At 47.7% G+C, this 56,788-nt stretch carries 57 protein-coding genes, 1 tRNA gene and 2 pseudogenes; 18 read left to right on the top strand and 42 right to left on the bottom strand.

Annotated elements, in window-relative coordinates:
* Window positions 1-11 precede the first annotated feature (11 nt).
* The 7 genes from ACRJJO_RS12385 to ACRJJO_RS12355 form a co-directional block, all read right to left on the bottom strand.
* Window positions 12-602: a Crp/Fnr family transcriptional regulator gene (locus ACRJJO_RS12385; RefSeq protein WP_431066031.1), complete on the bottom strand. Its 591-nt coding sequence runs from the start codon at window positions 600-602 to the stop codon at window positions 12-14.
* Between the two features lie 53 nt (window positions 603-655).
* The gene (locus ACRJJO_RS12380) at window positions 656-1,450 is read right to left on the bottom strand and encodes an NAD(P)-dependent oxidoreductase (RefSeq protein WP_431066030.1); all 795 of its coding nucleotides are present in this window, start codon (window positions 1,448-1,450) and stop codon (window positions 656-658) included.
* Entirely contained in the window at window positions 1,431-1,949 is a 519-nt protein-coding gene (locus tag ACRJJO_RS12375) for an adenylate kinase (RefSeq protein ID WP_431066029.1), read from the bottom strand. The genes ACRJJO_RS12380 and ACRJJO_RS12375 overlap by 20 nt, the downstream gene beginning before the upstream one ends.
* A gap of 458 nt (window positions 1,950-2,407) precedes the next feature.
* Complete coding sequence (locus ACRJJO_RS12370; RefSeq protein ID WP_431066028.1) at window positions 2,408-2,875, bottom strand: GNAT family N-acetyltransferase; 468 nt, start codon at window positions 2,873-2,875, stop codon at window positions 2,408-2,410.
* On the bottom strand, window positions 2,866-3,246 hold the full coding sequence (locus tag ACRJJO_RS12365) for a DUF4383 domain-containing protein (RefSeq protein ID WP_431066027.1): 381 nt from the start codon (window positions 3,244-3,246) through the stop codon (window positions 2,866-2,868). The genes ACRJJO_RS12370 and ACRJJO_RS12365 overlap by 10 nt, the downstream gene beginning before the upstream one ends.
* A gap of 81 nt (window positions 3,247-3,327) precedes the next feature.
* Window positions 3,328-3,948, bottom strand: coding sequence for a cytochrome P460 family protein (locus ACRJJO_RS12360; protein WP_431066026.1), 621 nt, complete (start codon window positions 3,946-3,948; stop codon window positions 3,328-3,330).
* Between the two features lie 43 nt (window positions 3,949-3,991).
* Window positions 3,992-5,086: a lactonase family protein gene (locus ACRJJO_RS12355; protein WP_431066025.1), complete on the bottom strand. Its 1,095-nt coding sequence runs from the start codon at window positions 5,084-5,086 to the stop codon at window positions 3,992-3,994.
* Window positions 5,087-5,291: 205 nt separating this feature from the next.
* Between ACRJJO_RS12355 and ACRJJO_RS12350 the strand changes: the two genes are divergently transcribed.
* Complete coding sequence (locus tag ACRJJO_RS12350) at window positions 5,292-5,858, top strand: TetR/AcrR family transcriptional regulator (protein WP_431066024.1); 567 nt, start codon at window positions 5,292-5,294, stop codon at window positions 5,856-5,858.
* A 182-nt stretch (window positions 5,859-6,040) separates the two neighbouring features.
* Here the strand turns inward: ACRJJO_RS12350 and ACRJJO_RS12345 are convergent, their stop codons facing one another.
* Window positions 6,041-6,289 carry a hypothetical protein gene (locus ACRJJO_RS12345; RefSeq protein WP_431066023.1) on the bottom strand — a complete coding sequence of 83 codons (249 nt, stop codon included), beginning with the start codon at window positions 6,287-6,289 and terminating at the stop codon, window positions 6,041-6,043.
* 181 nt (window positions 6,290-6,470) lie between these two features.
* Between ACRJJO_RS12345 and ACRJJO_RS12340 the strand changes: the two genes are divergently transcribed.
* The gene (locus tag ACRJJO_RS12340) at window positions 6,471-6,737 is read left to right on the top strand and encodes a cation-transporting P-type ATPase (RefSeq protein ID WP_431066022.1); all 267 of its coding nucleotides are present in this window, start codon (window positions 6,471-6,473) and stop codon (window positions 6,735-6,737) included.
* The gene (locus tag ACRJJO_RS12335) at window positions 6,625-7,083 is read left to right on the top strand and encodes a hypothetical protein (protein ID WP_404359411.1); all 459 of its coding nucleotides are present in this window, start codon (window positions 6,625-6,627) and stop codon (window positions 7,081-7,083) included. Before ACRJJO_RS12340 ends, ACRJJO_RS12335 begins: the two co-directional genes overlap by 113 nt.
* Before the next feature lie 453 nt (window positions 7,084-7,536).
* Here ACRJJO_RS12335 and ACRJJO_RS12330 read toward each other — a convergent pair whose 3' ends face one another.
* Window positions 7,537-8,085: a LuxR C-terminal-related transcriptional regulator gene (locus ACRJJO_RS12330; protein WP_125217434.1), complete on the bottom strand. Its 549-nt coding sequence runs from the start codon at window positions 8,083-8,085 to the stop codon at window positions 7,537-7,539.
* Window positions 8,086-8,187: 102 nt separating this feature from the next.
* Here ACRJJO_RS12330 and ACRJJO_RS12325 point away from each other — a divergent pair, with 102 nt between their 5' ends.
* The 3 genes from ACRJJO_RS12325 (at window position 8,188) to ACRJJO_RS12315 (ending at window position 12,027) form a co-directional block, all read left to right on the top strand.
* Window positions 8,188-8,871, top strand: a complete 684-nt coding sequence (locus ACRJJO_RS12325) for a cytochrome b/b6 domain-containing protein (RefSeq protein WP_431066021.1) — start codon at window positions 8,188-8,190, stop codon at window positions 8,869-8,871.
* Window positions 8,872-9,227: 356 nt separating this feature from the next.
* Window positions 9,228-9,303 (top strand) — tRNA-Thr (locus tag ACRJJO_RS12320).
* 102 nt (window positions 9,304-9,405) lie between these two features.
* Window positions 9,406-12,027, top strand: coding sequence for a glycosyltransferase (locus tag ACRJJO_RS12315; RefSeq protein ID WP_431066020.1), 2,622 nt, complete (start codon window positions 9,406-9,408; stop codon window positions 12,025-12,027).
* 107 nt (window positions 12,028-12,134) lie between these two features.
* Here ACRJJO_RS12315 and ACRJJO_RS12310 read toward each other — a convergent pair whose 3' ends face one another.
* The 17 genes and pseudogenes from ACRJJO_RS12310 to aqpZ form a co-directional block, all read right to left on the bottom strand.
* A complete protein-coding gene (locus ACRJJO_RS12310) occupies window positions 12,135-12,851 on the bottom strand; it encodes a hypothetical protein (RefSeq protein WP_431066019.1) in 717 nt (238 codons plus the stop codon).
* Window positions 12,852-12,914: 63 nt separating this feature from the next.
* Entirely contained in the window at window positions 12,915-13,529 is a 615-nt protein-coding gene (locus ACRJJO_RS12305; protein WP_431066018.1) for a hypothetical protein, read from the bottom strand.
* Window positions 13,530-13,638: 109 nt separating this feature from the next.
* On the bottom strand, window positions 13,639-16,851 hold the full coding sequence (locus ACRJJO_RS12300; protein WP_431066017.1) for a type I restriction endonuclease subunit R: 3,213 nt from the start codon (window positions 16,849-16,851) through the stop codon (window positions 13,639-13,641).
* Window positions 16,848-17,273, bottom strand: a complete 426-nt coding sequence (locus ACRJJO_RS12295; RefSeq protein ID WP_431066016.1) for a putative toxin-antitoxin system toxin component, PIN family — start codon at window positions 17,271-17,273, stop codon at window positions 16,848-16,850. Before ACRJJO_RS12295 ends, ACRJJO_RS12300 begins: the two co-directional genes overlap by 4 nt.
* Entirely contained in the window at window positions 17,270-17,482 is a 213-nt protein-coding gene (locus ACRJJO_RS12290; RefSeq protein WP_431066015.1) for a hypothetical protein, read from the bottom strand. The genes ACRJJO_RS12295 and ACRJJO_RS12290 overlap by 4 nt, the downstream gene beginning before the upstream one ends.
* Before the next feature lie 115 nt (window positions 17,483-17,597).
* Window positions 17,598-18,587, bottom strand: coding sequence for a RhuM family protein (gene rhuM / locus ACRJJO_RS12285; RefSeq protein WP_431066014.1), 990 nt, complete (start codon window positions 18,585-18,587; stop codon window positions 17,598-17,600).
* A gap of 10 nt (window positions 18,588-18,597) precedes the next feature.
* On the bottom strand, window positions 18,598-18,966 hold the full coding sequence (locus ACRJJO_RS12280) for a type II toxin-antitoxin system VapC family toxin (RefSeq protein ID WP_431066013.1): 369 nt from the start codon (window positions 18,964-18,966) through the stop codon (window positions 18,598-18,600).
* Window positions 18,967-18,968: 2 nt separating this feature from the next.
* Window positions 18,969-19,163 (bottom strand): type II toxin-antitoxin system VapB family antitoxin, encoded by a 195-nt coding sequence (locus tag ACRJJO_RS12275; protein ID WP_431065873.1) that lies wholly within the window; start codon window positions 19,161-19,163, stop codon window positions 18,969-18,971.
* A gap of 46 nt (window positions 19,164-19,209) precedes the next feature.
* Complete coding sequence (locus tag ACRJJO_RS12270) at window positions 19,210-20,571, bottom strand: restriction endonuclease subunit S (protein WP_431066012.1); 1,362 nt, start codon at window positions 20,569-20,571, stop codon at window positions 19,210-19,212.
* Window positions 20,568-20,975 (bottom strand): HI0074 family nucleotidyltransferase substrate-binding subunit, encoded by a 408-nt coding sequence (locus ACRJJO_RS12265; RefSeq protein WP_431066011.1) that lies wholly within the window; start codon window positions 20,973-20,975, stop codon window positions 20,568-20,570. The genes ACRJJO_RS12270 and ACRJJO_RS12265 overlap by 4 nt, the downstream gene beginning before the upstream one ends.
* A 189-nt stretch (window positions 20,976-21,164) precedes the next feature.
* Window positions 21,165-21,365: pseudogene (locus ACRJJO_RS12260) on the bottom strand (DUF1016 N-terminal domain-containing protein); the annotation flags it as partial.
* 10 nt (window positions 21,366-21,375) lie between these two features.
* A complete protein-coding gene (locus ACRJJO_RS12255) occupies window positions 21,376-21,663 on the bottom strand; it encodes a DUF1016 N-terminal domain-containing protein (protein ID WP_431066010.1) in 288 nt (95 codons plus the stop codon).
* Window positions 21,648-21,893: a hypothetical protein gene (locus ACRJJO_RS12250; protein ID WP_431066009.1), complete on the bottom strand. Its 246-nt coding sequence runs from the start codon at window positions 21,891-21,893 to the stop codon at window positions 21,648-21,650. Before ACRJJO_RS12250 ends, ACRJJO_RS12255 begins: the two co-directional genes overlap by 16 nt.
* Before the next feature lie 10 nt (window positions 21,894-21,903).
* On the bottom strand, window positions 21,904-23,442 hold the full coding sequence (locus tag ACRJJO_RS12245) for an N-6 DNA methylase (protein WP_431066008.1): 1,539 nt from the start codon (window positions 23,440-23,442) through the stop codon (window positions 21,904-21,906).
* Window positions 23,443-23,604: 162 nt separating this feature from the next.
* Complete coding sequence (locus ACRJJO_RS12240; RefSeq protein ID WP_431066007.1) at window positions 23,605-23,865, bottom strand: CopG family ribbon-helix-helix protein; 261 nt, start codon at window positions 23,863-23,865, stop codon at window positions 23,605-23,607.
* Between the two features lie 36 nt (window positions 23,866-23,901).
* Window positions 23,902-24,051 (bottom strand): hypothetical protein, encoded by a 150-nt coding sequence (locus tag ACRJJO_RS12235; RefSeq protein ID WP_431066052.1) that lies wholly within the window; start codon window positions 24,049-24,051, stop codon window positions 23,902-23,904.
* A gap of 1,414 nt (window positions 24,052-25,465) precedes the next feature.
* A pseudogene (gene aqpZ / locus ACRJJO_RS12230) lies at window positions 25,466-26,205 on the bottom strand (aquaporin Z).
* A 621-nt stretch (window positions 26,206-26,826) separates the two neighbouring features.
* On the opposite strand from aqpZ, the gene ACRJJO_RS12225 reads away from it, so the two are divergent.
* A complete protein-coding gene (locus ACRJJO_RS12225; RefSeq protein WP_431066006.1) occupies window positions 26,827-27,981 on the top strand; it encodes a right-handed parallel beta-helix repeat-containing protein in 1,155 nt (384 codons plus the stop codon).
* Here ACRJJO_RS12225 and ACRJJO_RS12220 read toward each other — a convergent pair.
* The 9 genes from ACRJJO_RS12220 to ACRJJO_RS12180 form a co-directional block, all read right to left on the bottom strand.
* On the bottom strand, window positions 27,976-28,632 hold the full coding sequence (locus ACRJJO_RS12220; protein WP_431066005.1) for a thiopurine S-methyltransferase: 657 nt from the start codon (window positions 28,630-28,632) through the stop codon (window positions 27,976-27,978). The two genes, ACRJJO_RS12225 and ACRJJO_RS12220, sit on opposite strands and share 6 nt — an antisense overlap.
* A gap of 498 nt (window positions 28,633-29,130) precedes the next feature.
* Window positions 29,131-29,973, bottom strand: a complete 843-nt coding sequence (mepA, locus tag ACRJJO_RS12215; protein ID WP_431066004.1) for a penicillin-insensitive murein endopeptidase — start codon at window positions 29,971-29,973, stop codon at window positions 29,131-29,133.
* 284 nt (window positions 29,974-30,257) lie between these two features.
* Window positions 30,258-31,094, bottom strand: coding sequence for a lysophospholipid acyltransferase family protein (locus tag ACRJJO_RS12210; RefSeq protein ID WP_431066003.1), 837 nt, complete (start codon window positions 31,092-31,094; stop codon window positions 30,258-30,260).
* 407 nt (window positions 31,095-31,501) lie between these two features.
* Window positions 31,502-32,329, bottom strand: coding sequence for a sulfite exporter TauE/SafE family protein (locus ACRJJO_RS12205; protein WP_431066002.1), 828 nt, complete (start codon window positions 32,327-32,329; stop codon window positions 31,502-31,504).
* 8 nt (window positions 32,330-32,337) lie between these two features.
* On the bottom strand, window positions 32,338-34,788 hold the full coding sequence (locus tag ACRJJO_RS12200; protein ID WP_431066001.1) for a heavy metal translocating P-type ATPase: 2,451 nt from the start codon (window positions 34,786-34,788) through the stop codon (window positions 32,338-32,340).
* A 92-nt stretch (window positions 34,789-34,880) separates the two neighbouring features.
* Window positions 34,881-35,489, bottom strand: coding sequence for a hypothetical protein (locus ACRJJO_RS12195; protein ID WP_431066000.1), 609 nt, complete (start codon window positions 35,487-35,489; stop codon window positions 34,881-34,883).
* 269 nt (window positions 35,490-35,758) lie between these two features.
* The gene (locus tag ACRJJO_RS12190) at window positions 35,759-36,049 is read right to left on the bottom strand and encodes a hypothetical protein (RefSeq protein ID WP_014146685.1); all 291 of its coding nucleotides are present in this window, start codon (window positions 36,047-36,049) and stop codon (window positions 35,759-35,761) included.
* Between the two features lie 43 nt (window positions 36,050-36,092).
* On the bottom strand, window positions 36,093-36,263 hold the full coding sequence (locus tag ACRJJO_RS12185) for a heavy metal translocating P-type ATPase metal-binding domain-containing protein (protein ID WP_341327118.1): 171 nt from the start codon (window positions 36,261-36,263) through the stop codon (window positions 36,093-36,095).
* A gap of 250 nt (window positions 36,264-36,513) precedes the next feature.
* On the bottom strand, window positions 36,514-36,744 hold the full coding sequence (locus tag ACRJJO_RS12180) for a hypothetical protein (RefSeq protein ID WP_341327117.1): 231 nt from the start codon (window positions 36,742-36,744) through the stop codon (window positions 36,514-36,516).
* A 517-nt stretch (window positions 36,745-37,261) separates the two neighbouring features.
* On the opposite strand from ACRJJO_RS12180, the gene ACRJJO_RS12175 reads away from it, so the two are divergent.
* A complete protein-coding gene (locus ACRJJO_RS12175; RefSeq protein ID WP_404359216.1) occupies window positions 37,262-37,636 on the top strand; it encodes a DUF6164 family protein in 375 nt (124 codons plus the stop codon).
* 310 nt (window positions 37,637-37,946) lie between these two features.
* Here the strand turns inward: ACRJJO_RS12175 and ACRJJO_RS12170 are convergent, their stop codons facing one another.
* The 3 genes from ACRJJO_RS12170 to ACRJJO_RS12160 all read right to left on the bottom strand — a co-directional run bounded on the left by ACRJJO_RS12170 (window position 37,947) and on the right by ACRJJO_RS12160 (window position 38,853).
* Window positions 37,947-38,147, bottom strand: a complete 201-nt coding sequence (locus ACRJJO_RS12170; RefSeq protein ID WP_431065999.1) for a DUF1289 domain-containing protein — start codon at window positions 38,145-38,147, stop codon at window positions 37,947-37,949.
* Window positions 38,144-38,458: a YbjQ family protein gene (locus ACRJJO_RS12165; RefSeq protein WP_014146679.1), complete on the bottom strand. Its 315-nt coding sequence runs from the start codon at window positions 38,456-38,458 to the stop codon at window positions 38,144-38,146. The genes ACRJJO_RS12170 and ACRJJO_RS12165 overlap by 4 nt, the downstream gene beginning before the upstream one ends.
* Before the next feature lie 83 nt (window positions 38,459-38,541).
* A complete protein-coding gene (locus ACRJJO_RS12160; protein WP_431065998.1) occupies window positions 38,542-38,853 on the bottom strand; it encodes a DUF3301 domain-containing protein in 312 nt (103 codons plus the stop codon).
* Between the two features lie 652 nt (window positions 38,854-39,505).
* Here ACRJJO_RS12160 and ACRJJO_RS12155 point away from each other — a divergent pair.
* The 4 genes from ACRJJO_RS12155 (at window position 39,506) to trmB (ending at window position 44,317) form a co-directional block, all read left to right on the top strand.
* The gene (locus tag ACRJJO_RS12155) at window positions 39,506-41,209 is read left to right on the top strand and encodes an ABC transporter ATP-binding protein (protein WP_431066051.1); all 1,704 of its coding nucleotides are present in this window, start codon (window positions 39,506-39,508) and stop codon (window positions 41,207-41,209) included.
* A 215-nt stretch (window positions 41,210-41,424) separates the two neighbouring features.
* Window positions 41,425-42,495, top strand: a complete 1,071-nt coding sequence (gene aroG / locus ACRJJO_RS12150) for a 3-deoxy-7-phosphoheptulonate synthase AroG (protein ID WP_431065997.1) — start codon at window positions 41,425-41,427, stop codon at window positions 42,493-42,495.
* A gap of 14 nt (window positions 42,496-42,509) precedes the next feature.
* Window positions 42,510-43,487, top strand: coding sequence for a sulfur carrier protein ThiS (thiS, locus tag ACRJJO_RS12145; protein WP_431065996.1), 978 nt, complete (start codon window positions 42,510-42,512; stop codon window positions 43,485-43,487).
* Window positions 43,488-43,627: 140 nt separating this feature from the next.
* Window positions 43,628-44,317, top strand: a complete 690-nt coding sequence (trmB, locus tag ACRJJO_RS12140; protein ID WP_431065995.1) for a tRNA (guanosine(46)-N7)-methyltransferase TrmB — start codon at window positions 43,628-43,630, stop codon at window positions 44,315-44,317.
* A gap of 124 nt (window positions 44,318-44,441) precedes the next feature.
* Here the strand turns inward: trmB and ACRJJO_RS12135 are convergent, their stop codons facing one another.
* The 3 genes from ACRJJO_RS12135 to hemW all read right to left on the bottom strand — a co-directional run bounded on the left by ACRJJO_RS12135 (window position 44,442) and on the right by hemW (window position 48,374).
* Complete coding sequence (locus ACRJJO_RS12135) at window positions 44,442-46,382, bottom strand: dynamin family protein (protein ID WP_431065994.1); 1,941 nt, start codon at window positions 46,380-46,382, stop codon at window positions 44,442-44,444.
* Between the two features lie 144 nt (window positions 46,383-46,526).
* The gene (gene pyrE / locus ACRJJO_RS12130) at window positions 46,527-47,168 is read right to left on the bottom strand and encodes an orotate phosphoribosyltransferase (RefSeq protein ID WP_431065993.1); all 642 of its coding nucleotides are present in this window, start codon (window positions 47,166-47,168) and stop codon (window positions 46,527-46,529) included.
* Between the two features lie 60 nt (window positions 47,169-47,228).
* Entirely contained in the window at window positions 47,229-48,374 is a 1,146-nt protein-coding gene (gene hemW / locus ACRJJO_RS12125) for a radical SAM family heme chaperone HemW (RefSeq protein WP_431065992.1), read from the bottom strand.
* Window positions 48,375-48,975: 601 nt separating this feature from the next.
* On the opposite strand from hemW, the gene ACRJJO_RS12120 reads away from it, so the two are divergent.
* Window positions 48,976-49,635 carry a response regulator gene (locus ACRJJO_RS12120; protein ID WP_341327105.1) on the top strand — a complete coding sequence of 220 codons (660 nt, stop codon included), beginning with the start codon at window positions 48,976-48,978 and terminating at the stop codon, window positions 49,633-49,635.
* Window positions 49,635-51,089: an ATP-binding protein gene (locus ACRJJO_RS12115; RefSeq protein WP_431065991.1), complete on the top strand. Its 1,455-nt coding sequence runs from the start codon at window positions 49,635-49,637 to the stop codon at window positions 51,087-51,089. The genes ACRJJO_RS12120 and ACRJJO_RS12115 overlap by 1 nt, the downstream gene beginning before the upstream one ends.
* Before the next feature lie 190 nt (window positions 51,090-51,279).
* Here ACRJJO_RS12115 and ACRJJO_RS12110 read toward each other — a convergent pair whose 3' ends face one another.
* Window positions 51,280-52,167 (bottom strand): fumarylacetoacetate hydrolase family protein, encoded by an 888-nt coding sequence (locus tag ACRJJO_RS12110; RefSeq protein WP_431065990.1) that lies wholly within the window; start codon window positions 52,165-52,167, stop codon window positions 51,280-51,282.
* Window positions 52,168-52,493: 326 nt separating this feature from the next.
* On the opposite strand from ACRJJO_RS12110, the gene trpE reads away from it, so the two are divergent.
* From trpE to trpC, 4 genes are all read left to right on the top strand, one after another.
* Complete coding sequence (trpE, locus tag ACRJJO_RS12105; RefSeq protein ID WP_431066050.1) at window positions 52,494-53,981, top strand: anthranilate synthase component I; 1,488 nt, start codon at window positions 52,494-52,496, stop codon at window positions 53,979-53,981.
* Entirely contained in the window at window positions 53,978-54,568 is a 591-nt protein-coding gene (locus ACRJJO_RS12100; RefSeq protein WP_431065989.1) for an anthranilate synthase component II, read from the top strand. Before trpE ends, ACRJJO_RS12100 begins: the two co-directional genes overlap by 4 nt.
* Before the next feature lie 87 nt (window positions 54,569-54,655).
* Window positions 54,656-55,690 (top strand): anthranilate phosphoribosyltransferase, encoded by a 1,035-nt coding sequence (trpD, locus tag ACRJJO_RS12095; protein ID WP_431065988.1) that lies wholly within the window; start codon window positions 54,656-54,658, stop codon window positions 55,688-55,690.
* Window positions 55,687-56,490: an indole-3-glycerol phosphate synthase TrpC gene (gene trpC, locus ACRJJO_RS12090; RefSeq protein ID WP_431065987.1), complete on the top strand. Its 804-nt coding sequence runs from the start codon at window positions 55,687-55,689 to the stop codon at window positions 56,488-56,490. Before trpD ends, trpC begins: the two co-directional genes overlap by 4 nt.
* The last annotated feature ends 298 nt before the right edge of the window (window positions 56,491-56,788 follow it).

Genomic DNA, 56,788 nt, shown 5'->3' with positions numbered 1-56,788 from the left:
AGGTTGATGAGTTATAACTTTTTTCGAATTCGGCTGAGTTGGGTCGGCGTTACGCCAAGGTGTGAAGCGATATGGTATTGAGGAAGGCGGTCAACGAGATTGGGATACTCTTCAATAAAACGTAAGTAACGCGTAGTCGCGTCTTCCTGGACGATTTCAATTTCACGCGCGTCTTTGGCGAGCAGCCAGTTTTTTTCCAGATAACGAATTTGAAATAATTTCAAATCGTCATTTTCCAGCAACAACTGTCGATAGCAGGCAAAATCGATCTCGATGATTAAGGACTCTTCCAAGGCCTCGAATGTCAGCAAAGAAGGGCTCGAGGTCAGTAATGCCGTCATCGCTCCCGGAAATGTGCCTTCGGCAAAAAAGATTTTATTGTATTCATTGCCATTTTCATCGCAGACAAAACACCTGATCAAGCCCTTATAAACATAGGCATAAGAACGCGGAATTTCACCGGCCCGGTAAAGCATTGTTTTCTTTTGCAACAATCTGAAAGCCGTCATTCCTTGGAAGGCTTGCCAAGTTTCATCGCTGATAGGCGAATACGAAACCAAAGACTGCTTCAACGCGATAAAAGCTTTATGTTCGTCATACACCAAAATGATTCCTCCATGCCTATCTTGGATTGGAAATGAGGTTGCTGGCTTCCTTATCCTTGGCCCATCGCAACCGCGGACGGAGTTAGCCTGCCGACAATCGCAGGCGCTTTGTGTATGAGATTATCATTAAGCAGTGCTTCAACCATGAATAAAGCGAAATCGATACGGTGTGTTAGGTTACTTTTAAGAATAGGATCTCCGACATGCTCACTCCAGCAAGGCAAGCCTTGACTCGCCCCTTCCGTAAGATCGCTTCCCCGGACGACCGTCCATTTTTTATTGCTGGCGAAAATTCGGCGGCAGGCTTCCACCTGGTCGCTGATATCGGCAAATCGTAGCGCTTTAACTATCCAGCTAAAAATCTTTACTAATACTTTCAGTTTCCATGAATAAACGTCTTTTCCATCCATAGAAATATGCCAGCCGCAAGAAAACACTAATCGCGCATCCCGAGGAGAAAAATCCAGTACTGCTTGCGCCGTGCCCGTTGAATAATGATTCACTCCCCAGGGTACTAAAACGGTCAACACGCCATCACATCCATCCACCGCCCTTTGAATAACTGACCGATCATTTGATAACCCTGGAATGATGGAAATACGCTCTTTAAATTCGTCTAACTTGTGGACACTACTTTCACGGCAAACGCCAACGACCTGATAACCTTTATCCAAAGCCAGCCGAACCATATACCTCCCTAACTTTCCTGATGCACCGACAATACAAACCTTCTTTCTATTCATCCTATTAGCTTCTTGGGAATGCAAAATCATCGTGGTTGTTTTCCTGTTCCGATTTTTCAAATCTGATGTTTGAGTAGCAACATTATTCTTGCCGAAGTTCACAAAGAAACTTTCTTATTTCATTCGGCGACTTCAAATGATGAACTTGTTTTGATTCTATAGATTCAGCGACCAGTTTCCGATAAGCCGGCGTTAGTTTTTTATGGCATAGCCAAAGCACTCGGTAACTATTTAATGTCCCTTTGAAAATCGGGCTGTTTTTAGGCCAGCCTTCGGGGTTTACAAATAAGCCTTTTAGTAATCTCTTTGTCACCCACATACCGTGGGTTAGTAAAGGCAGATCAATATAAATTAGCGTATCCGCAACTGAAAAACGCTCCCAGGCTGATGAAACACTGCCAAAACCATCAATAATCCACTTATCTTGGCTTATTAGCCTGGCATGTAGTTTCAGATACTCGTCATGTGAAATTTCTTTACCGCCTTCCCGATACTTTATTTTGTCTAATGAGTATAGCGGAAGGTTAGAAGCTTCAGCCAATTGCTTCGCCAGCGTGGATTTTCCACCCCCGGCATTACCGAATATTGCTACTTTTTTCATAGTGCCTCCTATGGTCTTATCTAAAACCCAAGAAGCTAGAAATAAAAAACCCGCCTCTTGGGCGGGTTTTCAATATTATCTACGCAACAAAACCCACCATTCTTATGTAATGACGGAAATAATTCGAAAAAATTGATGCGAAAATTCTGTATTCATATGTTTATGTCACGGCCAATTAAGAAATTATTGTATATCTGGACCTTTAAGTGACCGGTCTACAATTCCAATCGGTATATTCCTTTATGACACCAACGATTATAACGAACGTAGACTCAATGCCAATTGCGAAACAGTTTATATTGCGTTGACTGTCATGGCAAACATGGGAATGTGATTACCTGTGTCCTACTCAATCCGGCTTAACTCTGCACTCTAGCGTTATATCCTTTCATTGTCTCCATCTAACAGTCCATATCCCCTTCTTCTCAATAGCCAACTTAGTCTTTATTCTGCATTTGTTATGGTGCCCAAAGGCGATACCGATAAAACATGGAGTTAGAGATCTCCACCTGCCCATCGGCTTGAAACCCTAAACGAAGCATTCCATTGGCATGGACTCTACTGGGAGGGAGAAGCGCGGTAACAGACTTAAACCCCATTTCCTGAAAGGCTATCCCGATAATTTTCCGGTAGATGACTCTTCCATGCCCCCAATATTCAGGTGACAAAACCAGTGCCAGATCAGCATCGCCCATTTCACGCTGAAACCCACCCCAACCTGCGAAAACACCATTGATCACAATTCCCCAAGGGCCATAGCCGTTGACTTCCCACTGAGTTTCTTTACTCTCCACCCATCTCATACATTCGAATTCGTCGAAATTTCCACCTGCGAGAGGCAAATGGCGCAAAACACTGGGATCGTTGTGTAGCGCAATAATGTCCGCTAACTCGATTTGACTCAGACGAATCAATTTTAAGCCCATTGCCGTTCTACAGTTCGATTTGGAAGGACGAATCCCGATCCCAATACGGCGAAGCCCAAACCTAAATGCAACCAATGGTCAGCTTCGTTGACATGAATAATGCCTAACATCAGATTACCGCCGGTTATCCCCCCAAAAATGGCCACTGCAATGCCTCCAACACCCAGCATCTTTAACACCATAGTGGCCTTTGCGGGAAACTTTAGCGCACCGGCAATAAATGCGCCGCCTAAACCGATGTGAATCATGTTGTGAACGGCGTTAGTTTGGAATACGCCGATGACAGAAATGATTGGATTATGAATAAAACCCAGGATACCAACCAAAAAAAATGCCAAGCCATAAATTAAACAGATATTTCGTGCGTTCATAGAGATTTCTCCACACTAAAAATTTGATGAAAATGGCATCCCTGCCCAAAAATTCGGCTTCCATTCTCGACATAAAGATCATTAACGGCCCGTTCCTGCCTGGCCTTTTCCGGCTGCGGCACGCAATACCGGATAAAACTGGGTAAAGACCTGGTCTTTGGCGGCATGAGTTTGGTGGCAAGTTTGACAGTTTTCGCCTGGCTGCGCCTTCGCGGAACTATGTAATAATTCACTGTTTTCGATCGTGAAACGAAAGAAACCCCAGTTTCCCGGTGCTTTCGGGAATCGTTGCCCGCTTTTCACCATCGCCTCCAAACCGATATATTCGCCTTGAAAGTAGCCGTTTCCGCTGGGTGCCTGTTTGCTGCCGACGCTTACCAGTTCTTTAACGATAATCGTATCGTCCGGAAATTCGCCTAGCTTCTTCCAATGCCCCCAACTGGCCGGGTCGATATAGACGTTATGAAACTCCGGGAACGCCGCTTTGCCATTGTTCATATCGTTTGGGGTAAGCGGCGTGCCGACAAAGATCCACTCCCGATAGCCGGTCGGTCTGGTCAATTGTCCGGATTGATCGAATTGCACATAGCTTTTGGATGCCTGCATACCATCGTCCGCAAACGACGGTGCCGATATCGCGATGCCTGAGAAACAAACGTACGCGATTAATTTTTGTTTGTTGATTTGGTTATGTAACGCCATGACACACTCCTGGGATTTTATTTATCGGAAATACGGTTGTTTGTCAGCGCACCACCAGGCCGGTAAACCCGGACGGCAGCTGATCGACGCTTTGCAGCTTTTGTAATTTTCCTTTAGGTAACACCCGGTAAACGCCAATGGTATTGCTGCCGCCGTTCAGGGTGTAAACGGTCCGTCCATCGTCTGAAATGGTCATATCCCTGGGACCGTCTTCCTGTGCGGCAATATTTTCCAGCAGAGTCAGATTCCCGGCTCGGTCTATCTCAAATGACGATATGCTGTCGGCCGGTGTATTTGAGGTAAACGCGATGCGCCCGTTAGGCGTCGTAGTCAGCCAACAGGCTGCGGTTTGGCCGACTGCAACCGCACCGTCTAACAGGCGGACAGTCCCGTCTTCCATGATTTCATAGGACGATACCGTCGAGGCGTTCGCATTGCCTCCGGCTGCTTCGGCAACGAAAAACCGGTCGCGTTTACCGAAAGAAAAGCCGAAAGGCGTGGTGCCAGCCGAATCTAAGGTATGTCGGGTAGCGGGCAAACCGTTATCGTCCAAGGCGAAGGTCGTGATCTTATCGGTGGCCTTTTCGGTAATCACCAGCGCTTTGCCTTCTGTGCTAAAACTGATTTGTGCCGGAGCCGAGCCGGTGGCGCTTAAGGCTCGATAGGATTCCGGCAAAGGTCGCAACCGGCCACTACGAGGATCGAAACGGAAACCGAAAATGGAATCATCTCCGGTATTCACTACATAGACCAAGTTGTGATCGACAGTCACACTCACCGGTTCATCGCCCAAAACCTGGGCTCTGTCCAGTAGCTCCAGTCCGGATTTTGAAACCCTGAAAACGGAAACGTCGTCGCTTCCGGCATTGATCGCAAATAAATAGCGCTCGTTTCTACTCAGAGCCAAAGCGCCCTGATTTCCCAATCCTCCCCCGGTGCCAGTTCCGCCGGTATCGAATTGCCCGGCCGCATGCAAATATCCGTTCTTTTCGCGATCAAAAGCCAACACCGCATTATGGTTAGCGTCGTTGGATAAGGTATACACGGTTTCTTTCGCTTTGTTTTTTGCATGACAAACGCCCGATGCCAGTGCGGAAACTAAGACTCCCAAAACCATCAGTCTTACTCGATTTTTCATGACCAAACTCCATCAGTTGATAAACAACATTAGTATGCAAGGGGGCTAACCGCTTACACTGTACACAGTAAACCGATTTGTTTACTCGCAGTTGAATGTATACCGATCTGTTTACTCTGTCAACTGTTTTGTATACAAATCTGTTTACTTATGCCGGCGTGTTGTTATGCTATTCGGGAATTGATAACGAAAGGCCTTGGAATTTATGACTACAGACAAGCGGGATATTATCGTTGAAGCGGCATACAAGCTGTTTAAATCGAACGGTTTTTTTGCGACCGGCGTGGATTCGATCATGCGTGAAGCCGGGGTATCCAAGCGAACCATGTACAAATACTTTCCGACCAAGAACGAACTGATCGTAGCGGTACTGGCCCACTATCGTGCCAGCTGCCAGCAACAAATGAACGAATTGCTGAACGATATGTCGCAAGGCCCTAGGGAAAAAATCCTAACGATTTTCGACGATGCGGCCACCTGGTTTGGTGATGTCAACTTTCACGGTTGTTTAGCCGTCAATGCGATGAGCGAGTTTGCAGGTAAAGACAAAGCGATAGAAGAGGCTTGTTTACAATTTAAACAATGGGAACGCAGCGTTATAGAAAAGTTGTGTATCTCGCTCGGTGCCCGCGAGCCAGCCATTTTGGCTTATAAATTGTTCGTGCTGCTGGAAGGTATGTCGGCCATTGCATCGATCGATAAATCCGAAGCATCCGTAAACATCGCTACAGTTGCCGAGCAACTGATTGATGCTCATACGGTAGACGCTTAACGTTCTTAGCTGACAACTTGGTTTGATGTCAGTTGTAACCAGACCAAGGGTGTTTTCCAGTCCGAACGAATAAGGTGTCGTAATCATGCATGGTAATAGTAATCTAAAGGTCGGGTAATGGTTCCATGCCTGCCATTCAAAACGAGGATTCATTAGTCAGCAAAGGGGCGTAACCTGCCAATTTACCTCAACTTCCGCCTAACATCCGCCAATTCCCGCTTCCGTTGCAACACCTGATCAAAGATCTCCCCCGGCTTGGCGTCCTTGGCCACCGAATTACCAGTCAAACGCGCGATCACAGCCGCCCTCGGCTCTCCCGGCCTCGCCTCGCGTTCGATATCGGCGTCGGTTAATTGCTGCCTCGGCTTCGGTTGGTTTTTCAGGCAGGTCCGTTTGTGGTGGTTTTGCCGGATGCGGCGAATGATGATCACTAGACGGGCAACGGCCAGAATCAGACCACCAAATTCAAATCTTACTTTGAGTCAGTTAATAGTAAGGTGTTTTTGATAAATTCCTTGAGTTGGAATGGGAATAATAACCAATCTTTACTATTGAACTTCAAGAAATCATGACAAAAAAGCCGTATTTCAAGAACCAAGAGACTGACATTCCTTGTATATCAAGCTGGTATTGGAAGACTTGCAGGTCGACAGAGATGGTTTATCCACTCAACAAGCCCAGGAACCTCTTAATACCAGTAGTCCGAATCGTTTTCCATCGCCAAAAACGCGGGGGCCTTTACTTCGTTTTCTGCTAGGAGAAAAGCATGAGTCAAAGAAATCGCTTGCAGTGGAGGGTTGCGCTCTTAAGTGGCGCTTTGTTTGTCGCTCTAGGCGTTTGGCTCTTTGGCGAGGTTTGGCGCTATGCCGGCGAATATGATAAGAATCCGTCTCATCGCAACTTGAAGAACCAATTGATGCGTCGAAAGTCAGACTCGATGCAAGATGTCCTCGATGCGATCGTTCGGGGCAGACTCAACCGTGTCAATGCCGCAGCCGTGGACATGGAAAGGTACGCCGCCACAATTGATGGCTATCTGTCCACAGACGTCTACGAGAAGCATGGCAAGTCCTTCAATGAAGCCATACACGACCTGAAACGAGCAACTGCACAAAGCGATGCAGAACTGACCAAGGAGGCAGCGCTTAGGCTCGAGCGATCCTGCTTGGAATGCCACATGCTGATCAACGCGCACAAGGGCCAACAGGTGCAGGGCAACGAATGAGTGAAGGCCAAAAATATAGGAAGTTTAAAGGCATTTTCGAACCTATCCTTGGGAAAACGCTACTCCAAGCTGGCCTTTTTGACTAGATTTTTTGATCGTTTCCTCGGCTTCTGAGAACGCGCGATCACCAATCACATCAGGGCCTTCCTAAGCTCTGACAAATGCTTTTTGCTTCACTTTGGCTCCACTGGCTTCTTGTCTTTAACCTCAACGCGGTAACTTGCAATCCTTAACCCTATACGTGCTAACGCGCAAGCCATCACAACGCCGCATAGAGGATGAATCGATTTCGTCCGGTTTCCTTGGCCTGATAAAGCGCTTTATCGGCTCGATGAAGCTTGTTGTGACAGCAGTTGAAGGATACCTGCCGTCAGTTTAGCCATGAATGCTTGATTGCAAGTTCTGGTTCCGTTTTCGCCAGTTTCGTAGATTATGAATTGATTGTAGGATTTACTATTGTTGACGTGGAAGTAACAAATCTTCCAGGAAAAAAGCCGATAGCTCCGTGCGTCCGGTCAAGCCGGACTTCCGGTAAACCGCGCGTGCTTGGTCTCGTACGGTGCGCTCGCTAGCATTGCGTACATTGGCAATTTCTGCATGGCTAAGGCCTTTTAACATCAGCATGCCTACTTCCGCTTCGGCTCGCGTAAGTTGCCAGGTATCAAACTGCTTTTGTATTTGAACAGCCAAGCCGGCAATCAGCTCACGATTTGCCTCACGCCATTGTTGGGCTTGATGATTAGCCAATGCCAAATCCTGTGTTAGCAAATTAATTTTGGTTTGCGCATATTGATAATAAAGCCTGCCAAAATAAACAATACCCGCCAGGGAAAGCATCAGAATCAGCACTTCAATGAGCAAATGCGACCATGGGACGCCATCACGATAATCACCAATAATATCTAGCGTAATCAGCACAAAAACAATCGAACTGAGAACAATAGCCCATTGGCTAAACCGTTTTTGATCTTTAATCGATGGATCATCACTAAAAAATGCCATATATAGCCGCTTATACGTCGGATGACGGATGCCAAAGATACAAGTTTAACGCAATATAGGCTTCACTTAATGTGTATCTGATAATTGATAAGGAGAAACAACATGACAACTAATAAAAGAACCATAAAGGTATGGAGTCCATTGATTCGGATTGGGCACTGGACTTTGGTAATTGCATTTTTTACCGCTTATTTCACCGAAGATGATTTCATGACCCTACATGTGTGGACAGGCTATATTGTGGGGGCTTATTTGCTCATTCGAATACTGTGGGGCTTTGTCGGTAGTAAGTATGTGCGTTTTACTAGTTTCGTGTATTCCCCTGCTAAGATTTTTGGCTATTTGAAAAATCTCATCACGCGTAAACCACAGCACTATATCGGCCACAACCCGGCTGGTGGAGCGATGGTAATTGCACTTTTGTTCAGCCTGGCAGTTACCACTTTGACCGGCATGAAATTGTACGCCGTTGAAGACAATAAAGGCCCATTTGCCATAACGGCAGGGCAAGCGCAGTCACAAATACAATCGGTTAGTTTAATTGCTGAAGCCAAAGCGGAAGATGACGACGAAGATGAAGAATCTAAAGTCATAAATAATAGCCACAAGGTCGATAAGCAAGCAGAAGAATTTTGGGAAGAATTGCATGAGCTATTCGCCAATCTGACGCTATTGTTGGTGCTTTTGCACATTGTTGGAGTCATCGTTTCTAGCTACATTGATAAAGAGAAATTGGTTAAGGCCATGTTGACTGGTGAAAAAGAAATCGATGACACTTATCAATGACCCACTGGCTATAATGAAAATCCTAAAGAAAAGGAACTAAATTGAGACATTCTGAATTTCATCGCGCACACTGAATCGGTGGGTTATGCGCGGCTAGAAAAAGTGGTCAGGTTGAATTAATAACTTAACCTGCCCCCCCTTTTTTGGTAGTAAGCATTTCAATTCTGAACAATTGGTTCTTGGTAAGGTCTCAGCTGCATTCGATGAATGCGGCAACGCCGAAATTTTTATCCGTTAGTTTCAAAGATCTGTTTGCATTCAAAGCAAACGCTTAGTCGATGTATTCGGATATTTTTTAAATAAATTCAGTTCCTTGCCAGAAGATCATGAAATTGATTAAAATCCGCCGCGAAATCGCCGATGTAGCTCAGTTGGTAGAGCAACTGATTCGTAATCAGTAGGTCGCGGGTTCGAATCCCGCCATTGGCTCCAATAAACAAAAGGGTTCGGTTTACTTTGACCGGGCCCTTTTTTTATTCCGATGTGTCCATCCAATATCTTCCATTTCTTGCTTGTCCCGGAGCTTATCACTGAATGAAAACTAAAATCCTTACTTTATTGATTTTACCTTTATTGGTTTGGGTCAATTTAAGCATCTGGAACTATCTGAATTATCCACTCAAGATGCAATCTTGGGATAAAGTCATGAAAGGGGTAACTTACAGCCCGATGCGGAGGGATTTCGACCCCGGAAACAGCAGCCCTCCTACCCAAGATCAAATCGAGAACGATCTAAAGCTGCTTGCCGGCAAAGTACATGCGGTAAGAACCTATAGCGCTCTGGATGGGTTGGAATTCGTTCCCGAATTGGCGGATAAATACGACCTGAACGTAACGATGGGCGCATGGATCGATACCGATCTCGACAAGAACCGGCGCGAAATTGAAAGTTTGATCGCGCTCAGCAATCAAAACTCGCCGACGATCGTACGCTTGTTGGTCGGTAATGAGGTGTTGTTGCGTAAAGATATCGCACCCGATCAATTGATCGCTCATATCCGCGAAGTGAAAGCACGCACTTGGCGCCCGGTCAGCACATCGGAAACCTGGGACATGTGGTTGGCGCATCCCGAACTGGCTAATGAAGTCGATTTCATCGCTTTGCATATATTGCCGTACTGGGAAGGGTTGTCGATCGATGCAGCAGTCGAATACGTGTTCTACCGCTTCAATGCGATGCGCGAAGCATTTCCGAATAAACCCATTATCATAACCGAAGTCGGCTGGCCTTCCGACGGACAACCGTTTAAAAACGCCACCGCATCGCTGGCGAATCAAGCCCAGTTTTTAAGACAATTTCTCAACCGCGCGACCGAGCAAAAAATTACCTACTACGTCATCGAAGCCTTCGACCAACCCTGGAAAGTCGAACTAGAAGGCTCGGCCGGGGCTTATTGGGGAATATTCAATGCCGATCGAGAATTAAAATTTCCGATGAAAGGCGATGTCACGCCGATGCCGGATTGGCAAGCCTGGGCGACCGGCGCCGCTGTTTTAAGCATCTTCTTGATGGCTTTATTTCTATTCAGTCGGCACCGAAGACTGAAATTGCCCGGCAAGATTTTCTTCGGCATCGTCGCAAATCTAGCCGCATCGGTCATTCTATGGTCCGCGGCGGTGGCGGCCCAACAATACCAAACCGGCATCTCGTTGGTATTCTGGACACTGCTGTTGCTAATGCAAGCAATGGCCGTCGTCATACTACTGACCGAAAGTATGGAAATCGCCGAGGTCTTGTGGCACCGCAAAGGAAAGCGCACGTTTAAACCGCTACAACCAGCGGCCGGCTTCACATTTCCCAAAGTGTCGGTACATCTGCCGATTCACAACGAACCGCCGGAAATGGTACGCGAAACGCTCGAGGCATTGGCGCGTGTCGATTATCCGAATCTTGAGGTGTTGGTACTCGACAACAATACCAAAGACCCGGCCGTTTGGGAGCCGGTACAAAAAGATTGCGAACGGCTTGGCGGCGTATTCAAATTTTTCCACCTGAAAAACTGGCCGGGCTTCAAGGCGGGCGCGATCAACTTCGGACTGGAGCAAAGCGCCTCCGATGCCGAGATTATCGCCGTGATCGATAGCGATTACATCATCTCGCCCGATTGGCTGAAATCGATGGTGCCTTATTTCGAGGACGAAAAAGTCGGTTTCGTCCAGTCACCCCAAGATTATCGCGATCGAGGTCTCAGCACATTCAAGTCGATGTGTTACTGGGAATATGCCGGATTTTTCAATATCGGCATGGTACAACGTAACGAGTATAACGCGATCATTCAGCACGGCACCATGACGATGATCCGCAAATCCGCGTTGCTCCAAGTAGGCCGCTGGGGAGAATGGTGTATTTGCGAGGACAGCGAGCTGGGTTTGCGCCTGTACGAAGCCGGTTACGATTCGGTCTATTGCAAGGACTCGTTCGGACAGGGGCTCATGCCGGATACGTTTTCGGGTTACATGACACAGCGATTCCGCTGGGTGTACGGAGCCATGCAAATCATCAAACATCATTGGCGGCAATTTCTACCCGGAAAACAATCCTCGCTGACCACCGCGCAACGCTATTATTTCATTGCAGGTTGGCTGCCTTGGTTTTCCGATGCGTTGGCGATGCTTTTGACGATTGCCAGCTTGATCATGACGACATTGCTGGTCGCCGACCCGCTACGAAGCGAATTACCGGTCAATGCATTGCTGTTGCCGACCATCGGCTTATTCTGCTTTAAAATTTTCCGTACGTTATGGTTGTACAAGGCACGCGTTAACTGTTCAACTCTACAATCGCTCGGAGCCGCATTGTCCGGCTTATCCCTGACGCATACCGTCGCTAAAGGCACGCTTCAGGGCTTATTCACCTCCGGCAAACCGTTCATGCGCACGCCGAAACTCGAAAAACAAGGACCCTTCATCGCGGGCCTCGCTACGATCTGGCAAGAGCTCTTGTTGCTGAGCTTGCTCGGCTTGGCGATTTATTCGATGTTATCAATCGATCATTTCGACAATTTGAGCGGCCGGCTCTGGGTTGCCGTACTCTCGGTGCAAACGGTACCCTATATAGCGACACTTTTGACCTTGCTATTCAGTATCGCGCCCAATTATTATCCCAGACCGGCAACACAAGCCATCGAGAGCCCGCAAGATAAGGAACTGTTATAAGGATTCCCCACGGTTTCGACCGAACGCGCTCCGCTACTACACGGGATTCCGGCACGGATTGCCGGAATCCCGAACGGATTGTAAGACGCAGCGAATAGCGCACCCGCTTATGACTTCGGCAACTCGCCGACCCGTTTTCCGACGCGATACAAGCTCCAGGCTAGTACCGCCAACATGATGCCTATCGCCCTGACTAGAAACCATCGGCTGTTCAATAATTCGTTCATATCCGGCGGCAGATCAATCGCTTCAGAGGCGACTTCAGCGTCCAGTTCGGCGGCAATACTGGGATAACCTCGGCGCAACAACTCCAGAATCGGCGCAGTATCGTAACGAGCCGATTCGGCCCTGTCATTCCCATAATAGAGTCGATAGCGGTTACCGGGATCGCTAAGAAACAGCAATCGATAACCGTTTCCGACACCGTTGATGCCGATAATATCCAGCGGCGGACTATCTTGATTATGAATCACGATGCGGTAATTCGCCCGGCGCTGTTCGGAAAAACCGATTCGGCTTTGCTCGTGGCTAATATCCTGAAAATTCAACGCTTCCAGTGTGGCGCTGCCGATCGTTTGCCAGCGGGATTCGATGCCGTGTTGCAGCGGAATTTGCACTTCCGCGTTACGGCTGAAATTGAGCGTACCAGTTTTGACCACAAAACCGGTCAACGGTTGGCGCTGCGTTTTGATGTCGATCACTGTCGTTTTAAGCTCGTCGTCTTGGCTGACCGCAGAATCCTCGACCGCATAATCGAACGATTTTGCTTCTTTCGGTACGGTTTCAGTCTGTTTATGCCAAAAGTCGATGCGCTCGATACGCAACGCTTCGTCGCCGTTCAGACCGTTGCAGCTCTTCCCCGTCTTCCAACAATCGAGTCAGTTCCGTCAGATTGGCAAGATGAGTTTGAGCCGCCTTGTCCACGGTAATTTTAAAATGCCGATACTGATTGGCCGGTAATTCGACGTCCCGCTGATCGACCGCGATATAACGGGAATAATCGTAGATCGGCGCATTCTATTCTCGACCAACAGGTGCCACTCGAGGCCGTCGGCGGAGCCGTGAATTTGTAGCCCGTATTCGAAATCCCGCTGCTGGGTCACGATCGTCAAACCGTCGGCGTTAACTGCGCCCTTGTCCAATTTAGCCGTAACGACAATACCCTCTTCGCCGATTTTGTTGAAGGACTCGATTACACTGTCGATGGCATGCCGGCTAACAACTCTCTTGCTGACGGCGATTTTTTGCATTAAATAAGGTATTTCGACGCCGTTTCGATCCTTGATGCGAAGGTCTCGATAATCGTCGCCGGCGGCGATATAGATCGAATCGTCCAAAGTCATGCCGAGCAGGCTTTGCCCACCGTCATCCTGCCAAACAACGGACCGGCTGAACCGGTATCCCATGAAATCGCCGGCCCATACAACCGGACTCAATAAACCGGCGAATAATAAAATTTTAGCGATCATGTCGTTCATGCAACCGACGTTATACCGAATCATCAGTTTTACAAGTTGAACGCCGTCTACTAGAACAATCCAGCGGCTTAGAGATTCTGCCGTTTTAACAGCGGCCTGGGCAACAAAATAGGTAGAAGTCCATTCTATCAACTCAAGCCTCGCACAACTCATTCGCAATCATCTCAGCCTGCTTCAACACGGTTTCGGTCGCCAAAAGTTGCATATCCGGCGGATAGCCGTATTGCCGCAAAAGCCGTTTGACGATCACTTTTAATTTAGCCCGGACACTTTCCTTGATCGTCCAGTCAATCGAAGCGTTTTCCTTCACCTTTTGCGTCAAAACAACCGCCAATTCCCGCAGCTTGTCATGTTGCATCAATTCTTTTGCGCTGTCGTTGCTGGCCACGGCGGTATAAAACGCATATTCAAAATCGCTCAAGCCCAGTTGTTTGGCTTCACTATCGGACGCGACAATTTCCTTGCTGATCTTAATCAGCTCGTCCATCACTTCGGCAGCGGTCAGGATTTTGTTCTGGTATTTCTTGATGGCCGCTTCCAGCATCTCCATCAAGGACCTGCTTTGTACCAGGTTCTTTTTCGCCCGCGTTTTCAACTCGTCATTGAGCAGTTTTTTCAAGACCTCCAACGCGACGTTTTTATGCTCCATGCCTTTGAGTTCGAGCAAGAATTCTTCGGACAGGATGGAGATATCGGGTTTCTTGATGCCGGCCGCATCGAAAACATCAATGACTTGTTCGGAGATTAAGGCCTTGTCGATCACCTGCCGGATCGTGGTTTCTATTTCCTCATCGGTTTTTCCGGAGCCGGTGCCGTCAAACTTGGCCAGCCGCGCTTTGACGGCCTGAAAGAACGCCACTTCATCCTTGGCTTCCATCGCCTGTTCATGCGGAATGGCAATCGCAAAGGCTTGCGAGAGCGCTGTCACTTCATTGATATAGCGCTTTTTGCCGTCTTTCAGCCCCAAAATATGCTCTTCGGCGGCCAGAATAATGGAGAGTTTCTGACGGGTATCCGCCGTGAAATAATCCTCATAGGCAAAGCCGTGATACATCGCGGAAACAACTTCGAGCTTTTCCAACATCAGATGCACGGCTTGTTCTTGAGCCAAAGTCGGATCGCCTCTGCCGCCCGAATCCGAATAAAACGACAGCGCTTCTTTTAAATCCGAGGCGATACCCAAATAATCGACGATCAAGCCCCCCGGCTTGTCGAGATAGACGCGGTTGACCCGTGCAATCGCTTGCATTAGGTTATGGCCTTTCATCGGTTTGTCGATATACAGCGTATGCAACGAGGGCGCATCGAAGCCGGTCAGCCACATATCGCGGACGATAACGAGCTTGAGTTCATCATTGTTATCCTTCATCCGCTCGGCCAAGGCTTTACGTTGCTGCTTGGTAGTGTGATGTTTGGCCAGCTCGGAACCGTCTGACGAGGCCGCCGTCATCACGACTTTAATCACGCCTTTGTTCGGATCATCCGAATGCCATTCCGGTTTGAGTTTGATGATTTCATCGTACAGGGCCACCGCGATTCGGCGGGACATCGCGACAATCATCCCCTTGCCGTCAAAAACCTCCTGCCGGGCTTCAAAATGAGTGACGATATCTTTAGCGATATTCTTGACTCGCTCATGGCTACCGATCAGGGCTTCGACTTGTGTCCATTTCGCCTTGGCTTTCTGGGTGTCGGTCAGGTCTTCTTGATCCAGTTCCTTATCGAGTTCGCCAATCAGTTTTTTGCCTTCGGCGCTCAAGCCGACCTTGGCTAACCGGCTTTCATAGAAAATTCGCACCGTGGCGCCATCTTCGACGGCTTGGGCAATGTCGTAAATATCCACATAATTGCCGAATACGGCGGGCGTGTTGACATCGGTTTTTTCAATCGGGGTGCCGGTAAAGCCGAGATAAGTGGCATTCGGCAAGGCATCGCGTAGGTATTTGGCGAAACCGTACACGACTTTTTTGCCGATGACATTGCCGTTCTCGTCTTTTTCATCGACCGTTTTGGCTTGAAAACCGTATTGAGTCCGGTGCGCTTCATCGGCAATCACCACGATATTGCGCCGGTCGGAGAGCTGTTCGTAAACATTGCCATCTTCCGGCTGGAATTTTTGGATCGTGGAAAAAATCACACCGCCGGAACCGACCCGCAACAGGTCTTTAAGTTGTTGCCGGTCTTCGACTTGCTTGGGCTCCTGCCTCAATAATTGGGCGGAAGCGGCAAAGGTATCGAACAATTGATCGTCCAGATCGTTCCGGTCGGTAATCACTAATACAGTCGGATTATCCAAGGCCAGAACGATCTTGCCGGTATAAAACACCATCGACAGCGATTTGCCGGAACCTTGCGTATGCCAGACCACCCCGGCTTTTTGATCGCCTTTCGGTTGTTGCCTAACATCCGGCAGACCGTAACTCGCCGGCGGTTCAGTGAGCGTCATTGCTGAGTCAAAACCCGCTGCGCGTAGCGTCGAAGCAATGGCAGCATTGACCGCGTAATATTGGTGATAGGCGGCGAGTTTCTTAACCGTGCTGATGCTGATGACGCCGGTATTTGGATCTTCTTTTTTAGACTTTTCAAACACCACGAAATGCCGGATCAAATCCAACAGCGTGGCTTTGTTCAACATGCCGTTAATCAGGGTTTCAAGCTGGCTGACCAGATGTGAGGCTTCGGTTTGGCCATCGACGGATTTCCACGCCATGAACCGGCTAAATCCTGCCGATAACGACCCGGCTTTGGCTTCTAGTCCATCGGAGATCACCAAAATGGCGTTGGTGGTAAACAAGCTTGGAATAGTGTACTTGTAAGTGTCGAGTTGCTTATAGGCCGATTTGAGGGTGGCGTTTTCATCGGTGGCGTTTTTGAGCTCGATGACCACCAGAGGCAGGCCATTGACGAACAACACCAGATCGGGGCGTTTGTTCTGGTTGTTCTCAATGACTGTGTACTGATTGGCCACCACGAATTCATTATTTTCCGGGTTGGCAAAATCAATGAGCCAGACCAGATCACCGCGATCCTGCCCGTCTTGGTTGTAACTGACTTTGACGCCTTCGGTCAGCATCCGGTGGAAGGCTTCATTGTTGGCCAATAAATCGGGCGAATGGATGCGTTCGACGTCTTTCAACGCTTCTTGCAGTGCCTGCGTTGGAACGGACGGATTGATACGCCGCACGGCAGACCGTAAGCGGTCTTTCAGGATTACTTCGTCATAATGGCCGCGTTCCGGGTTGGCGCTGTCAGGCGCTATTTCAGGGGCGTGAACATAGTGATAGCCAAGCTGTTCAAATAGCTTGATAGCGAAGTCTTCAATCGCGCTTTCGGTGAGTTGGGTCATGGCGTGTATTTGTGACCAGGGAGCGTTAAATAATCCGCCGGAGTGATGATTTCAAACGGTGTTTGTGTTCTCAATACCAACAAATACTCATCGCCGGTAACTAAAAAATCAGCCTGTCCATTAAAAGCTAATTCCAAAAATATTTGGTCTTTATTATCTCTGCATTTTGGCAAATGGTTTTTATTGGCTTCTGAAATCGTCACTGTTTCGGCATAAGGCAAGTAATGAGAAGCCAATATGTCTACTTGCTCGACATTTAACTTGAATTTTGGATAGACTAAAACCCGTAAAAATTCGGTACGGGTTTCCTCACAAATCAACGGCGTTATATTTTCTTGTCGCCAATGTTGGACCAAAGCCGACAGCTTGCCGCGAAATAACAAGGCTGAAATAACCGTGTTGGCATCAAAAACAACCCTCATTTTTCCCGCGCCCAATCAATCGCGTCACTGATATCGGTTTCACTGATACCTTGCGCGGCGATATGGTCGCGGATGGCTTCCAGTCCCTCATTTTCATCATCGGCCAAAATCAATACTTCGATTTTTTGCCCTTTTTTTAACGCTAATGGGCGTTTTAAGGTGATATGCTGCAAGTCCTCTAGCGTGATTATTTCTTTGTAGGCATACATCAGTTTTCCTCAAAAGGCATGGATAGTTAAGAATTATAGTTTACCCTGACTTCACTGCGCATCAGCTTGAGGGGATGTGTCGACTAGTCTTCAATCGTGGATTCGGTGAGTGGGGTCATCCATTTTTACCATTGATTAAATTGATAATGACTTTGACGATGGTATCTTTTTCTTCCGGCTTGCTTTCGGCAATCAACAAAGTAAAGGCAACCAAGGCGTTATCGGCAATGCGTTTTTCGTAGTTCTCGTTGTACAGATAATCGTGTCGCTGTAAAAACCAGGCAAAAATCGCCGCCGCGATGCGTTTATTGCCGTCGCTGAAAGAATGATTTTTAACGATGAAATACAACAGATTCGCCGCTTTTTCCTCGATGCTCGGATACAGCTCTTCGCCGCCGAAGGTTTGATAAATCGTGGCCAGAGAACTTTTGAACGAGTCGTCCTTTTCGTTACCGAACAATTGCCCTAGCCCTTCCTGTTGTCGCCATAGCTGGATTTGAGCGATGGCTTCGGCATAGCGAATCGGCGTCTGCGTGGCTTTTTGCGTACCTGTGATGACCAAGCGTTGATGGTCGTAATCATCCAGCACCGTCAAGGCGTGGCTGTAGTGTTCCAAAATCGTCAGAATGCCTTGCGATTCGTTGGCCGACAGTGATTTGTTGTGAATCAAGCGCGACGATAACGCGATGGCGCGTTGCAAATCGGCTAGTTTTTCCTGGCTGGCACGCAGTTTTTGTTCGTTCAGCGCGTAGCCTTGCAGTAGGTATTGCTTCAAAATCTGAGTGGCCCAACGCCGAAACTGCACGCCTCGTTTGGACTTGATACGATAACCTACCGAAATAATCACATCCAGATCGTAATAGGCCACAGGTTTGTCAGAATTTGCAATATGCATTTTTTGCATATTGCTTTTTTCAGAAACCTCCTCATCTTTGAATGCATTGGCAATATGCCGCGAGATAACCGACTGATCACGGCCAAATAATTCAACCATCTGTGCTTGGTTAAGCCAAACGGTGTCTTGTTCCAAGTGAACATCAATATGAATGCTGCCGTCTTCATTTTGGTAGATGGCGATTTGTTGGGGTTGGTTTGTTAAAGTCATGCGCTGATGCTTAGGGTTGATAGCTCATAGTGAGCTGCGTAGCAACGGCCAACAGGCGTTTATCGCGTGTCCATAAGGTGGCGTTAAGCGCCAATTTTGCAGCGGCTAACAGATGCACATCGACAAAACCGATGCCCAAACCAAACAAGGCATTCGCTTCGATAAACCGGTTGATTTCCGCATCGAAAGCTACCGGCGCTTGCGGCAAGTGATCTAATAGCTCCAAAAGGGTATACCGTTGCGGCAGATTGCCTAACGCGAGTTCACTCCGGACCAACGGATGACCCAACACTTGGCCGTTTTCCAATAAACCGACCAACGCGGGTTCTTTTTTGCGAAAGTGATCGATCCATACCGAGGTATCCACCAACACCGGCATTGTTACAACTCGGTTTGCCGGCGCGGGATGGGCTGCAAATCGGGGGCAATACCGCCCAGGCTGGCTAGGCGCTTGGCGCTCTCGCGTTCAATCAGAGCCTTCAAGGCTTCTTTGATCAGGCTGGATTTTTCTTTTAGGTTGGTTAAGGTTTGAGCTTTTTCGAGTAATTCATCATCTAATACAACCGTCGTGCGCATAATGGCCTCCATAAAATGTCATCGAATGATGCGCTTTTTTGTGCAGTTAGGCAATTTTCACCCGTATTTCGCCGTTCATCAGTTTGGGAAGCAGGGTGTCGCGGAGTTTTTCGAGAGTTAGAATCTGATCTCTATTCGTTTTGAGCTTGCCGACAAAATCAGCTACAAGCTCGTTAAAGGCATGTAATTTGTCCTCTGGTGGAATTCTTATCTCTGTCGATAGCGCTATATCGCGGTTTAATCCCGGTACTGCGGAATCGGTATTCATGTCCTCAAAGCCTATCGTTTTCAACAGAAAATATTCATACAACAATCCCGCAGACTCTACATTTGACTTTACGTAATAGGTTGTATCGATCGGATAAAAATTGTCCCAAAGGTAGATCACCTTGCCGAGCGTTCCCTTTCTCCCAATGACAATGCCTGGCCCTTTTATCAAGAACTCCGTGTGGTGATCGACGATGCCGCTGGAGCCGACAACGGGATAGCCTCTACCTGCTCGCTCTTCTGTCTTTAATCCTTTTCCATAGTGCAACTCGATAACATCGCCCAAGCGCCCTTCATCCCAATCCTCTCCCGCTTCCTCAATAAACCACTGCCGGAACAGCGTTTCAGCCATCGTTTCGAGGGTCTTGTTCTGGCGGTGCAGCAGGTCGATTTTGTCGTCGAGGCTGGACAGGACGGCGGCAATGGCTTTTTGTTCTATTGGATCATTTACTATTTCAACATCAATAGAATTCAGCAGGGTTTGTGTTACAAGAGGGTGACTTGAACCTTGAGCGTGCTGATTCAAATCCATACTCTTCAAAAAGAAATATAGATATTTTGTATTGTTTTTGTCTTTTGATTTTGCTGCCAGCGCATTATCTGATACCCAGATTGGACGATTTTCGTAGTAAGTCGCGCCGCAATAAGCGCCAACCCGTCCTATAACAATAGTTTCTCCATCGTAATTTGCATCAGCACTATAACCAAGAATTCCGTTGCCGCCATAGACTGGAATCTGTCCTTCACTAGAAGGTCTTGATTTTCCATTTCCAAATTTGATCACATCACCAAGTTTGCAATCACGAATGCCACTCATTTCTTGCCACTCACTATGACCACGCCTAAAAATCACCACGCCCTTATCATCAATATGCTTGATCAATACCTCATTACTGATTGACGGATAAGCAATAACATCAAAAAAGAACGGCAAATATGTGTCTTCTTCAATATCAAATTTAATCCGTTGGGCTAACGAATCAGTAACCTTTTCCCCTTTAATGGCAATATCCACATCAGAGGCTTCTTTAAAGGTACCCATGGCCCGTGAACCAAATAAAATCGCTTGTTCAACGTCTGCATATTGCTCAATAAAGGCAATAATTTCCTGTAATTGCGCGTCTGATAAGCCGTATTTCATCCGTTTAGCTCGGTTTTTAAATGGCGAAAAAGTTTTTCAATCACAGGGTAAAAGTCTTGTTGCAAAAAATTCAAAGTGTCATTCAAAATCGCATCATTGTAAGTGTGGCTGGTTAAATTTCTTTTTTTCAAGGCATCCATCCAAATTTCACCGTCAATAATGGTCTCATTTTGAAAAGCCTGCCGAAAGACCTCTTTAGGGCTATTGACATCAAAACCGTTTTCTAAAAGATAATCTTTCAGCGTTTTCCAAGCCAGTTCAATCGTGTATTCAAAACGCCGAATAAAGCCCTCTTTTTCTAAGTTGGATAAAGCGTTTAAATCGGCGTCGGCAATTTCGGAAAACTGTTTGAAGGCTCGTTCAAAATTTTGAAAGCGATGCTGCCAACGGATTTCGTTGTTCATGGTTTAATCCTGAATATTTTTGGTTTTGTGCGCTTGTTTCTAAGCCCCAGCGTGGGAATGCATACCGGCCTTAAAGCAAACAGTTCGCGCGTAAGTATTCAGCCCCCCTCTTTAAAAAAGAGGGGTTAGGGGAGATTTTTTAAAATACCCCCCCCTCAATCCCCCTTTTTCAAAGGGGGAGGCCAATAATTACCGCCTGAATTGCGGCAATTTGCCAACGGGGCCTGAATACTTACGTTCGCGCAGAGTACGCACCGACCAACGCGCTTCCCTACACAAGCGAGTGTAAAAACCGCGCTTGAGTTCGTTTTCGATTTTGATTTTGATTTTGATGAGTTCGACAAAATGTGACCAGCTCAATTGTTGCGACAGCGTCGCAACTTTTTCGTAGTCCGATAGATTAGGTGTAAAGCTTGGTCATACGGATTAGGCCGGAATAGCTAAAGCCCTTCCCGTATTCCTGTTGCAAGCGTTGCGACAATTGTTTAAGCGTGGCTTGGCCATATTCGGAGCGGTCATCGTGCAAAATTTCCGTTTTAATGGTTTTGCCGATCTGCCAATAGGTTAGCGCCAAGGCTTGATTGACTTGGGAAGCAACATGGGACTGGGTCGTTTCGATGAGTTGCCTGATATCTTGGTACAAACCGTCGATATTAACAGTTACGGGTTGAGTCATATTTTCAGCCATGCCGTATCCTCTTCCGCTTTAAGCCAATCCTCCGCCAGAGCCGATTCCGATAACAATGCGGATTCGAACATATCTGGATCGCATGAACTTTTCTTCAAGACAGATTCTACCTTATGCCTTTGTTTAGTTGATAATTCTTGTAAAAATAATTGTTGCGCCTCATCCGACAAAGTTTCATAAAGCACATACAAACTATGTGCGACATTAGGATTTTGTGTTTGCATGGTCATCGGTTAAACCTCAAATAATAATTTTCGCCAAATTCTCGGCAATGGCTTGATTGAGCGCCGCTTCTTCCAATAACTGCGCTTCAAACTCGGCTTTCAATGCGGTAAAGCGTTCTTTGAAATCGAAATCGTCGGCTTCATCCGGCAGGCCGACATAGCGCCCAGGAGTTAAAACATAATCCAATCCCTTGACGCGCTCAATCGGCGTGGAAGCGCAAAAACCCTTGATGTCTTCATACTCACCTTCACCAGTGCGCCACGCATGGTAGGTATCGGCGATTTTTTGAATGTCTTCGTGCGAGAGTTCGCGGGTGCGGCGGTTGATTAGGTGCCCCAGGTTGCGGGCATCGATGAACAGGATTTCGTTTTTACGCGGGTGGCCGTAGTTTCTCGCCCGGTTCATAAACCACAGCGCCGCCGGTATTTGCGTGTTCAAAAACAGCTTGGCGGGCAGGTTGACGATGCAGTCGATCAGGTTGCCTTGTTCAATCAGCGCTTTTCTTATCTCGCCTTCGCCGCTGGTTTTACTGGTTAGCGCACCTTTGGCCAGAACGATCCCCGCTTTGCCGGTCGGCGATAGGTGATAAACAAAATGCTGGAGCCAGGCGAAATTGGCGTTACCGGCAGGCGGCGTACCGAATTGCCAGCGCCCATCGTTACGCAGCAAATCGCCGCTCCAATCGCTGTCATTGAACGGCGGATTGGCGATGATGAAATCGGCTTTCAGGTCTTTATGAGCATCGTTCAAGAACGAGCCTTCGTTGTTCCATTTGACTTGCGAGCTATCAATGCCGCGAATGGCTAAATTCATCTTGGCCAGCCGCCAAGTGGTTTGGTTGCTTTCCTGTCCGTAAATCGAAATATCGTTGATCTTGCCCTGATGTTCTTCGACAAACTTTTCCGATTGCACGAACATGCCGCCCGAGCCGCAACAGGGATCGAGTACCCGGCCTTTATACGGTTCGAGCATTTTAACCAATAATTCAACGATACTGCGCGGCGTGTAGAACTGGCCTCCCTGTTTGCCTTCGGCGAGCGCGAATTCGCCGAGAAAATACTCGAACACATGCCCCAAGACATCGGCGCTACGGGCTTTGGCATCGCCGAGCGCGATATTACCGACCAGATCAATCAATCCGCCTAAATTGGTAGGATCGAGGTTTTGCCGTGCATAGACTTTCGGCAAAACGCCTTTCAATGATGGATTTTCCTTTTCGATGGCATCCATCGCGGCGTCGATGAACTTGCCGATTTCCGGCTGTTTGGCTTGGGCAAGCAAGAATGACCAACGGGCTTCGGGAGGAACGAAGAACACGTTCTCGGCTTTGTATTCGTCCTTGTCTTCGGGATCGGCGCCGGCATATTCGTCTTCGCCGGCTTGTAGCTTGGCAAAATGCTCTTCGAAGGAATCGGAAATGTATTTGAGAAAAATCAGTCCGAGAACGACGTGTTTGTATTCGGCGGCATCGATGTTTTTGCGAAGTTTGTCCGCCGCTTTCCAGAGTTGTTTTTCCAGGGCTTCTGGTTTTTGTTCTTTTTTGGCTTTTGCCATGTCATTCCTTCCATCATTAAAATTTATCCAGCCACTGTCTTGCCGTATGCAGCACCGCCAAAATCTGAATCTGTTGGCCTTGCACTCGATACGGCAAAATGTATTGGGTACCGGTCAAAACGGCAACGCGCTCTTTTATTTAGGCCAACAAGAAATTAAGTGTCACACTTTTCCCCTTTTTTTCCGTTCGATCAGATCTTCTATTTTGCGTATGATCTCATCGTCATCGGGCAACTCGATATAATCGGCAGCTACTTTGCCTTGATTGAACCTCTCACTCTTATTAGCGTGACGCCATAGGTATTCCTTCAGCGCTTGATTGACGATGTAATTGCGTGACCGATCTAGTGACTCGGCAATGTGGCCGAGCTGGTGAACAATATCGGGTTCGGTTCGGACGGTGAATGCTTCTGTGGTGGCCATAATAGTGATTCGGTTCAGTGCGGTTCGCATGTCATCTTAGACCATACGTTGTAAAGGCGCCCTTAGATTCTCAATGAGAACCCGGCACCCCTTTTTCTTCTTGGCGTCGAAAACTTTTTCAGCGGCCTCCAGCGCCTCCGGTTCGGTATCGAACCAATCCTTCCGGACTGTTCCGGGCGATCCCACTCGGCACAAAAAGGGGTCAGGTTGAATTAATAATTCAACCTGACCCTAAGGTACCCCCACAAAACGCTCGATACCATTTATTGTCACTTAACAATCTCGACTTCGAAATCGCGATCAGGGTATCGCTCCCACAGAGCGTTCATCGCCGCCTTCGTCGTCCCCTACCTAACGCTAGGCGAAGGAAAGCCACTGGCGATCAATATCCACAGACTTATCAAACATCAACGCTCCCAGTTATTCGATAAGCTCTGTTCAGCAAGTGTACCGGACTTATGTATAACGATTAACGCAGAGCGTAGGAACGATGAAAAAAATCAATATATCTATAAATTTTCAGCCATAGCAAATCGTTTTATTTGGCTATTTCGCAGGGATACCTCAGAACCTGCCCCCCCTTTTTTGCGGGATTTTTTAGAGAGTTTATAAGAGCCCTTCTCGACGCGCTTCTTCCTTAAAGTTATTTAATAAATCTTCTGGTTTCTAATCGGTAAAACCGCTCTGTTCAGCCTGAATCAGTTCAGATCAATTTCAAGCTGTTGTCGCCACGCCCCCCAAATTAGGTCGTTAATCACTTCACTTTTACTACGGTATTCTGCATTAGCGATTGAGCCTTCAACCACTCATCGTTCGGCTCTGTTACGGATATGCTTTGTCTTACCATTATCTGACCCTTCAAGAATCTACCACGCACCCATGCTGCATCAATTATGCACCACATAAAACAAAAAACAGCCTCCTAAAAAAGACTTTTTATATGCCGAAAAAAGTAAAATACCACCAACAGAAAGGCAAAAAATAACTATTTTTCATTTCGGCGCAACAGCATTCTGATAACAATAACAGGACGATAGATTGTTTCTGAGGGTCGAGTTTTTCTGGGGCATGAACTACTGAGGAAAACCGGTCCTAAGTAAAGGATAGAGTCAGGTCAGGCTTTGCATTTGATCCTTCCCTTTTTCCAAATTTTTCTAGGCGTCCACCAAGCTTTCATTACGAGTCTTGTAGCGCTCGGTATAACAAATAACAGGTCCTGTCTTATGGGTGCCCCTGCCAGTTCCGCTTGCAGATTTCCACAGAAACAATTGCCAACAAACCAAAAAATTGGATCTTCAGATTTTGGTGGCAGCCAATCTATTTTTTAACGCGCTTATCGCCGTATAGCCGACCTTTTGATGTTGTTAATGTTGGCTTTTGCAAAATGAATTAATAATTTAAATTTAACCTGACCCTTTTTTCGCTTTTTTCGCCCATTTCGAGTATTTACGAAACGGCGGAAATGTCGCCTTGATGACTGACAATAGATCGCCTGTTAGAAGGAGGGATCAGCGTTGCCGGCATCGGCATGTGATAGAAACTCTACCATCCTTGGCACTCCATGTCCTTTAGGGAACCTTTTTATTTTATGTATTGATTCTCAACCTTCCGGCAATTCAACCCACGACTTATCTTCAGATTCGGCGGTTTTTTCGCTCCCGAGCCAGCGGTAGAACAATCCCGCAAGACCGGCGCCAACGATAGGAGCAACCCAGAACAACCATAGTTGCGCGACCGCCCAATCGCCAACAAAAATTGCGACGGCTGTGCTGCGAGCCGGGTTGACCGAGGTATTCGTAACCGGGATGCTGATTAGATGGATGAGCGTGAGACCCAACCCAATTGCAATCGGAGCAAAACCGGCCGGCGCCCGTTTATCGGTTGCACCGAGAATGATGATCAAAAACATGAAAGTCATGACTACTTCTGTAGTCAATGCAGACGTCAAACTATAACCGCCGGGCGAATGCTCTCCATACCCGTTAGATGCAAATCCGCCGCTTACATCGAATCCCGCTTTACCTGTCGCGATAATATAAAGCACGACCGCTCCGGTAATTCCGCCTAACACTTGCGCGGCGATTAAGGCCCGAGTTCGCCAGCCGAGAAGCGTCCGCCGGACCACAGGCCGATCGAAACGGCCGGATTAAGGTGGCAGCCTGATATATGACCGATGGCATAGGCCATGGTCAATACTGTTAAACCGAAAGCAAAGGAAACGCCGGTAAGACCGATGCCTACTTCGGGAAAGGCTGCGGCAAGTACGGCGCTTCCGCAACCGCCGAGAACCAGCCAAAATGTGCCGATGAATTCGGCGCCTAATTTTTTTGATAGTGTCATGATTAAATCTCCCCGGACTGCTTAAAAGCTTATTGTTGGTATTGTTATAAGTCCAAATGCTACATTAAGATACTGGGCGCGGAATGCTCTCCTCTGTGAACTAGTTGGAAGAAATATAGCAAAGTTTATGTTATGGAGATAGCAAATTGTATTGAAACATACCCGAGTAATATCATTGATGATGCTCCTATACCCAACTCTTCTTCGGATAATCGACAGATCGATTTCGTACGTTCGTGGATTTACTATCTTCTTTAGGAATATGCACAAATTTACTTTTACAAGTTTTAGGCATTATGGTGGTTCGGCGACTCGCTTGTCAGGACGCCGTGAACCCAGCACCTAAATTATTCGAGATAGTTATCATAGCCAAAGGGCTATGGAATTTAGGTGCTGGGTGAATACGTCCATGTAGGCTCGACGGCGGAATCTGATTGCCATGGATGGCATGAATGCAGATTTTGCAGGAGCAAAAATCTGCCCTGCCGCCGACGCCTGTCAATCGAGCCACCGCCCCTTCCTTTCAGCATTTGTCGAAGTTATTTCATGCTCGTTCCTTAGGTTCCTAGATTAAATTCCAATCACAGTGGACGCGCCGTCATTCACCGAATTGAAAACATCATGAAAATATTCATTCCGACCATCTTTGCCTTGCTGCTCTGCTGCCCAGCCATAAGTGTGAGCGTCACATTGTCGGTCGGCCCCGAGCGAATCTTGAAGCAACCCAGTGATGCGGCAAGAATCGCCAAGAACGGCGACACAGTGGTAATTGATGCCGGCATCTATTCCGGTGATGTCGCGGTTTGGCGGCAGCATCGACTGACATTGAGAGGCGCCGGCGGGCAAGCGCATCTCCAGGCGAACGAAAATTCAGCCGAAGGCAAAGCCATTTGGGTCATTAAGGGTAATAATGTCATTGTCGAGAATATCGAATTTTCCGGCGCGGCTGTGGCGAGTTTGAATGGGGCAGGCATACGCTTTGAAGGCACGCATTTGACGGTTCGCAATGCGCATTTTCATGATAACCAAATGGGGATTTTGACCGGCTCGAATCCGCGCAGCGATATTGTGATCGAAGGTTCCGAATTCAATGATAATACGGTCGATTACCGCCGCCACGGCAAGCTGGGGCATAACATTTATATCGGCGCTATTCGCCGCTTTACGCTACGCAATTGTTACATCCATGATGCCGTAACCGGTCATAACGTTAAATCGCGGGCGCGGGAAAATTATCTACTTTACAACCGCATTACCGACGAGCAAGGCGCGTCGAGTTATTTGATCGACCTACCGAACGGCGGCGATGCTTTCATTATCGGCAATATGTTGCGACAAAGCCCCCGCTCTGATAATTGGACGGCCATTTCCTATGCCGGAGAATACAGCCGGAACAATTCGGATCGAAACCTCTATGCGGTGAACAACACTTTCGTCAATGATCGCAGCCGCGGCGTGTTCATTCACAATCACGCAAACGTCGAAGTGGTCTCGATCAATAATTTACTGGTCGGTAACGTTATTCCGTTGCAAGGGTCCGGGCGGCAACGCCACAACCTGACGACTGAAGACGGCGGTTTTGTCGATCGTAACGCTTTCGATTATCGTCTTTTGCCCAGCTCTCCGGCGATAGGAAGAGGCTCCGCTCCGGGCATGCCTTCTATCGGCGTTTCGCTTCGTCCGGAGTTTCAATATCGCCATCCGCTAAACCGAGAAGCGCGTCGGCAACAAGACCCGCTCGATATCGGCGCTTACGCATTTGACGGTGGATTATAAAACCGTCAAGACATAGACCTGTTCTTGCAAACGATTTAAGCCTCTTTCCCGAAAACGAGGCTCTTTAGACAATATATCCTCGGTGTGCAGTAAATCGATCCGGCACCAATCCCGATACAGCGTTTCTACTTCTTGGCATTGCACGCTGAACGGCGGCCCGTCCATTTCTTGCTGTGGATAATCGAATGCCACCAATAATATTTTCGTGCCGGTTTTAAGCAAGCGTTTCATATGCCCCGCATAATCCGCGCGCATCTCCGGAGGTAACGCAACGAGCGAGGCCCGATCATAAACGGCATCAACCCCCGTTAAATCGTCCTCTCTCAGGTGAAAAAAATCGCCGCAATAAATGCACAGATCATCGTTTTCCCACACTTCGAAATTGTCTTTATGCCCTGCGGTTGCCGGTACTTTGTTCTCGGTGAAAAACGCGTTGACTGCCAGGGGACTGAGTTCGACGCCGATAACTCGATAGTTTTGCGCGAGCAGCCACAGCATATCGTTACTCTTTCCGCACAACGGCACGAAGACCCGGCTTCCCGCTTCGATATGCAATGCCGGCCAATATTGTTCTAAATGCGGATTGATGCTTTCACTATGAAAACCGATCTGATTTTGTTGCCAGCGTTCAAGCCAGAATTCTTGATGCATAGTTTCTCACGCTATTTATTCCCTTTTGATCGAAAAACCGTCGAAGAAATATAAGGTATGGGATGTGTCTATCGAGGACCGCCGTTCACCCAGCATCTAAATTATCCCAGATATACTCATCGTAGATCAAAATTCGGCACCGGGGTACCCGTCAATGGACGCCGTGAATACGTCCATGTAGGCTCTATGCCAACTCCATGCTGGCCCCTCACCTAGCGTTAGGTGAGGGGCCGAGCACCCCGATGCCTCCTTAGGCACTGCCGAAATTTGAAGTGCGAAAGGTATAGTTAACATAGTCAATGGACTATGGAATTTAGGTGCTGGGTAAACCCATCCATGGGGGCTTGACGGCAGCAATCGAACGCCGGGGATGGCGTGAATGCGGATTTTGCATGGAGCAAAAATCTGCCCTGCTGCCGACATCCTCGCTAGCCACACCCCATACCTTCATAAAGTTAGCTATTTTTTGAGTATAAAGGGAGTAGCCGTTCATTGGTTTCAATCATTCAACATAGCTTCGCATAAAGCGGGCAATTCCGGCGCTTTGGCCGGGGCCGCCGGTGCTGCGGGTGTTTTCGCTTCGGCGGTAAACCACCAGTCGAGCGTTGCATCGCAGCCGTCGCCTTTAGGGATAGGCTCTTGGCTTCGGCAATCGGGGTTGCTTTCCGGGCATTTCAAGCGCACATGGAAATGATCGTGATGCCCCCACCACGGGCGAATCTTTCCGAGCCAATCGCGTTCGGCCGAATTTTCGCACAGATGACGCTTGATCGCGGCATTGACGAAAATCCGTTCGACTTCCGGCATGCGCGCCGCCGTTTCGAGTATACGATCATGGCGCTGCGTCCACTGGGCATCATCGATGCGGTCGATGGCAGTCCTTACCACTGACGGAGCGCTCCATTTTTCCCGTTCTTCCATCGTCAATGATCGCAAGGTAGCCTTATGCGATATTAAATACCAGATATCGACATCGAGACCGGTTTGATGGCTGCGGTGTCCGGTCAAAGTCGGGCCGCCTCGAGGCTGTCCCAAATCTCCGATCAATAGAGTTCCCCAGCCTTGCGCCATGGCTTCACGCCCCATGTTTTCGATGAATTGAATCAAGTCGGGATGGCCGTAATAGCGTTTGCGTGACAAACGCATCACTTGATACCCCTCACCCCTGAACGGCAACGATACCGCACCACGAATACACCCGGCCGTATAGTCGCCAATACTTTGCGCAATACCGCGGGCCGGCGCAGGCTCTGTCACTTTGGCCCATTTCTGTAATGCAGGATTTGCTGCGGCAAGCATCGCAATAATCCATAAAGAGATGATGATTAATAGTTTTTTCATGGGAGCGAATTTGGATGACTGATGGTGAAGATAGAGCTGCGTTTCTCATTGGTCTCAGGCGCTAGCGCTTGTCGTTATAGATAAGAACCTTTCATACCCGACGGTAAACGATTACCCATCCTAGAGTTTACTGCCATTAGGTTAAGTCGTTGACTATTCAGCATTAGTGGCTTCGAAAGTCGCGATGCAGGCATCGCTCCCACATTAGCTTCAGCTAGGTAGAAGCGATCCTTGAAGCGCCCCCGTGCCAGAGGGAGCATGGAAGCCATAATGTTTTTTATTCGTTATTTTCCATCTTGCTCGGAGAGCACTCGTTGCCGTGTAAAGTAATCCTGCAAATAGCTATTGAAGCGGCGCACGGCAATGGACCGGGGCTGAAGCGAAGTGAATTCTTGCATCGGGATATCCTCGCCGACGTGCATTGCAAGATGAAAGCGCCGGCGGGGAATTTGATACCATTTTTCGGCCTTGGTCAGCGTACTGGGATAACAGGACATCGTCACAGGAGTTACGATCGCATGCGCTTGTATTGCGATGCTAGCCGCGCCGCGTTGAAACCGGTAGGGTTTTCCGGGCACCGAGCGGGTGCCTTCCGGAAAGATGATCATTGTGCCGCCCGACTGCAGTCTTTGCACGCATTCGTCTATCATGACTTCAGGGTCGCCGTTGCTGATATAGCCGGCATTGAGGATCGGCCCCCGCATGAACGGATTGCGCCAAAGACTGGCCTTGACGATGCAACTGGCTTGGCTGATTCGGCTGATTAGAAAGACGATGTCGACCAATGTCGGATGATTGGCAACGATCAATTGCCCGGGCCTATTGAGTTTTTCCAGCCCTTCGATCTTGTAGGTCATTACGCCGATGCGATGCATCAGGCCGATGAATGCGTAAAAACTGTAATGAACGACTTGTTGGCCCCGGCGGATCTTACTCTCGTGAGTTCCTGGAATGATCGACAACACCGGAAAAACCAAAACCCATAACAAGAATCCGCCAGCGCCGAAGGTAAAAAAACTGAACCCGGTACCAAACAAGCGCCAATAATAATTCAGCCGCTTAATTTGAGGCTGATGGCTTTTCGTTATTCGGTTTAATGTTCGGCTGACGCTTTGAATCATTATCAAACAGGTTATTTTTGTGTCCGAAAATTCGGGAGCGAAGTGTCTTCGGCTTAGACAAATTTCAAGGTAATTATTCACACCTCCCTATCGTTCCTACGCTCCAGCGCTCGTTGTTATACAGAAATTGTAGGGTACGCTGTGCGTACCTTCATGCCGTTAACTACCCTGATCAAACCATAAAGGCTTGTGTTAAGTTTGGTGGGGTTACCATGGCACGCACAGCGTACCCTCCGGCACTCCAACATTTGCGTGCTTTTGTCATCGCGCAGGATGGCCAACAATGTACCTCAAAGCGATATGTATAAATCTTAGATACCATCTTAGTCAATGTGACCCCGACACGATTAATTGTCACCTGGCTTTCCCGGCTTAGACGATGAGTGCTGTATTTTATAGAAGCGGTCTTATGCCCCCGGCACATTATTAACCATGGTGCCGAGATAGTCGACGAATTCTGTTAAAAACACAATCAATTCATCAATTCTATCTTTCAAATCATGCAAGAAATCGCGGTGATGATGATGTTCCTCAACATAGAAAGACAGCCCCATATAGATCGTATTCGAACCCATTACGATCATGATCAAGGCCGCCGTTTTCAACATCAAGCCTCTGAAATGCGCACTCATCTTACCGAACGCGACACTGATGAACAGCATCATCGGCAGCGTTCCGGCACCGAAAGTCAGCATCAACAATCCGCCCTCGGCAATGGTTGTAGCGGATGTAGCCTTAACGGCCATTGCAAACGTCAATGGGCACGGCATCAAGCCGTTCAACAACCCGGCAATCAGCGCGCCGACGACCGGACCTTTGGTGCTGGCAGATGCATAGCCCTTGCGTAACACATTCATCGGAATCAATCGAATCGAGCCTTGAAACGGTATCCATCCGAGAATACCCAAAGCCAAAAGGATCACGACTGCGCCGATCACCATTTGCAGCAGACTTTGCAATTTGCCAAACAGGCCGCTCGAAACCAACACGACTCCGAGCGAGGCGGCGGCGAAGCCGACCATCGTATAAACGAAAATGCGCGCGAGTTGATAGGCGAAATATGGGAGATAGCTTCTGGACGGTCCTGATTTCATGAAGTAACCGGAAACCAATGCGCCGCACATTCCCAAACAATGTCCGCTGCCCAACAATCCGGCCATAAAAGCCAGACTGTAGTCGAAACCGCCGGCTGCAGCAATATGATGCATGCCGTGATCCATTGTCGAATGATCCATTTGAAATCCTATTTTTTACCCAAGCGCAACGAATTGACGATCACGGACACCGAACTCAGCGCCATCGCCGCCGAGGCGATCATCGGATTAAGCTTACCCAAGGCCGCGACCGGAATCGCGACCGTGTTATAACCGAACGCCCAAAACAAATTTTCCTTGATAATGCGAATCGTATCGGTACTAAGTTCGATTGCATCGGTTACTTTGGTAATATCGCCGCTGACTAGCGTCATATCGGCCGACTCGATCGCGATATCGGTGCCGCTACCGATCGCAAAACCGACATCGGCCGCCGCCAGTGCCGGCGCGTCATTGATGCCGTCACCGATCATACCGACATGGCGACCCTGTTGCTGGAATTCGTGAATAATCGCGAGCTTGTCTTCGGGCTTGGCGTTCGCGACAACCGTTTCGATACCAACTTTTGCGGCTATATAATTAGCCGTTTTTTCGGTATCGCCGGTCACCATCAGTGTATGTACACCCATTTTATTCAATCGTGCGATCGCTTTGCCCGCTTGTGGCCGCGGCTTATCGGCAATACCGAAAACCGCCGACTCCTTTCCGTTTATCGCCATAAACACGGGCGTCTTACCTTGCCCGGCATATTCGCCGGCCGTTTTCGATAAAGCATCGATCGAAACACCTTGGTCAACCAACCACCCTCTATTGCCCAATAATAAATTTTTCCCCCCGACTTCGGCTAATATGCCTCGTCCGGTTTCGCTCTTGAAATGACTGCATTCCTGCAGGATCATCGAACGTTCTTTGGCATAGTCTACGATCGCTTTACCGAGAAAATGCTCCGAATTGTTTTCTGCCGACGCAGCCAATATCAGGACTTCCTCATCGTCTATTCCGGAAATATTGAGCCACTCGCTGACTTTTGGTTTACCTTCGGTAATCGTGCCGGTCTTATCGAACACGATCGCATCGAGCTTGGCCGCCAGTTCCAGACTTTCGCCGTTGCGGATATAAACACCTTCGCGCGCCGCGCGGCCGGTACCCACCATGATTGCCGCCGGAGTCGCCAAGCCTAATGCACAAGGGCAAGCAATCAATAACACGGTAATCGCATTACCGAAGGCATGCGCGAACGGCGCACCAACCAGCAACCACCCGCCCATCGTCAAGCCTGAAAAAACCATGACCGAGGGCACGAACACCGCCGAGATTCTATCGACCTGTTTCTGAATCGGCAATTTGGCTGCCTGAGCCTGATCTACCATGTGTACGATACCGGCCAGCACGGTGTCCATACCGACCGCAGTCGCACGTATCTTCAATACGCCGCTGCCGTTGACGCAGCCTCCTATCACTTTTTGACCGACTTCCTTGACGACCGGTAAACTTTCGCCTGTCACCATCGCTTCGTCGACCGTCGAAACGCCATGAATCACTTGGCCGTCGGTCGGTATTTTTTCACCTGGACGCACCAATAAAATATCGTCGATTGCGATATCGTCGACATCGATCGTGACTTCTTCGCCGTCGCGCAACAACGTCGCGGTTTGCGGCTGCAAATCGACTAATTTTCGGATCGCCTCTCCGGCCTTGCCCTTCGCATTTTCTTCGAGATAGCGCCCCAACAAGACAAAGGTAATGATCGCGGCGGCCGCTTCGAAATAAATGTGACCTCTGTTTCGAAACAACGCCGGCAAACTATAACCGTAGGCGGAACCGACGCCCAATGCTATCAATGAATCCATGTTGGCCGCTCGGTGTTTCGCCAAACGAAAAGCCTTGCTGAAAAACTGCCAGCCGGACCAAAATACGACCGGTGTTGTCAAACCGAATTGCAGCCAATGCAGCCAGCGCGACGACGGCATGCTCATGCCGACCGCAACAACGGGCAGACTCAATATTCCCGACCAAACGAAACGGCTTCGTGCCGTCAAAATACGTTGCTGTTCTTTTTCAATCAGAATTTTGCGTTGCGACAAGGTATCCATCGCATAGGTTTTGTAACCAAGCGACGCCACTCTTACACCAACTTCATCCTTATCGAGCTGCCCATGGACGGTTAAAGTTTCGGTACCGAAATTGACGCTGGCTTGCTTGATCGCCGGATCGCGTTTCAGAACCATTTCGATTAGCAAAGCGCACGACGCGCAAGTCATGCCTTCGACGGCAAGATCGACTTCTTGTAGGGGACCGTCAAAGTCTTTCTTTCTTGCTTGATGGTCGATGCTTTGTTTATGGGCGATGTTGCCCAGGACCGCATCGATCAAAATCAGTAAATTCTTTTTCGGTAGACTGGCCGGGTCGAATTCAATCACAACCGAACCCAGCGAAAAAACTGAACGTACCGCTTTGATTTCCGATCGCTTTTTTAGAAGGATTTCAAAAATGTAACCCCGTTCTTGGTCTTTTTTTAGTATTGGAGATTCGATCCGAATGCGCCGGGATAATTGATGAACAAGCCGGAAGTTTTTAAAAGTCACGCTTTGGGAATCCATATCGATTTAGACAGTAATATCAAGCCAGTGAATAACAACAATCGCTGCGATTTAAAAAATATGCCGCACAAGGCGGCATAGAAATAAAGAATTTATTTTTTACGTGACCGTATCAATAAATAAAACATATAGAAGATCGCCATCCATTCATAACGATATTTGAATGGCTTCACGATCCATTGCTGGGTAATGTGCTGCCAATGTAACTTGATTAAAAACAGCACTAAAATATCGTTCAAAAAGTCGATAACGGCTTTTTCAGGATCGCTTAAAAATGCCTTGGGTTTTTTTAAACCTATTTTTCCAACGACTTTAGCCGCATGCACTGTATCTTTGGCATCGGTGTATTTTTGCTTAAACCAACTGAGGGGGCCCGGCTTGGCTTTATTACGAATCGCTCGCCCCTTCCAGAGTCTCGATTCGGCCATCGGCTTCGGATTAAAAATCCCCGCTTTCTCACTATCCGCCAGGATTTGATACAACTGCTTGACGAGTGATTCGAACTCGCAAATCGTTTCTTGAAAACGTATCGATAATTTTTGTTGCCGCCGATATAGCACGACCCGATAAACTCCTTCGAGTTCAAGCAATTTTTCGGTCAACGCTTTAGCCGCTGCGGAATCGCAGGCTTCCGAGGGAATTTGAAACCTGACGTGCCCGCTCTCCCGATAACGCAACACAAAATTTCTTTGGATAGCCATAATTCAAACATTGCCTTAGTAGAAACAAAAACGGGCGTTCCGACAAATCAGTACAGAACACCCGTTAAATACTCCGCATAAACAAATTCGCGGATCTATTCGACCCTTTTATCGATTAATGCAGTCACTATCGCTTATATCTTTATCAGCGTCGAATAAAATAATCTTGCCATAACAAAATATGGCCGAAGTATACCCATCGTAGATAAAAATTCGGCGCCTCCTCGGGCACTGCCGAAATTTGAAGTGCGAAAGGTATATATACGCTATTATTCTTTTGTTTCTGCAACGATATCTTCTAAATTTTCTTTTTGTTGCAAAACAAAATCTTTTCCGGCATCGACCACTTTCGTGGTTCCCGAAATAATTTCCTTACGGTATTTATAGATCACGTAACCGGCGGCTACACCTAAGCCAAAAACCAATAACGGATGCTTGGCTGCTTTACCGAGCAATTTGCTTCCGCCTTGAACCGTGGCGGAGGCCATCGAACCTTTAACAATTTCTTTAGACATGGAATTCATCCCCTGTTGTGCGGTTTTGCCGTGCACATGTTTCATTTAATCTTTTCCTTAATTATTTAAATTGATGATAGAAGTTGGCTTACTCGGACTTTTCGGGTTCAGGTAGAATTTGATCCTCGTGCAGCATTTGATAGATTCCTTTGCACCCTTCACAACAAAAATCTTTATCACCTTCATTGGTTTTCAACGTGAACCCCGGCGTCTCCACCGTTAAACCACATAAATCACAAGCTTTTTTGGTATCGTTCATTCTGAATTCTTGATTTCATTTCCTATCGGCCGATATTAGCAAAATAAATTTTACACAACAAGCGCTTACTGTAAGGGCTAAAGCAAGTTCATGAGAACTAATAACAATTTAATTTAACAAAGGTTGTTGCTTGATAAGAAAAGTATAGAACGCCCGAAAAAGGCAGGGAACTAATCATAAAACAAACTTCGGCGCCGGAAGCCCGTTAAAAAACGCTCCGGCGCCGAAGTTTGACTAGCAAAGGGAATAATTACGAAGCGGCCGTTTTTGTCGATGATCGATAAGCGCCGCTCGCGGCACGATTTGATGCTTTCATTAACGCGATTCTTAATGCACCGGTTAAGCTTGCACCCAAGCCTAACCGCATTGCCAAAGCCGGCAACACTATCATGGATGCTACAGCTAAACCCGCACCCACTAACAGAGCGCCATTGTTATCAACATTGACTTCAGTTTCCACACGCGTTAAATCTTGACTCATTTTTTTCACCTCTGTAGACAATTAGGCAATTTACTCAGTACCATGAACATATGCAGAATAAATGCCAACTTATAACTATATGATTTTACAGAATAAGGAAAACGATCATAAAGGAGTTGATAAAAAAATAGGTTAAATAACACTGTTTTATTGCGTCATTTGACTTATTTTTAGAAACAGACTGTTTCATTTCCGCCCTACTCCCTTTTGATTAAAAAACCGTCCAAGAATAAAAGGTATGGGATGTGTCGATCGAGGCAAGCCAGTCTTTGTATTGCGGATATAGAAGCACTCTGCGCCGACATCAGGTACGATCAGCGTAGCCTACAATTCACTTTGAATTTTTAATTGTTTCCGGTAGCGATGGGAGCTTTCAACTTTTACCGAATGCAGAGCCTAATAAAATGTAGAGCCCATGAACTAAGCCATTGAATTATAATAGTTAGATTGATAGCAATGAAAGAGCGCACAGTTATCGCATACAATACAAATAAACCCATTATTTTTTCCATAGACTATGCCGCATTTACTATTTTCACTCAGAGGGGTACCAGAAGACGAGGCCGAGGAAGTACGCGAACTTCTAAGCGAACATTCGATCGACTTTTATGAAACGTCGGCAGGTAACTGGGGAATTTCGATGCCGGCTTTATGGCTTAATGATCAAACCCAACTCCAACAAGCACAAATCCTGCTGCATCAATATCAAAAGCAGCGCGCGCTGACCCAACGAGCACTGTACGAACAACTTAAAAAAGAAGGCAAAGCGCCAACACTTTTAGGCAATCTTAAGCATAATTCTATACGCTTGCTGGTATATCTTGCCGCTATCGGATTGGTACTTTATGCATCCATAAAGCTGATATTCGAATTCGGCTTTACAGTGCCTTAAGCGGTCATTTGGGCATCCGACTCGAAACATGAATGTGAAAAGCTAAGCTTTGCCATCTCTGCACAGGATTTCGCTGATACCTGGCGGAAGCTATGATGGCAAGATACCTTATTAAAACTGTGTTAAATAACACGGTTTTAATAAGGTTCAAATATAAATTCTTCGACGTGATTCTGCCCAGCATCCTTCCATTAGACGTATTCCATGGCGTTGCGCATAAGCGGCTACTCAATCATCAACTGCCAAAACCGCGAACAAGCTTTGCAAAAACGACTTCTTTTTTACTCGACGCCTATTTTCCACACATGAGTCAACAACTTACGCGATCGGAATACACTTTTTGCTTGGCCCTTTGCGAAACATTGTTAAGAATTTTGATACGCACCTCATCATCGACCACCCCCCACGATTTGATTTCTTCGAGCGTGCGATAGCAACCTAAACAAACATCGGCGTCATCAAGACAGCAATTACCGACACAAGGGGAATCGATGCGTTGACGCTGAATCATTTGAGTTTTACCGCAGTTCCGTAAGCCATGATTTCAGACGCATTCGCCATGATCGCACTGGTCGTAAACCGAATATTAACCACCGCATCGGCGCCGCGACGCTGCGCTTCGGCCACCATTCTTTCAATGGCAAGATCCCTGGCGTCGGCTAACATTTCAGTGTAGCCTTTAATTTCGCCGCCAACCAATCCTTTTAAAGCCGCCATGAAATCGCGCCCTACATGCTTGGATTGCACAATATTGCCCACTACTACGCCCAAGTTTTCAGTAATCTCTCGTCCCGGCACATCCGGTGTCGTTGTAAAAATCATTGTTAATTTTCCTTTTTAAATAAAAGCCTAGGCCCGCCGCTTACAAACAGGCAAAAAACTCGATTAGCACACCGCCGTAAATTTTATGTCATCCGGTAAGGCGGCATCTGAATCGATTCAATTCGCCGACCGGTCATCGTTATCACCCCAATATAACGATCATCGCCCGAAGCCGAGAATTCGAATTCGAAAGAACGCATCAACCTTAACTTACCGAACTCATCTCTTTTAAAAGTCATTCGACTTAATGCGACACAATCGTCCAACATTTGCACATCCATATCCGCACAGTGTTTTCTTGCGGCCAGATAAACATATTCTCTAATAGACAAAGCATCCGACCAACAAAAAAGAGCTACAATCAATAAAAAAATCAGAAGCACTTCAACTTGCATTGGTCGACCCTAAAATTGAGTTTTAGTGTAAAGATCGATTGATTCCTCTAATGCGACCTAACAATCTGCAATCTATCCGAATTTTATCGGCTTAGCAAACAAGGTATACTTCGCTTGGCCATGTTATTAAATTTTATTTCAACGGGTAGTGAGCAATTTCGAACATGTTATACCTTTCGCGCTTCAAATTTCGGCGATGCTTAAGGAGGCGCAGGGGTAATCGGCAAAGGCTATGCCAGCATGGAGCTGGCATAGAGCATGGACGTATTCACCCAGCACCTAAATTCCATAGCCTTTTGGCTATGGTAACTATCTTGCATAATTCATCCAGCACCTAAATAAGCCATGATTTTGAATCATTGCCAAAGACCTATAGAATTTAGGTGCTGGGTTCACGGCGCACTTTGACGGTCACCCCGGCGCCGAATTTTAATCTACGATGGGTATACTCCCTAAATTTATAGTCAAAAATTGACTAATTTTATGAAGGTACGGAGTATGTCTAGCAAAGAGATGACGAGCAAAGTAGATAACAGTACTCATGCCTAAACCTTCTTCTTTCCAACGCGCACGAGAAGCTCCGGACCTCCCTACAGGCACGATCAAATTTATCCTGTACTGTATTAGCAGTTTCCCGGTTTTATTGATGTTAATGTTAATTCTCGAGACCGGACAGGCGGCATGCAATATTCTGGTTCCTTATGCAGTCAAGGCTATTATGGATGGCGTGGCTTCATTGAGCGGGGACACCGGCCCGGTACTGAAAACACTGCGACAACCATTGCTATTGCTGGCAGGCTTAGCTTTGGCCGAAATCATCTTCAGTCGAACCAGCGGTGCATTGCTGATTATTATCGGACCTCGTTTGCGGCAAAGAACCACTCAAAAACTTTTTGCTTATTTGCAGTATCACTCGGTTAGTTACTTCGGCAATCACTTTGCCGGAGCACTAGCACATCGCATTAGCGAAACAGCGACCAGCGTTAATCATACGACGTGGTCGGTTTTGTGCGAATTTTGGCCAATTACGGTAACCTTTATCGTTTCAATTTTTTTATTGCTTGAAGTTAATCAAGGACTAGGACAATACGTTGCAATCTGGGTATTGGCCTATATTGCCATTTCTTATTGGCTTGCCACCCGTTGTCAGCATTACGCAAAAAATTACGCAGCGACTCGCAGTCAGGTCAACGGCAAAATCGTCGACGCGGTCAGCAACATGCTTAGCGCAAAGTTGTTTGCCCGTCTCAATTACGAGCGCCGTTATTTGAACGAATATTTGGAAACCGAAGTTCGGGCCGGACGCAGGACATTTTGGTATATGGAACGGGTCCGCTGGTTTCAATTCATTGCCGCCGCCGCACTCAAGATAGGGACGGTCTACTATGCGCTCACACTTTGGGATGGCGGCATAATCAGTGTCGGCGACTTCACAATGAGCATTGCTTTGGCGTTATTGATTATCAGCGACGCCCGTAATCTAACCCGACGATTTTTAGAGTTTTTCGAATATGTCGGCAATGTTGCCAACGGCATCGATACCATCGTTCGACCTCACGATATTGTCGACAAACCTGAATCTGCGCCTCTAAACGTGACAAATGGCCGGATCGAATTCCGTCATGTTCGTTTCGGTTACGATCCCTCGCACCCGGTTTTCGAAGACTTAAACGTCATCATCGAACCGGGGGAACGGGTAGGTCTAGTTGGTTTTTCCGGGTCCGGAAAATCGACCTTTGTCGCGCTAGTGCTGCGCAATTACGAGCCTCAAGAGGGAGCAATTCTAATCGATGATGTCGATATTGCCGATGTAACTCAAGATTCCTTGCATGAACAAGTCAGTCTGATTTCTCAGGATCCGAGCTTGTTTTACCGCAGCCTCAAAGAAAATATCGGTTACGGAAAACTAAATGCGGAGGATGCGGAAATAGCCGGCGCTGCTCATCTCGCGCATGCAGAGGAGTTTATCAAAGACATGAAAGAAGGTTACGATGCCCTAGTAGGGGAACGCGGAGTCAAGCTGTCCGGCGGACAGCGTCAACGCATCGCCATTGCTCGCGTCATGCTGAAGGATGCGCCGATTCTAATTCTTGACGAAGCTACATCCAGTTTAGATTCGGTCACTGAAAAAACCATTCAAGAAAATCTCGACCGAGCCATGGGTCGTAAAACCGTCATCGCTGTTGCGCATCGATTATCGACGATCGCCCATCTGGACCGCATTTTGGTCTTCGACAACGGTCACATTGTCGAGGACGGCAGCCATAATGAATTACTGGGTCGAAAAGGATTTTATCATCGGCTTTGGTCAATGCAGGCAGGTGGTTTTTTGCCGGAAGAGGCTGTTAGCTATTAGCTATTAGCTAAATAGAATAAACCGCATTTGTCGTTGAACAAGTAGAGCAAAAATTGTTCTGACAGTTATTGCTTTACTAACCGACGGTTCGATCAATTTGATGTGCGATAGATCGCTTTACAGACTAGCCAAGCAAAAACTAACAAAACGGTCGTGAAAAAAGTTAAAATGTGCGGCTTTTAACTCTCCGCGCACTTTCAAGCTGGATAACTATTATGTTAAGCAAATATAACACCGATGACTTAAGAATCAGTGAAACGAAAGAAGTCATTGCGCCTGTTGCGGTACACGAAGAACTGCCGATGAATGAACTCGCGGCAACCACGGTGCTGCAAACGCGCGCCGAAATACATGACATATTAACCGGAGATGACGACCGCTTGTTAGTCGTGATCGGCCCGTGTTCGATTCATAATCCGGAAGCTGCGATCGAGTATGGAAAAAGGCTCAAGGAAATCAAAGACGAATTGAAGAAAGATCTACTGATCGTGATGCGGGTATATTTCGAAAAGCCCAGAACGACGGTCGGCTGGAAAGGTTTGATCAACGACCCCGATCTGGATTCCAGCTTTGATATCAACAAAGGCCTGCATATTGCCAGGCGCTTATTGTTGGACCTGAACACGCTGGGCATGCCGGCCGCAACCGAATATCTCGATTTGATCACACCGCAGTATGTTTCCGACTTGATTTCGTGGGGGGCCATCGGCGCAAGAACCACCGAGAGTCAGGTGCATCGCGAATTGGCTTCCGGCCTATCCTGCGCGGTCGGTTTCAAAAACGCGACCGATGGTTCGATCAAAATCGCTATCGATGCGATCGGCGCTGCAATGAGTCCCCATCACTTCCTCTCATTAACGAAGGAAGGCCGCTCGGCAATATTTTCGACGCGCGGCAACGAAGATGCTCACATTATTTTGCGCGGCGGCAATGGCCAGCCCAACTACGATGCAGTAAACGTTGAAAAAGTCGCGGAAGGACTGGAAAATTCTGGGCTAAGACCGCGCATTATGATCGATTTCAGCCATGCGAATAGTTTGAAACAATATCAACGCCAGTTGATCGTCGGCGAGGATGTCGGCGGGCAAATTGCCGGTGGCGACAAACGCATCATCGGCGTCATGATCGAAAGCCACTTAAAGGCCGGACGCCAGGAAGTAATTCCCGGCAAACCATTGACTTTTGGGCAAAGTATTACCGATGCCTGCCTGGGCTGGGAAGACTCGGCACAGTTGTTGAAAGATCTTGCTGCGGCAGTCGTTGCGCGCAGAAAGACTGAAAATTGATACGGAGCGTAAATGTGAATATATTGCTAAATGGCGAACCCCGCGAATATCCGGAAGCGACAACGGTCGCACGGATTGTGGCCGATATGGGGCTAAGCGGCAAGCGCATCGCGGTTGAGTTGAATAAAGAAATCCTGCCGTTCGACCGCTACGAACAGCAAACGCTACAGGACAATGACCGCCTGGAAATCGTTCATGCCATCGGCGGCGGCCAGGACGATACCTTCACCGTAGCCGGTACCCGATTTCATTCGCGATTATTGGTCGGTACCGGCAAGTATAAAGACTTGGAGGAAACCCGCCTGGCTATCGAAGCTAGCGGCGCGGAAATCGTCACGGTCGCGATCCGACGGACCAATATTGGCCAAAACCCGGGCGAACCCAACCTGCTCGATGTTATTTCGCCTGATAAGTACACAATCCTGCCGAATACCGCCGGTTGCTTCACCGCCGACGATGCCGTGCGGACCTGCCGTTTGGCCAGGGAGTTATTAGGCGGTCATAAGCTGGTCAAACTGGAAGTCTTGGCCGACCAAAAAACCTTATTCCCCGATGTCGCCGAAACGTATGTCGCGGCGGAATTATTGGTCAAGGACGGCTTCGATGTGATGGTTTATACCAATGATGACCCGATTGCCGCGAAAAGACTGGAGGATATCGGCTGTGTTGCGGTGATGCCATTGGCTGCTCCGATCGGCTCGGGGTTGGGCATTCGTAATCCATACAACATTTTGACCATCGTCGAGAACGCCAACGTACCGATTCTGGTCGACGCCGGCGTCGGCACGGCTTCCGATGCCGCTATCGCGATGGAGCTCGGCTGCGATGGCGTGCTAATGAATACCGCAATCGCCGCCGCCCAACATCCGGTCATGATGGCTGAAGCGATGAGAAAAGCGATCGAAGCCGGTCGCCTAGCATTTTTAGCCGGACGCATGCCAAGAAAACGTTTCGCTTCGGCTTCGTCGCCGATCGACGGTTTGTTTCTTTAATATTACCGTATTGGATCACTTAGCTTTTTTCTTCGCCAAGCAACAGGCATTCGCACAGAAATGTTGTATTACGCGTCATTAACCCAGCTGACTCAGTCGCATTCGTTAATATTGCAATATAAACGTCACACTCCGTCAACATGAATTCCCTTGAATTATCCAACGCCGGCAAAATCCGAAGCTTTTCGCGGCGTCAAGGCCGTATCACCGCTGGACAGCAGCAAGCACTCACCGATTTCTGGGATAAGTACGGCCTGGAGCCCGGTATCGAATGCCGTTTCAGCGAAATTTTCGGGCGGGAAGCGCCGGTTATCGTTGAAATCGGTTTCGGAAACGGTGATAGCCTAGCTGACATGGCCGAGGCAAATCCCGATTGCGATTACATCGGCATTGAGGTGCATAGACCGGGCGTCGGCCACCTGATTATGCAACTGGAAGCGCGCGAACTGAGCAATGTGCGAATTTTTTGCCATGATGCAGTCGAGATTCTGGCACGATGCATCTCCGATCAAAGCCTAGCGGGCGTTCATTTGTTTTTTCCCGATCCTTGGCCGAAAAAACGTCATCATAAACGGCGTATCGTCAAACCTGCATTCGTCAATTTGATCACGGCAAAGTTGACACGAGGAGGTTATTTTCATTGCGCGACGGATTGGGAAAACTATGCCGAGCATATGCTGGCGGTATTATCAAATGCACCGGATCTTGATAATGCCGAAGCCGGCGGAGGATTTAGCGAGCGCCCCTCTTATCGGCCATTAACTAAATTCGAAAACCGTGGACTCCGCCTCGGGCACCGTGTTTGGGATTTGATTTTTAGGAAAAACTAGGTATAGGTGTAAATAAAAATAGGCGCGAAAGGCAATTGTGTCATTCAACATCACCGAGACGAAAAATCATACAACAGTGTCACACAACCGAAGCGCCCCCGCTCATCCAACCACTATTAACTTCTCACTGTTCACTACCAGCAGACATATCCAATTGCATCGCTTTGATGATCGTTGCCAATTCGCTTCGCTGTCTTTTTAACGGCTCTAGCTCTTGCTCCAGAATCGCTATATTTTCGGCAACGCTTCCTTTGGATTCATTAATTTTCCTTAGCATTTGCAAACGCCCTTCAATCTGTTTTTTATGATCCTTGATTTGATGCATCAACGGTGTCAACACGCTGTTACTCCAGGCGGCGGCATCTTTTTGGGCATGTTTCATAATATTTCGCGCTTTACTAATTAACGTACTATAAAGCTTGTTAATTACAATGCTTTGTTCGGTCAATGTGGTTTTTGCGCTGGTCCGGAATGCTTCGCCTTCTTCAAAGATCTGTTCTAATTCGAACTGGTATTGCTTAATCGAGAAAAGCTGCGGTTCGATTTCCTTGAAACCGTATTCGTCCTGAAACTTTTTATGAATCGCTTTAACCAAACGGCGCGTTTCATTAGTCGTATCGACTGCATCCTGCAATAAGTCCCGTAAATCGTCGAACAACTTACGAATTTGCTGCTTCATGCCGTAAGTCGTTAAACTCTTGGTCATATCTTCCCGAGTCTGCCGGATGATCTCGTCGACTTTCTCCTTGGCAAACGAGTCAATCAGGATTTTTGCCTGTACACTAAAAACCTTACGGCTAGCTTGAAAGTTTTCGACATTAACCATGTAATGCTGTTGCCTGTCGCGGGTTTCGGCCATCAACTTTTCGGTCATTTCATGGTTTTCAAAGTCCAACTTCTTGAACTCCTCCAATTGCTTGGTCGCATTGGCTAGCTTACCGTCGGTAAGATTAGACGATTCGCCCACCAAAAAACCGATATCTTTTTTAATCGTACTGAGTAATATTTGCCGTCGTTGCTTCAGAATGTCTTCGGACAAATATTTTTCCAAGGAATATAACCGGCTTTTCTCGAGCAACACGTCATCGGATTTTACCTTCGCCAGCAGCGCTTGCTTTGCCGATACCGGAAAGATTGATGATTCGTCGATATTTAAAATTCCGGCCGATGTGCTAATTTGCGATTCTATGGCGGCGTCATAACCCGTCTCACCGGCTAGATCGTCCCACATCGAATCGATTTTGTTCATGACGACAGCCAGCCCATGCTTTCTCCCGCCCCTAGCGCTACAGACATGATTACGCCACATCTCCAAGTCGCTTTTAGTCACTCCGGTATCGGCAGCTAGGACGAATATGATTGCCTGAGCACTTGGGAGCATATTCAACGTCAGCTCAGGCTCGGTACCTAATGCATTTAAGCCCGGCGTGTCCAGAATACAAAGCCCTTCCTTCAATAACGGATGCGGAAAACTGATTAATGCATGGCGCCAGCATGGAATTTCAACGGTCTCAGGATTAACGACCCCTTGCTCGGCAGCTTCACGCTCGTTCCATAATCCCAATTTATCCGCTACATCCCTTGGCACGGTCTTGGTGGCGATCAACTCTCTAAATGCTTCTTGCATTTGCGTCGGAGAATCGAAATTTAAATCAATTTGTGTCCAGCGAGCGGGATTGTTTTTATATTCGGCCAGCGAAATATCTTCTAAGCGACTTTCTATATTCAGCAAACGAATATAACTGCCTCCCTCTTCGTCATAAAATACTTCGGTGGGCGACATCGTTGTCCGACCAGGGGTTGAAGGCAACAATCGGACACCGGTTTCGGCAAAAAACAAAGCATTGATCAGCTCCGTTTTGCCGCGCGAAAACTCCGCAACAAAAGCCAGCGTAACGCGGTCCGATTCTAAGCCATTAAGGATATTCAAAATTGTCCCGGTGCTATGAACATCGTTCATCCCATAACGGATACGCCATTCTTGATACATTTCAATCGCTTGTATCAACTGACTGCGCCACTGCGAATATTCATGCAGCTGTTCTTTAAATTCCGGGTTCCTCATGGCTGGCCTTTTTTTCGGTCATTAGTCTGCAAGGTGATAAGGTCGCTTGAGTCTTTCACGCAACCGTAGCGAACGAAGTATAACGATGTAATGCGGGTAAGTGTAGACCATATCGTTGAATCTGTTAGTCACGCACAATTATTTTTAAATACCGTATTGTTTGCGGTATTCGATAATTTCATGAACTGGATAGCCTAGATCCCGAACAGTTTCCAAATATTCAATAATCTGTTCGAGTGAAACGATACTTTGGACAGGCATATCATACGTTTTTCTGACTTCTTGTGTAGCGGATTGCCCATCCGGGCTTTTTTCCTGCCGATCCAGCGCGATAAGCACTCCCGCAGGATAAGCACCCTCTCCGTTAATAATGGCGACGGACTCGCGCACAGACGTCCCAGCCGTAATCACATCATCCATAATCAGAACCTTCCCGAACAAAGGCGTACCGACGATCACTCCGCCCTCGCCGTGATCCTTGGCTTCCTTGCGATTGAATGCAAACGGCATATCTCTTCCGGTTATTCGAGCATAAGCGATCGAAGTCGCACTAACCAGCGGAATGCCTTTATATGCCGGGCCAAACAACATATCGATATTTAGTTTGGACTCCAGCAAGGCCCGCGCGTAAAACTCTCCCAATTTGCCCAATTTCGCACCGGTATCGAACAATCCGGTATTGAAAAAATAAGGACTCATACGCCCCGATTTTAATTGAAATTCACCGAATTTGAGCACGCCGCAGTCCAGGGCATACTGAATAAACTCTTTTTGGTAATCAAGCATCGCGTTTCTTTATGTAATAGTTTGAAAGATAAGTTATAAATTATCCTAAAGGATAATCATTCAGCGAATGAATTTTTCAAGGATGGTATCGAGAAAATTCCAACCGTGCTCGGAGCAACGGTAATGACCATCCGTAAAATCGACCAAGCCTTGTGCGATACATTGCTCAAGCCCCGGTTGCAGGCTGTCGAGACTCAATCCCGTAGCGGCTCGATAGTGTACTTCGGTAAAACCCTCCTTAAGTCGGAAATGATTCATCGCGAATTCAATAGGAAGATTATCGGCTTCGCACAAAACGGGCTTTTCCTCTCCAAGGGTGTGCATATACAACTCGGGACTTTTAGGTTTAACGCTACGATAAACCTCGAAAGGCAACGCCAAACTCATTTTACCGTGCGCACCTGCGCCGATCCCTAGATAATCGCCGAATTGCCAATAATTGCGGTTATGTCGGCACTGAGCGCCCAGCTTACTGTAAGCGGAAATTTCGTACTGCCAATAGCCCGCGCTTTCTAACAGTGCTTGGCATTGCATTTGCCCGGCAAAGATACTTTCTTCTCCCGGCAGTTGCGGCGGAAACTTATGAAAATAAGTATTCGGCTCCAACGTCAACTGATAAAAGGAGATATGAGTCGGATTGATATCTATGGCGGTACGAATATCGGACAAGCTGCTATATCCGGAAATTTCCGGCAAACCGAACATTAAGTCTAGATTGAAATTGGAAAAGCCGACACGTTGCGCAATTTCCGCCGATTGAATCGCCTCCGCCGCCGAATGAACCCGTCCCAATTTTTTTAATTGTGCATCATTAAAACTTTGCACCCCGATCGATAATCGATTAATCCCGATAGCTCGAAATTCAGCGAATTTACCACTTTCAAAGGTACCCGGATTGGCTTCGAGCGTAATTTCGGCATTTTCGGCTAATCGCGTTTGACGCCTAATACCGCAAAGCAATCGATCGATCGCTTCGGGTGAAAACAAACTGGGCGTTCCACCGCCAATGAATATCGTCTCAATGGGCTGTCGAACAATAAAACGCGTCAAATCGAGACTCAAATCTTGCAACAAGGCATCGATATAGCGTTTTTCGGGTAACTCAGCCTTGACCGCATGAGAATTGAAATCGCAATAGGGGCATTTTTTGATGCACCAAGGTATGTGGATATATAAACTTATCGACGGCAAGATTTTTTTGCACAATATGGAAGATGAGATATTTTAACATCGAAACTATTGTAAACGCTCGCTTTCCCTTTTGCCTGGCGAGAAATTAGTCTTGTTTAACATTCACAGTTTCAGCAGCGATAATTAAGCAATAAATATGGCATTTTGACGAAGCTGCTTTCGGAATTGATGCTGATAGATTTAAAGAGTATGTTATGGGATAGGGAAAGCACTTGGGTCGTTGACGTCTTATACCTTTCGCACTTCAAATATCGGTAGTGCCTAAAGAGGCGCCGCGGTGTTCGGTCGATTTTTGCTCCTGCAAAATCGACATTCACGCCATACTTTGACGGTCACCCCGGCGCCGAATTTTGATCTACGATGATGGGTATAATTACAACGAATTCGATTATCCATCAAAACTTCCAAAATGTGTTCCTATATTTTCCACTTCCAGTCAGACACAAGCCCGTCATACCCCCACGAAAACGGAGCGCTTGCATCGATGCAGCAGGTGGGCCAATGCGGCGATCAAGTTTGGGGAGCAGAGCACATAGATATATAACAAATAAGCTCTAGCAAAGGATTGATTTTTAAACGAATTGTTGAACATCAACGTATCATTATTGGTAACACTATGCGACTATTATTGGTCGAAGACGATGAAATTCTGGGCGACGGCATACAAGCCGGCCTAACGATGGAAGGCTATGCCGTCGATTGGCTTAGGAACGGCGCGCAAGCTGATGAAGCACTGAAATCCAACAGTTATGAACTGATTGTAATGGATCTTAATCTGCCGGGTATGGACGGCTTAAACCTGCTTTCCGAGATCAGAAAACGAAAAGATGAAACTCCGGTCTTGATCTTAACGGCGCGGGACGGCATCGACGATCGAGTTACTTTACTCGATAGCGGCGCCGACGACTTTGTTGTTAAACCGTTCGATTTATCGGAAGTCTGCGCCCGCCTACGAGCACTAGCCAGAAGACAGGCGGGGCGAAGCGTCTCTCAAATCGAACACAAAGGCATCGTGCTGGATCCCGCAGCGCATACCGTCACTGTCCATAACACCCCGGTTAATTTATCGCAAAAGGAATTCGGCATTTTAAATTTTTTAATGAATAATATCGGCAAGGTCGTTTCCAAGGCACGCATCGAGGAAGCCTTATATTCCTGGGGTTCTGAAATAGAAAGCAATACTGTCGAAGTGCATATCCACCATTTGCGCAAAAAGCTAGGCTCGGATTACATCCGCACGGTCAGAGGCGTCGGCTACATCCTCGATGAGAATTAATGCGTTACTCACTTAAAGGCGTGCTGCTGTTTGCATTGCTTTCGGCAACGATAGTCATCTGGGCCGTTACGGCATATATTAGTTATAAAGTCACACGCGATGAAGTCGTAAAACTATTCAATGCGGAACTCGAACAATCGGCTCAAGCTTTATATTCGTTCGTCGGACAATTGCTCTATAAAGGCTCTCTGAATGAATTGTGGGACTTAGACAGCCCTGAAAAAACGCCGCTACCCGACCAGCAACTCACGCAATTACGTAAAAAAATATCGTTTCAATTGATCGATAAGACCGAGGGCTTGATTTTAAGGTCGAAAACCGCACCCAAGCAGCCGATGTCGCATTCGACAAACGGCTACACCAAAACCGAGGTAGCGGGACATACCTGGCATGTTTTCAGCGTTTCCAATGATGAAGACGAATATATCGTTCATGTCGGTCAACGTGACGATATCCGTCAGGAATTGAAAGACGAAATCGCCAATCATTTGATCAAACCATTATTGATCAGCTTGCCTTTATTCGGACTGGTCATTTGGATCATTGTCGGCCGCTCGCTCAAACCGGTCAATCGCCTGGCACGGCAACTAGCGAAGCGTGAGGCTAATTACCTGAAGCCATTATCGACGCGCTGGCTTCCAACTGAAATCATACCAGTAGTCGAGGCCTTGAACACTTTATTCATCCAGCTTGAGAAAGCCTTTGAAAACGAACGGCGCTTTACTGCGGATGCTTCGCATGAACTTAAAACTCCTCTCGCCGGTTTGTTGACTCAAGCCCAAGTCGCGATAAAAACAACCGATGACGGCGTCCGACAACAAGCATTAAGCCGTATTGAACAAGCAGTGAAACGCATGACCGGTCTTGTTCAACAGTTATTGACTTTTTCGCGCATCGAATCGGATCCCAGTTATTTGACAAAACAACCAATCAAATTGAGCAATGAAATTATTCAAATCATTGCCGAAATGGAGCCGGAGGCTCATAAAAAACAAATTACCATGGGCTTTGATAACGACACAGACGGTTTGGTCATGGTTAATTCGTTACTCATCACGATCTTAATAAGAAATATTGTCGATAACGCAATCAAATACACCCCAAGAGGCGGCAAAATATTGATCAGCCTAACCGCTAAAGCAAACCGCCCTTGTTTATGTGTCGAAGACTCGGGGCCGGGCATTCCGGCCGAACAGCTCGAAAATGCGTATCAACGTTTTTACCGTTGCGTCGAAACCGCCAACCATACCCAGGGCAGCGGTCTCGGCTTATCAATGGTAAAAAGAATCGCGGTCTTGCATCATGCCGAATTACAGATGACTCAATCCCGCTTTGGCGGCTTGAGTATCGCGTTACTCTTTCCGGCCCCACAAACCGATTACCCGGTTGCCCCAAACATCAATCCGGATTTTTTTAACAAGCCGCCTTATGCTTGGCATCAACTAAAAAAATAAGGCATCGCTTATCGGCATTCGATAGCATTAGGGATTGGTCATAAATATACCCATCGCAGATCAAAATTCGGTACCGGGGTGCCCGTTAAAGGCCTAGCACCTTAATTACTCAAAATAGTTAGCGATAGCCAATGGACTACGGAACTTAGGGCTGGGCCTGCCAAGCGAGCTACTAAACCCTCGACAAAGCTCATAACTCCAGGAAGTTATTTTTCACGAAATCCTTAGGCTCTTCGACAACCGTATTGCATAACTCGCCAATACCTTCGATTTCAATGCGAACCGTTTGCCCAGACTTCAAATAACCTCGCGGTTTCATTTTAACGCCGACACCCGACGGCGTGCCGGTTGCAATGACATCGCCAGGCTCGAGCGTCATTACTTGACTCAAATAAGCAATCATTTGATAGCAATTAAAAATCATGTGCCGAGTATTGGAGTTTTGACGTAATTCATCATTAACCCAGGTCTTGATCGTCAAATTATGCGGATCGATGATTTCATCCGGCGTGACTAGCCATGGCCCGAGCGGGCCATGTGTATCGAATGATTTACCCAGCGTCATCGTAGGCGAACGAGCCTGCCAATCCCTAACCGACACATCGTTGGCGATCGTGAAACCAGCGATGACTTGATGCGCTTGTTCCTGGGGCACATGACGGCAACGCTTGCCGATTACAAATGCCAACTCGCCCTCATAATCCAGTTTTTCCGATACCTTAGGCCGATGAATCGTTTCACCGCTACCGATTACACAAGTTGTTTGCTTATTGAAAAATGTCGGGTATTCGGGTTTTTCCTTACCGGTTTCCTCAATGTGTTCGGCATAATTGAGACTAATCGCCAAATATTTACCTGGTCTCGGCACCGGTGCGTGCACTTTTACCTCTGTAAATGGCAGGCGATGCGAACCTGAATCAATGAGTTTTTGCAACGCCTCCAATGCCGACGTTCCAGCACTCAGAAATTCGCTCATCGAGGCCGGAAGCGCACTGCCCCCGAAACCATCGACGACTTCATCGTCAACGACAGCACCAATTCGTGTTTGCCGATTATGCGTAAAAGTAATTAATTTCATCGTTTGCTTCGTCCTGCCATTGTAATGAGACATTAATTTTAAATGATCCGGTATAAGGAAAACACGTCTCATTGGTTTTAGTCCATTCAACCTAGTCCCTTTATACTCAAAAAATGGCTAACTTTAAGAAGGTATGGGTGTGGCTAGCAAGGATGTCGGCTTCTACCACGAATGAGCCTGACGCCATTATTCAACCCGGCATTTTCTAAACCGTTACTTTTACCTTAGAAGCGCCGCCTATTCTTATATATAATGTGCCGACCGGCGAAAGGACGGTTTCGTTTTAAGACCCGTCCGTGCGTCATCAACTTTTGCTGACAACCACAATGACACCCGAACAATTTAAACAGCATGCCCGGCAAGGCTACAACCGAATCCCGATCAGCCGGGAAATTCTCGCAGATTTGGACACGCCGCTCAGCGCTTATCTAAAACTGGCCGACGGTCCCTATTCGTATTTATTCGAATCCGTACACGGCGGCGAGCAGTGGGGCCGCTATTCGATTATCGGCTTGCCTTGTCGAACTGTCGTTAAAGTTATCGGCAATGAAATCCGGGTTGAACGAGACGGCGAAACCATTGAAATATTGATTCATGAAAACCCACTGGTCTGGATCGAAGCATTCAAAGATCGTTACAAAGTCCCCGATATCGAAGGATCGCCACGCTTCAACGGCGGACTAGTCGGTTATTTCGGCTATGAAACCATCGGCTATATCGAACCTCGACTCAAATCGACGAACAAACCGGACCCGCTTGGCACGCCCGACATATTACTAATGGTGTCCGAAGAAATACTGGTCTTCGATAATTTATCCGGAAAACTGCTGCTCTTGACTCATGCCGACCCCGAGCAAGACAATGCTTACCAAGACGCCGTAAATCGCCTGGAGGATTTGGCAGTCCGGCTACGAGAACAAAAAGCGCGTTCCGAAACTCACAAAGCGCCGAAACAAGTCGAGGAATCGCATTTCGTTTCCGGCTTCACGCAACAAGGTTTCGAACAAGCCGTGTTGAAAGCAAAAGAATACATCGTCGACGGCGATATCATGCAAGTTGTACTGTCGCAACGCTTGTCGATCCCGTATAGCGCCTCGCCGCTTAATTTATACCGCGCGTTACGTTGTCTGAATCCTTCGCCGTATATGTATTTTCTAAATCTCGAGAATTTTCATATCGTCGGTTCGTCTCCGGAGATCTTGGTACGCCTCGAAGACGGCACGGTCACTGTTCGTCCGATCGCCGGAACCCGCCCGCGCGGCGCGACGCACGAGCAAGATATTGACCTGGAACAGGAGCTGCTTGCCGACCCGAAAGAACGGGCCGAACATTTGATGTTGATCGATCTCGGCCGCAACGACGCTGGCCGCGTCTCGCGTACCGGCACCGTGCAATTGACCGACAAAATGATCGTCGAACGTTATTCGCATGTCATGCATATCGTCTCTAACGTCACTGGAGAGTTGCAAGAAGGCAAAAACGCCTTCGATGTCTTGGCTGCGACATTTCCGGCCGGCACGGTTAGCGGCGCGCCGAAAATCCGCGCGATGGAAATCATCGATGAACTGGAACCGGTCAAGCGCGGCGTCTATTCGGGCGCGGTCGGTTATATCGCGTGGTCGGGCAATCTCGATACCGCGATCGCGATCCGCACCGCTGTGATCAAGGATAAAACCCTGCACATTCAAGCAGGCGCCGGCATCGTTTACGATTCGGTGCCGATTAACGAATGGGAAGAGACGATGAACAAAGGCCGAGCCGTATTCCGAGCCGTCAGCATGGCCGAGGCAGGCTTGGAAGGAGAACAATCATGAGCGCCGTCAAACTGGTTATGATCGATAATTACGATTCGTTCACTTATAACCTGGTGCAATATTTCGGCGAACTCGGCGCCGATGTCACGGTCGTACGCAACGACGAAGTCACCGTGACAGACATCGAACGCCTGGCGCCCGATAAAGTCGTCATTTCTCCGGGGCCTTGCACACCTAACGAGGCCGGAATTTCGGTCGAAGCGATATTGAAATTCGCGGGTCGTTTTCCGATTCTAGGCGTGTGCCTCGGCCATCAAAGTATTGGACATGCTTTCGGAGGCAACATCATCCATGCCAAAAGCATTATGCATGGTAAAACATCACCGGTTTATCACAACGATATTGGAGTATTCAAAAGACTGAACAACCCGTTTACCGCAACACGTTATCATTCATTGGTCATCGATCAAGCCACGCTGCCGGAGTGCCTTGAAATCACGGCCTGGACTCAGGACGAAACCGGCAATATCGAAGAAATCATGGGCGTCCGCCATAAAATATTTGATATTGAAGGCGTACAGTTTCATCCGGAATCGATCTTGACTGAACACGGCCACGATCTGCTGCGAAACTTTTTGGACAGATAAATGAAGCTTATCCTACGGTAAAATTCGTAAAATAAACGATTCATTGATCCGATTTCCAACTACCGACGAGAATATTAGCCAAACACTATGGATCTCAAACAAGCTCTACATGCTCTCCTAACCAAGCATAATCTCAATCACGAGCAAATGCGCGATGTGATGCGCATTATCATGACCGGCGGTGCGACCGATGCACAAATCGCCGCATTCTTGATTGCGTTACGCTGCAAAGGAGAAACCATCGAGGAAATCGTCGCTGCTGTCGAAGTGATGCGCGAATTAGCCGACACCATTGAAATCAGCGGCGAGCATGTCGTGGACACATGCGGAACTGGAGGAGACGGTGCAAACACATTCAATATTTCGACGGCCAGCGCTTTCGTCGTTGCGGCAGCCGGAGGCAAAGTCGCCAAACACGGCAATCGTTCGGTTTCCAGCCGCACCGGCAGTGCTGACGTGCTGGAAGCGGCCGGTGTCAACCTGGACTTAAGCCACGAACAAGTCATCCGCTGCGTCAATGAAGTCGGCGTCGGTTTTTTGTTCGCACCGAAACATCACGGCGCGATGAAATATTCGGTCGGTCCTCGCCAAGAAATGGGCGTTCGGACACTATTCAACTTATTGGGTCCATTATCCAATCCGGCTAAGACACCGAATCAATTGATCGGCGTCTATGCAAAAGAATGGGTTCGGCCGATGACCGAAGTGCTGAAAAAACTCGGCAGCCACCATGTCATCGTGGTCAGTGCAGAAGACGGACTCGATGAAATCAGCATTGCCTCATCGACCTCGGTGGCGGAACTGAAAAACGGCAACATCAATTGCTACACGATCACGCCGGTTCAATTCGGTCTCAAACGAGGCAATCTGGAAGAACTCGCGGTCGATAGTGCCGCAGACAGTCTAGCAATGATTTACTCGGCACTCGACAATCAACCGGGACCTGCCCGAGACATCGTCGCGCTCAATGCCGGTGCGGCAATTTATGCGGCGGGCCTGACCGACAACTTACATTCCGGTGTGCATAAAGCTCAAATAGCCATTGAAAGCGGCATGGCAAAAGCGAAATTGAATACATTCATCGAATTTTCCAACGCGCTCACTTCAAGCGAATCATCATGACCGATACTCCCGATATTCTAAAAAAAATCCTAGATACCAAAGCCGACGAAATCGCACGCCGCAAGCTGAACACGACGATCGATATGCTGAGTGAAATCGCAGGCGGCGTCGAAAGCCCGCGCGGATTCGCAGCCGCGCTACAAAGCAAGGTTGCTGCAAAGAAACCCGCGATCATCGCTGAAGTCAAAAAAGCCTCGCCGAGCAAGGGCGTGATTCGCGAAAACTTCGATCCGGTCGCGATCGGCCAGGATTATGCGATGAACGGAGCCGCCTGCCTGTCGGTCCTGACCGATAAGGAATATTTCCAAGGCAGCGAAGTCTATCTGCAAATGGTTAGGGAACGCTGTCCGTTGCCGGTCTTGCGCAAGGATTTCATGATCGACCCTTACCAGGTCTTCGAAGCGCGTGCCTTAGGCGCCGATTGCATTTTGCTGATCGTCGCCGCGCTCGAAGACGAGCAAATGCATGAACTCGCTAACACCGCGAAAAAACTAGGCATGGACGTTCTAGTCGAGGTCCACGATGTGGACGAACTGCAACGCGCGCTAACGCTCGACACTCCGCTGATCGGCATCAACAACCGTAACTTGAGGACCTTCGAAACCTCGCTGCAAACGACGCTGGACCTGAAAGAACAAATACCGCAAGACCGCATCATCATCACCGAAAGCGGCATTCATACAACGGAAGACGTCAAGCTGATGACCGACCACGGCATCTATGCCTTCCTGGTCGGCGAAGCCTTCATGCGCGCGCCAAGCCCGGGCCAAAAAATGCGCGAATTGTTTGAATTGCCGTAGATTTGCTGTTTTATCTCCCTTTTTACTGAGGCATCGTATAGCTTTGTTACTGTGAAAGTTCGCAATATTGCATTCCTTATCTAATTTTTCGATATGCGAAACGCTGCTGGCTGCGAAGAGGGGGCGGTTGCTCGACCGGCAGGCGTCGGCGACAGGGCCGACTTTTGCTCCTGCGAAATCTGCATTCACCCAGCACCTAAATTCCATAACTCATTGTCTATGGTTAACTATCTTAGATATACCCATATATGGACTCCTCGTTTATTGCAAGCCAAGTTTTCAAAAATTGATGTCAAAA

It is taken from the genome of Methylotuvimicrobium sp. (assembly GCF_050611805.1).
Classification (GTDB): domain Bacteria; phylum Pseudomonadota; class Gammaproteobacteria; order Methylococcales; family Methylomonadaceae; genus Methylotuvimicrobium.
Note: the sequence above shows the minus strand (reverse complement) of the source record. Positions and strands in the feature narration are given on the sequence as shown.

Excerpts from the sequence above, each read along its gene's own strand:
- ACRJJO_RS12375 (WP_431066029.1), bottom strand. The coding sequence starts at position 1,949 with ATGAAAAAAGTAGCAATATTCGGTAATGCCGGGGGTGGAAAATCCACG.
- ACRJJO_RS12370 (WP_431066028.1), bottom strand. The coding sequence starts at position 2,875 with ATGGGCTTAAAATTGATTCGTCTGAGTCAAATCGAGTTAGCGGACATT.
- ACRJJO_RS12365 (WP_431066027.1), bottom strand. The coding sequence starts at position 3,246 with ATGAACGCACGAAATATCTGTTTAATTTATGGCTTGGCATTTTTTTTG.
- ACRJJO_RS12360 (WP_431066026.1), bottom strand. The coding sequence starts at position 3,948 with ATGGCGTTACATAACCAAATCAACAAACAAAAATTAATCGCGTACGTT.
- ACRJJO_RS12355 (WP_431066025.1), bottom strand. The coding sequence starts at position 5,086 with ATGAAAAATCGAGTAAGACTGATGGTTTTGGGAGTCTTAGTTTCCGCA.
- ACRJJO_RS12350 (WP_431066024.1), top strand. The coding sequence starts at position 5,292 with ATGACTACAGACAAGCGGGATATTATCGTTGAAGCGGCATACAAGCTG.
- ACRJJO_RS12335 (WP_404359411.1), top strand. The coding sequence starts at position 6,625 with ATGAGTCAAAGAAATCGCTTGCAGTGGAGGGTTGCGCTCTTAAGTGGC.
- ACRJJO_RS12330 (WP_125217434.1), bottom strand. The coding sequence starts at position 8,085 with ATGGCATTTTTTAGTGATGATCCATCGATTAAAGATCAAAAACGGTTT.
- ACRJJO_RS12325 (WP_431066021.1), top strand. The coding sequence starts at position 8,188 with ATGACAACTAATAAAAGAACCATAAAGGTATGGAGTCCATTGATTCGG.
- ACRJJO_RS12315 (WP_431066020.1), top strand. The coding sequence starts at position 9,406 with ATGAAAACTAAAATCCTTACTTTATTGATTTTACCTTTATTGGTTTGG.
- ACRJJO_RS12305 (WP_431066018.1), bottom strand. The coding sequence starts at position 13,529 with ATGATTCGGTATAACGTCGGTTGCATGAACGACATGATCGCTAAAATT.
- ACRJJO_RS12300 (WP_431066017.1), bottom strand. The coding sequence starts at position 16,851 with ATGACCCAACTCACCGAAAGCGCGATTGAAGACTTCGCTATCAAGCTA.
- ACRJJO_RS12295 (WP_431066016.1), bottom strand. The coding sequence starts at position 17,273 with ATGAGGGTTGTTTTTGATGCCAACACGGTTATTTCAGCCTTGTTATTT.
- ACRJJO_RS12290 (WP_431066015.1), bottom strand. The coding sequence starts at position 17,482 with ATGTATGCCTACAAAGAAATAATCACGCTAGAGGACTTGCAGCATATC.
- rhuM (WP_431066014.1), bottom strand. The coding sequence starts at position 18,587 with ATGACTTTAACAAACCAACCCCAACAAATCGCCATCTACCAAAATGAA.
- ACRJJO_RS12280 (WP_431066013.1), bottom strand. The coding sequence starts at position 18,966 with ATGCCGGTGTTGGTGGATACCTCGGTATGGATCGATCACTTTCGCAAA.
- ACRJJO_RS12275 (WP_431065873.1), bottom strand. The coding sequence starts at position 19,163 with ATGCGCACGACGGTTGTATTAGATGATGAATTACTCGAAAAAGCTCAA.
- ACRJJO_RS12270 (WP_431066012.1), bottom strand. The coding sequence starts at position 20,571 with ATGAAATACGGCTTATCAGACGCGCAATTACAGGAAATTATTGCCTTT.
- ACRJJO_RS12265 (WP_431066011.1), bottom strand. The coding sequence starts at position 20,975 with ATGAACAACGAAATCCGTTGGCAGCATCGCTTTCAAAATTTTGAACGA.
- ACRJJO_RS12255 (WP_431066010.1), bottom strand. The coding sequence starts at position 21,663 with ATGGCTGAAAATATGACTCAACCCGTAACTGTTAATATCGACGGTTTG.
- ACRJJO_RS12250 (WP_431066009.1), bottom strand. The coding sequence starts at position 21,893 with ATGACCATGCAAACACAAAATCCTAATGTCGCACATAGTTTGTATGTG.
- ACRJJO_RS12245 (WP_431066008.1), bottom strand. The coding sequence starts at position 23,442 with ATGGCAAAAGCCAAAAAAGAACAAAAACCAGAAGCCCTGGAAAAACAA.
- ACRJJO_RS12240 (WP_431066007.1), bottom strand. The coding sequence starts at position 23,865 with ATGGCCACCACAGAAGCATTCACCGTCCGAACCGAACCCGATATTGTT.
- ACRJJO_RS12225 (WP_431066006.1), top strand. The coding sequence starts at position 26,827 with ATGAAAATATTCATTCCGACCATCTTTGCCTTGCTGCTCTGCTGCCCA.
- ACRJJO_RS12220 (WP_431066005.1), bottom strand. The coding sequence starts at position 28,632 with ATGCATCAAGAATTCTGGCTTGAACGCTGGCAACAAAATCAGATCGGT.
- mepA (WP_431066004.1), bottom strand. The coding sequence starts at position 29,973 with ATGAAAAAACTATTAATCATCATCTCTTTATGGATTATTGCGATGCTT.
- ACRJJO_RS12210 (WP_431066003.1), bottom strand. The coding sequence starts at position 31,094 with ATGATTCAAAGCGTCAGCCGAACATTAAACCGAATAACGAAAAGCCAT.
- ACRJJO_RS12205 (WP_431066002.1), bottom strand. The coding sequence starts at position 32,329 with ATGGATCATTCGACAATGGATCACGGCATGCATCATATTGCTGCAGCC.
- ACRJJO_RS12200 (WP_431066001.1), bottom strand. The coding sequence starts at position 34,788 with ATGGATTCCCAAAGCGTGACTTTTAAAAACTTCCGGCTTGTTCATCAA.
- ACRJJO_RS12195 (WP_431066000.1), bottom strand. The coding sequence starts at position 35,489 with ATGGCTATCCAAAGAAATTTTGTGTTGCGTTATCGGGAGAGCGGGCAC.
- ACRJJO_RS12190 (WP_014146685.1), bottom strand. The coding sequence starts at position 36,049 with ATGAAACATGTGCACGGCAAAACCGCACAACAGGGGATGAATTCCATG.
- ACRJJO_RS12185 (WP_341327118.1), bottom strand. The coding sequence starts at position 36,263 with ATGAACGATACCAAAAAAGCTTGTGATTTATGTGGTTTAACGGTGGAG.
- ACRJJO_RS12180 (WP_341327117.1), bottom strand. The coding sequence starts at position 36,744 with ATGAGTCAAGATTTAACGCGTGTGGAAACTGAAGTCAATGTTGATAAC.
- ACRJJO_RS12175 (WP_404359216.1), top strand. The coding sequence starts at position 37,262 with ATGCCGCATTTACTATTTTCACTCAGAGGGGTACCAGAAGACGAGGCC.
- ACRJJO_RS12170 (WP_431065999.1), bottom strand. The coding sequence starts at position 38,147 with ATGATTCAGCGTCAACGCATCGATTCCCCTTGTGTCGGTAATTGCTGT.
- ACRJJO_RS12165 (WP_014146679.1), bottom strand. The coding sequence starts at position 38,458 with ATGATTTTTACAACGACACCGGATGTGCCGGGACGAGAGATTACTGAA.
- ACRJJO_RS12160 (WP_431065998.1), bottom strand. The coding sequence starts at position 38,853 with ATGCAAGTTGAAGTGCTTCTGATTTTTTTATTGATTGTAGCTCTTTTT.
- ACRJJO_RS12155 (WP_431066051.1), top strand. The coding sequence starts at position 39,506 with ATGTTAATTCTCGAGACCGGACAGGCGGCATGCAATATTCTGGTTCCT.
- aroG (WP_431065997.1), top strand. The coding sequence starts at position 41,425 with ATGTTAAGCAAATATAACACCGATGACTTAAGAATCAGTGAAACGAAA.
- trmB (WP_431065995.1), top strand. The coding sequence starts at position 43,628 with ATGAATTCCCTTGAATTATCCAACGCCGGCAAAATCCGAAGCTTTTCG.
- ACRJJO_RS12135 (WP_431065994.1), bottom strand. The coding sequence starts at position 46,382 with ATGAGGAACCCGGAATTTAAAGAACAGCTGCATGAATATTCGCAGTGG.
- pyrE (WP_431065993.1), bottom strand. The coding sequence starts at position 47,168 with ATGCTTGATTACCAAAAAGAGTTTATTCAGTATGCCCTGGACTGCGGC.
- ACRJJO_RS12120 (WP_341327105.1), top strand. The coding sequence starts at position 48,976 with ATGCGACTATTATTGGTCGAAGACGATGAAATTCTGGGCGACGGCATA.
- ACRJJO_RS12115 (WP_431065991.1), top strand. The coding sequence starts at position 49,635 with ATGCGTTACTCACTTAAAGGCGTGCTGCTGTTTGCATTGCTTTCGGCA.
- ACRJJO_RS12110 (WP_431065990.1), bottom strand. The coding sequence starts at position 52,167 with ATGAAATTAATTACTTTTACGCATAATCGGCAAACACGAATTGGTGCT.
- trpE (WP_431066050.1), top strand. The coding sequence starts at position 52,494 with ATGACACCCGAACAATTTAAACAGCATGCCCGGCAAGGCTACAACCGA.
- ACRJJO_RS12100 (WP_431065989.1), top strand. The coding sequence starts at position 53,978 with ATGAGCGCCGTCAAACTGGTTATGATCGATAATTACGATTCGTTCACT.
- trpD (WP_431065988.1), top strand. The coding sequence starts at position 54,656 with ATGGATCTCAAACAAGCTCTACATGCTCTCCTAACCAAGCATAATCTC.
- trpC (WP_431065987.1), top strand. The coding sequence starts at position 55,687 with ATGACCGATACTCCCGATATTCTAAAAAAAATCCTAGATACCAAAGCC.